Origin of the sequence: Caulobacter sp. CCNWLW153 (assembly GCF_036889365.1) — a bacterium.
Taxonomy (GTDB): Bacteria; Pseudomonadota; Alphaproteobacteria; order Caulobacterales; family Caulobacteraceae; genus Caulobacter; species Caulobacter radicis.
Genome location: NZ_JBAKFV010000006.1, coordinates 278,092 through 320,658, shown reverse-complemented (window position 1 = coordinate 320,658; position 42,567 = coordinate 278,092). Strand labels below are relative to the sequence as shown.

The window sequence follows — 42,567 nt, the reverse complement described above, 5'->3', positions numbered from 1 at the left end:
TCGGGAATGATCTTGGTCGGATCGAGCACGTCATAGGGCAGGGCGTCGGCGAAGGCTTGATCGAAGGCCTGCACGCCCAGCTCCCACTCGGGGAAGTCGCCGCGATCGATGGCTTCGAAGAGGTCGCGACGCTGAAAGTCGGGATCAGCGCCCGCCAGCTTCACCGCCTCGTCCCACAGGGTCGAGGCCACGCCCTGCTTGGGCTTCCAGTGGAACTTGACGAAGGTCGCCTTGCCCTTGGCGTCGACCAGCCGGAAGGTGTGGATGCCGAACCCATCCATGGTGCGCAGGCTCCGCGGGATCGTCCGGTCGCTCATCGCCCACATGATCATGTGGGTGGCCTCGGGCATCAGGCTGATGAAGTCCCAGAAGGTGTCGTGGGCGCTGGCCGATTGCGGATAGCCGCGATCGGCCTCCATCTTCACCGAGTGGATCAGGTCGGGGAACTTGATGGCGTCCTGGATGAAGAACACCGGGATGTTGTTGCCCACGAGGTCCCAGTTGCCTTCCTGGGTGTAGAATTTCACCGCAAAGCCCCGCACGTCGCGCGGGGTGTCGACGCTGCCGGCGCCGCCGGCGACCGTCGAGAACCGCACGAACACCGGCGTCTTCTCGCCAGGGCGCTGGAAGAGGTCGGCCTTGCTAAGCTTGGCGGCGGCCGCATAGGGCTCGAAATAGCCGTGGGCCGCCGAGCCGCGGGCATGGACGATGCGCTCGGGGATGCGCTCGTGATCGAAGTGGAAGATCTTCTCGCGCAGCACGAAGTCTTCCAGCAGCACCGGACCACGCGGGCCCGCCTTCAGCTGGTTCTGGTTGTCGGAAATCCGCACGCCCTGGTTGGTGGTCAGGTGGCCGTCCGGTGTGTGCGGGCCGCCCTCCGGAACGCGCTGGTGGGTCTCGTCGCCGACGCCGCGTTCGGTGGTCATGCCCTTGGCCATGTCAGTCTCCTGGGATGGGATCGTGGGGCAATCCAAAAGCCCCGAAGCCGGTTCCGAGCTTGGCCGGACCCGTCTGATGATCGTGTCGCTGATGAAGCTGCGCAGACCGGACGGGCGTTGAGGGCAAGCCATCCCAGAGGAGATCGCCGATGCCCGCCAAGTCCGCCGCCCAGCAAAAAGCCGCCGGAGCCGCCCTGTCCGCCAAGCGTGGCGACACGCCCAAGAGCAAGCTCAAGGGCGCGTCGAAATCGATGCTGTCGATGAGCGAGAAGCAGCTGGAGGAGTTCGCGCACACCAAGAGCAAGGCCATGCCCGAGCACAAGCATTGACCCCTTCGATGCGCCGGTCCGACCGAGCGACGACCTGCTCCTGAGGGGAACGATCGCCGCCCGGTCGATCCTACTGGATGTTAGTGGGAGGGCTGCTTGGAGAACTCCGCCATCAGCTCTTCCTTGCGCGCGGCCATGCGTTCGCCCATGGCTTCGAGGTCCTCGTCGCCCTTCTTGGCCTGCGCGAAGAAGCCGCCGGGTTGTTCCTCTTCCTTGACGTGGTGCTTGATGTACTCGCCCAGCACCTTGACCTTGGCGTCGTAGAACTCTTCGCCGGGCTTCATCGCCTCGATCTCGGCGATAAGCTTCTTGGCGCCGTGGTGCTCGACATAGGCCTCGTCGATCAGGTCGTCCTCCACCTCGCCGCGGCTTTCGGGATAGAGGATCTCCTCCTCGATCTGGGTGTGGACCTTCAGGGCCAGCGCGATCTTGTCGAACAGGGCCTGCTTGTCGCGGTCGCTCTCTAGCTGTTCGTACTCGTCGAACATGGCCTCCACCTCTCGGTGGTCGGCCTTGAGCAGGCGGATCGCCAGGGGATCGCGCCGACCCGTACGGCGGGTGCGGCGGGCCTTGGCGGTTTTCGCGGCGGATTTCGAGGCGGCTTTGGCGGTGGGCATGTCGGCGCTCCGGTTGCGATTGTGCGCCGTTTCAAGCCGGAGCGTCGGCCGCCGGTTCCCATGGCCGTGCTAGTTGAGAGACGATTTCACCGGTGACCTTCGCGCGGCGTTATTTAAGTCGAATCAGCGACTTATGAGGTGCTCTTCGTCGGGTTCTCGACGGAGGAACGCTCGTTGCTTCCACCGCATTGGGGATGGGCCGGAGCATCCGGCGATCAACCCATCAGGGAGACGGCCATGAGCGAGAACGCCAACAACGATCGCATGCAGCAGCAGTCCAACGACGCTCAGCGCCAGCAAGTCGGCCAGCAGAACCAGCAAGGCGACACCCGCCAGCCGCAGCAACAGCAGACCAGCCCCCAGCAGGCCCAGCCGGATCAGCAGAACCAGCAGGGCGAGCGTCGTCCGGGCGAGCTCCAGGAAGGGCGCGACATCGAGGGCGAGGGCGAGGGCCTCGCGGGCGGCGTCGACACCGGCGCCATCCAGCCGGGCCGCACCGGTCAAGGCGACGTGGAACGCTAGACGTGGAACGCTAAACGTTCGTCGAGGCCGGCCTTCGGGTCGGCCTTTCTTCCTGCGACGCCCGATCGATGCGTCTGGAGATCAGCTTTGAGTAGTGTGCTGGAGATTTCCCGCTTTGAAAGCGGATGGGCGGTGAAGCTTCTAACCCGACCTTGCGACAGCGAGATCCACTAGCCTCCGTAGTCATTAAGAGGCCCGTCTTTCGCCGACAAATCTCATTGAGAGATTTCAGCGGCCATACTGGATTGCCGCTGCTTGGCATTGAACAGCTTCTAGCAAACGGCTTCCCAACGCTACTCGGCGATGCTCTTCGCCGGCGGCCATGGCGCGATGTGGGATTTCCGGGCAACACCGCGGTTCAACGGGTGGCGAGCGCCATCTACGAGCAGGGCGGGGTGGTATCGGCCGTCTGCCACGGGCCTGCGGCGCTGGTGGACGTTAAGCTGAGCAACGGCGACTATCTCGTGGCTGGCAAGCGCCTCGCTGCGTTCACCAACAGCGAGGAAAGGGCGGTCGGCCTCCACACGACCGTGCCCTTCCTTCTGGCGGACAAGCTTTCGTCTCGTGGCGCTCACCATCAGGCGGCGCCCGACTGGACCGCCAAGGTCGTCGTCGACGGCAGACTGGTGACCGGCCAGAACCCGCAGTCGGCCGCCGGCGTGGGTGAGGCAGTTCGTGACCTAATGCTCAGCCCGAGATAGAGGCCAGGCGAGTGGCTGGCGCCTTCCGGATAATAGGTGAGCGGGAGGCGCCCGTCAGCGCTCGTGCCTTACTGCGGCTCAGCGCTGGAAGTCCAGTTTCCGGAAGTGCGCTAAGGCCGTTATTGGCGCGGCGCGGGCCAAGACGTCATCGGACTCGAAACACTAGCCACTGGGTCTGCTGGTTGGCCGCGAAGTTGTCGTCCGACGCCTAGGCCAGAAGCAAGCGCTGGCCTCCCGTCGCCGGCGGAGCCTCGAGATTGGAGACAGTGACGCCCAGCAGCCGGACGCCGGCGCGCAACGGAAAGGCCGATCGAACGAGGTCCAGGGAGAGGCGCTGCAGCAGGGCCGGGTCGTCGATCGCGCTGGCCGCCGAACGGGCTCGGGTAGCCTGCTGGAAATCAGCATACTTGATCTTCACCGTGACCGTGCGGCCGAACGCCTGGGCCTTTAGGCACCAGGAAAAGACCTTGTCGGCGAGCGCCGCCACCTCAGCCTCGATACGGAGCGGATCGACAAGGTCGGCCTCGAAGGTCGTCTCCGATCCCGAGGATTTACGCTCCCGGCTGGGATTGACCGCGCGCGCATCAACGCCCCGTGCGATGCCGTAAAACCAGGGACCCGACTTGCCAAAGTGCTGCTGCAGAAAGGCCAGGGACTGGCGCGCTAGATCCTCGCCGGTATGGACCCCCAGCCGCTTCATCTTGGCCTCGGTCACCGCGCCGACGCCATAGAAGCGTCCGATCGGCAGGCTCGCCACAAAGGCCTGTCCCTGACCCGGCGAAACGAGGAACTGACCATCGGGCTTGTTCTGGTCGCTCGCCATCTTGGCCAGGAATTTATTGTAGGAAATGCCGGCCGAGGCTGTCAGGCCCGTCTCCTGTCGGATACGGGCCCGGATGGTCCTGGCAGTCTCCGTGGCGCTGCCTACGCCGGCCTTGTCGCCGCTGACGTCGAGATAGGCTTCGTCCAGCGACAGCGGCTCAACGGCGTCGGCGTAGTCGGCGAAGATCTCGTGGATCTGGTGAGAGACGGCCCGGTAGACGTCCATGCGGTGGGGGACGAAGACGAGCTGGGGGCATTTGCGCAAGGCCGTGCTGGAGGGCATGGCAGAGCGCACGCCGAATTTGCGGGCCTCGTAGCTGGCCGCGGCGATCACCCCGCGCGGGGCTGGCGAGCCGACCACGACCGGCTTTCCGCGCAGGCCAGGATCATCGCGCTGTTCGACTGACGCATAGAAGGCGTCCATGTCGATGTGGATGATCTTTCGCGCCGGCGACTCCATACGCCAGCTCTACCATCATGTGAACGTAACGGGAACTTTCAGCCGCGTTTGGTCGATGCGCTGAGAAACGCCCGTACGCATGGCGCCATCTTGCTTTTGCAGGCCATCGTAGCTGGAAAGCGCGCCCGAGGGCGCGCCATGGGTCGCGCAGCCCGTCACGCTCACCGCTGCCAGAAGTGCCGCAACCTGTTTCATCAGCTGTCCCTCGGGATCAGCAAACGTGGTTCTCTAGGGCCTGTTCCGTTTAGCGTCGGAGGACGGAGCCTCAGTATTGTCCGGACGCTTGGAGGAGGCGCTCCTCGATCCAGCGCCTCTCAACGGAGAACGATATTCGCAATTTTGACCTTATGTGACAGATTTTCACGGACAGTGATCGGTTTTCACGGCTCGACCTTGGTCCAGTGAACGAGCTTCGCGGCGCGCCCGATGGGTGAATGGCCTACGCAGTTGGTGAACGACTTTCACGGCCCCCAGAGCGTCGCCCGGCTTCGCCGCTGAAGGCCAAATCCTTGAGGAGGCGAGGACCCGTGGCAGACCGACGCCTTCGGGCAAGTCAATGCCTGGCCCAAGGGCCTCGGCTTGGCGTGAGCCGGGTGACAGGCTTCAGGCGCTCTCGGAACACGGCGCGGCGGCCAGGCGCAGTTCGCGTCGTGCGCCCACGCTGCAGGGCCGCAGATTCCTAGGTTGTTAGAAACCGCACCCAAGGCCCAATTTCCGATAAGATTTGTTAGGCGCGCTAGGTATGTAGCGACCGGATGAGAATGTCACCCCCGTGCCAGTTAGGCATGTCACCCTTCCAGCGTGTTTTCTGGAGGGCCTGGGATGGCGGTTCGGAGCATGAGCGACAAAGAACTGGCGCGGCTGGAGGTGCTGCGCGATCTCGATAGTCAGAGACTGACAGCGGCGGCCGCCGCCAGCTCCTGGGCGTCAGTCGACGACAGACGCTCCCACTCCCCTGCCTTCAGACGAATTGGGCGACTTCGGCGAATCCAAATTCAAGTCCCTCTGCGCCAGGGCCCAGTTGGTCGCCAAGGCCGATCGCGATCGGTTCGGGTGGGACTTCGTCGTTCAAGAGCCCCTTGAGCACGACGAATGCGAGAGCGCCTCCCATATGACGAGCTTTGTCCAAGTCAAGTCGACCTGGCGCGGCCCCAGGGCAAGGTTTGCGAGGCCGCGCCGATAGGATTAAATCCTACTCGGAAATCGGAGCATAGCCATGCGTTCCACCCAGCAATTCAGCGTCACGCTGCCCACGAGATGGCCGCCCAAGTGCGGGCAAAGGTCGCGTCTGGCGACTACGCCAGCGAAAGCGAAGTGATCCGCGAAGGTCTTCGCGCGCTGCAGGCCCGCGACCGCGCGTTCGACACCTGGCTTAGCGGTGAAGCCGCCAAGGCCTATGATGCCATTCAGGTCGACCCGTCGCGCGGACGGTCGAGCCAGGATGTTCGCGCGACCTTATCCGCCGAGCACGAGCGCGCGACCAAGGCCTGATGCCAGTAGGCCCGGATGTAGAACCGGCGGCTATGTGCAAGCGCTGCGACGTGGCAGCCGTGACGCCGTGCTCCTGAAGCACATTGTCGCCCTCTGCTGTGACCTGGGCATGACGACGATCGCCGAGATGGTAGAAACTCGCGACGCCGCCAATTTGCTCCGCGACCTGGGTGTCGAGCTAGGCCAAGGGTGGCACTTCGCTAAGCCTCTTCCCAAACCCCAGTGGCGCGCCGCAGCGCCGCCGCTGACCAAGCGAATGGGGACGGTGGATGAGTGGAGATAGCTTTGGCCAGAAAGAGCAGGTCGAGAACCCTTTCCGATGATCACCAAAGGGGTGTGTCGGTTTAGGAGCCCGCCGCGTTCCGTCGAACCCCGATGGATAGGCGAACGCCGCTCGTCGCAGCTTCGAGAGAAGCGCGATGGTCGAGGGATCGTGATATCCGACGAACTTCGCGGTGCACGACAGGCTCCGGCAGGCCGGTAGAGCCGCGTCCGGCTGCAACTGAGAATGATCCAGCGCCCGCCTCCCGCCGTATAGAGCGTGACAGAGGAGGCGACATGTCCGACAAGGTCATCCGTGCGGCCGCGATAGCAGGTTTGGTCGCGACGTGCGCGGCGTGCGCCAGCGGCGGCGCCTCGTATTCCGGCTTTCTAAGCAGCTACGATGGCCTGGCCAAACGGCCTGGCAGTGTTCGAGCCACGGTGTACGAGCGCCGCGACGAGGCGATGGCCGCGCCAATCGAACAGCTCTGGATCACGCCCGCCGCGAGCCATTCGAGCGAGGCCCTGTCGGTCGAGGACGAGCACCGCCAGGCGGTGCTGACTGAGGTCGACCGGCAGGTCTGCTACGAGCTGAGCAAGCGCTTCACCCTGATCGACGCCCCCTCCCCCGACGCGGGGACCGTCAAGGTCGGCGTGACCCGCATCGAACTCACCAACCAGGCCGGGGCGGCCGCCTCGGCGGTGGCCAATTTCTTCATCCCGGGTCCGGTCTCGCTGCGGGCGCCGGGCGGGGTGGGCGGGCTGTGGGCCGAGGCCGAGCTCCTGGCGCCGGACGGCGCCCAGGCGGCCGCCCTGGTCTGGAGCCGGCAGGCCATGGTCGTGGGCGCCGACAAGCCGTCGCTGTCGCCAGTCGGGGACGCCCACCAACTGGCCGAACCATTCGGGGACGCAGTGGCGGCAGCCCTGACGCCGCGCGACCGCAAGCCGCGTCCCGTGGCGACGCCCGACCCTTGCGAGCGCTTCGGACCGCGCCTGCGCCCCGAGGGGCTGCTCCTGCGCATGACCACCGGCCTCTATCAACCGGAGCTGAGCGGCGCCAAGCCGCCGCCTCGCGACGAGACGTCCGGCGACCCCAGCCAGCGCCCCTAGAGGCGCACGAAGGGCGCAAGCAGCTTGCCCAGCCTGCCGGGCAGCATGATCTGGCCGTCCAGCGCGGCGACGCAGAGGCAGGGCTCCTTGGAGACGACCTTGGGCTGGTGCGTCACGCTCGGGTCGGCCTCCTCGAAGTCGCCGCGCGAAAAGACGCCGTCCTCGGTGGCGTAGGCGCCGTCGATCACGCAGGTCAGTTCAACACCCCCGTGGGTGTGGCGCGGCGCCGACTGCCCCGAGGCGATCTTCAGCAGGATGACCCGGCAGTCGCCCTCCCGGGTTCCGAGCACGTCGCGAACATGCACGCCGGGCCCCAGCCAGCGCCAGGGCCCGAGCGCGAACTGGTCGAGCGGCGCGGGCAGGACAGGATCGGCCGAGGCCGGCCTCGGCTCGGCCCCGAATTCTTCGGCGTCCAGGCGCGCCATGACGTTCCGCCGGGCGTCCAGGCTGATCGCCTCGGGCGCCTGGTCGTCGAGCAGCACCCCGCCCACGGCCACGCCGAGCTCGGCCCACGGGCGCGTGGCTGGCCGCAGGCTGAGGTGAGCGGCCACGACGACGGCTTCGGGGAAGCTCAAGGTTCCCGCGGCGAAGGCCAGCAGCCTTTCCTCGCTGGGCTGACGGCGAAGGCTCATTGCGCGTCTCCCCTGTCCCTTTCGATGCAGGCCCGCAGCTTCATCATGCCGAACCGGATGCGCGCCTTGACCGTCCCGAGCGGAACGCCGAGCGTCCTGGATATCTCCGTATGGGTCTGCTCCTGGAAGAAGGCCATTTCGATGGCGGCCGCCTGGTCGGCGTTGAGGCTGAGCATCGCCGCCCTCACCCGCTGTGCGTCCTGCGCGCCGCTGAGGATGGCGTCGGGCTGGGCCGGCTCCTCCGCCTCCAGGTGAAAATCGAGCTCATGAAGGGTGACCGAGCCGCGCCTGAAATGGTCGATGCGCAGGTTTCGGGCGATGGTGAAAATCCAGGCCGCCGCCGAGGCGCGCGCGGGATCGAAGAGGTGCGCCTTGCGCCAGACGACCAGCAGGGTTTCCTGGGCCAGTTCCTCGGCCGCCGAGGCGCTGGCGCCGCCGCGCATCAGCAGCGCCTTGATCCTGGGTGCATAGTGGTCGAACAGCCCCGCGAAGGCGTCGCGGTCGCGGCTCGCGCCGACACGCACGACGAGGTCGTCCAGCGCGCGCGAGGAACTCACGGCGTGACGGCCTGCAGGGTGTGCGGATAGGGCCCGAGTCGCATGCATGCCGATGATACGGCACGGCTGCGCTACCGGATCACCGGAAACGAAAAATAGCGCGCGCCGCCATCCGATCGGCGACCTCGGCCGTAGGACCTCCGGACATGTCCAGCCTCGCCCCGCGGCGCGGCGGACGCCACCCTGACGAGGGCCGCCTCAGATGAGCGACACATCCCTGGACCTGCGCATCGCCGGCGCATCGCGCGGCTCGCCCCTGTTCGACCTGGTCATGCGGCTGCTCTCGGCGCGCTGGACCTGGGGAGAACTGACGATCGTCACGCCCAGCGGCGAGCGCCGTCACCTGGCGGGCGTCGCCCCGGGCCTTGCCGCCACCATCGTCGTGCGCGACTTCCGCTTCGCCGCGCGGGTGCTGGCCAACGGCGACATCGGCTTTGCCGAAGGGTTCATGGCGGGGGAATGGGACAGCCCCGACCTGGCGGCGCTGCTGACGACCTTGGCCAACAACTACGACCACATCCGGCGCCTGTTCGACGGCGGCCTGCCGATGAAGCTCGCCAACTGGGCGTTCCATCGCCTGCGCGCCAACAGCAAGGCCGGGTCGCGGCGCAACATCCACGCCCATTACGACCTGGGCAACGCCTTCTACGGGGCCTGGCTGGACGAGACCATGACCTATTCCGCGGCCCGGTTCGAGCATCCGGGCCAGTCGCTGGAAGCCGCCCAGACGGCCAAGTACGAGAGTCTGGCCGCCCTGATTGACCTAAGGCCCGGCCACAGCGTCGTCGAGATCGGCTGCGGCTGGGGCGGGTTCGCCCAGTTCGCTGCGGCCAGGATCGGCGCCCGGGTCACCGCCGTGACCATCTCGCAGGAACAGCACGACTTCGCGCGCCGCCGGATCTTCGAGGCCGGCCTGGCCGAGCGGGTCGACATCCGCCTGCTCGACTATCGCGACCTGACGGGCCAGTTCGACCGCGTGGCGTCCATCGAGATGCTCGAAGCGGTGGGGCGCGACTACTGGGGCGTCTATTTCGACAAGCTGGGCTCGGTGCTGAAGCCCGGCGGCCGCGCCGGCCTGCAGGTGATCACCATCCAGGATGCGCTGTTCGAAGAATACGACGCCCGCACCGACTTCATCCAGCGCTACGTGTTCCCGGGCGGGTCGCTGCCCTCCGAGAACCGCCTGGCCCCGCTGATCGCCGCCCGGGGCCTGCGCTGGCGCAGGACCGAGCGGTTCGGCCAGGACTACGCCAAGACCCTGGCGCTGTGGGCCCAGCGGTTCGAACGCGCCTACCCCTTCATAGCCGAGAGCTCAAAGAGCTTCGACGCGCGCTTCCGCAGGCTTTGGCTCTTCTATCTCGCCTATTGCGAGGCGGGGTTCCGAACAGGCCGCACCGACGTCATCCAGATGGCGATCGACAAGCACGGCTGAACGCCCTGCGACCGCGAGGCGGTTGGGCGCGCATTGAGCCAAATTGCAGGTCGGTTGTTGACGATAAAGCCCGCTGAGCGGTGTTCGTCCCAGGCGAAGATGTCGCGCCATCAGCTGCGCCTGGGCTTTGCCCTGACGCGAATTTCACGCGTTCTGAGGCTGCAGTTGCGGCTGGTGGACAATGGCGACGCGGGCACCCGGTCCGGAACCATCCACGACGACCTCGGCCCTCAACTGCTTGGCCAGGGCCTGGATGATGCTCGAGCCGAGGCCAACCCTGACGGATCCGCTTGCGGGCGGCATGCCCACGCCATCGTCGGCGACCGACAGCGTCCAGCCGCCTTCCGAGGCGCTGTACTCCATCCAGATATGCCCGCCTTCGCGACCTGGAAACGCGTGCTTGAGGGCGTTGATGACCAGCTCGGTGACGATCAGTCCCATGCTTACCGAAACCTCCGCGGCCACCCAGTGCTCGTCGCTGACGACGGAGAGCGTGAGCTTCTCAGGATTGGAGACCATCGAGGCGGCGATGCCGTCGCACAGCGCCCTGAAATAGGCCTTCAGTTCCACCTCACCCGCGCCCGACTCCACCAGTTGGCGCTGGAGAGCGGCGACCGACATCACGCGGCTGTGGGCGTCGGCGACATGGGCGCGGATCTCGGCGGACGGCGCCTTGCGGGCCGACTGCATCAGGATGCTGGCGATGATCTGCAGGCTGTTGGCGATTCTGTGCTGCAGTTCGTCGAACAGCACGGCCTTCTCGCGCACTAGGTCGTCCTTGACGCGATCGGCGAGGCGCGCGTCCGTCACGTCGAAGATGGTCAGAAGCAGAAGCGGGTTGGCAGGGTCGCCGTAGTCGAGCCGTCGCGCCCTGATCACCAGCCGCCTGGCGTCCTCGCCAGCTCGGACCAGATCCATCTCACCGGCCTCGACAGCGCCGCCCCCCTCCAGCGCGATGGCGAGCAAGTCTCGCAACGACGGCGCGCTCCATTCGCCTTCGCCAAGAACGAACGCCGACAGGCCGACCGCCTTCTCCACGTCGATGCGAAAGGCTTCGGCGAAGGACTCGCTCGCCGCGACGATCCTGAAGTCGCCATTGAGCAGAAGTATGGGCGCATCCGATGAGGACACCAGGGCCTGGGCCAGGGCGTCGATGGGCGACGGAACGGGGCGAGCCTCATCGAGCATAGGGGGATCCACGACCCGAAGGCTCTCGAAACGACAGCCGTTCCCGGGCGAGAGATCGGCGCTTGCGCCGGACTCTCAACGCCGCGCCGAAGCTTTAGTTCTAGCACAAATCGGGATCGGCTCCGACGACCAGACCGGGCGACGAAACGGCGCAGCCGGGATCCCGAACCATAGCGTCGCTTGAACGTTTTTATTGGAGCGGCTTTCGCTGGGGCCTTCCCCGGCTCGGGGTTTCGAAAGGGCCCGCCATGTCACCGACCTTCGAAGACGCGCTGGAAGTGGTCCTCAGCCACCTCGACAATCCACCGGCCGAGGGAACGCCGGAGGACGAAGCCTTTCTGGCCGCCCTCGGCGAGGTTCTCGTCGCCTCCCAAGGCGGTCTGGACAACGATGACGGCGCCAGGCAGGCTATCGTCATCGATGATGATCTGCGAACCCGGCTCGAGGCCATCGCCCATCGCCGTCGTCTCAACCCGTTCGGCGAACACCCCGACGGCATTGGCCCGACGCTCGGCATGGATCTACGGGTGAAACCGCCCGGTTGACGCGTTCGGCGCACTTTTCTTCCAGTGACCTGACGGGGAAAGCGGAGGAACGCGACGCGATCTCGCCAAGCTTTGCTTAGGCAGAAGCCGAAAGACAACGGGAAGCGCTAGCGCCAGCATGACACATACGGCGGCAGCGACGAAGAGATAGGGCATGTTTCGTATCCGAAGGGGCTAGCCAAGCGCGCCGCCGCTAGGGGCCGGCGCACGATGCGATTCCGGGCGACCTTCCAAGGAACGTCGCCCGGCGCTGTATTGCGGATGTCAGCGATCGTCGCGGAAATCGCCGCTGATGCTGTCGCTCAACCGATCGAGCCGAGCGGTGATGATCGCCCGCCCTCTGGGACCAAGATCGCCTTGACGGTTGCGCAAGGACCGCTCCTGGCGCTCGATCGCGGCCAGGGTTCGTGTCGCCTGGCCCGCCTCGGCCCGGCTCAGGCGACCGCTATAGGCGCCGCGATTGATGCGCTCGGCCAGTTGCGCCTGACGATCGTCGATGCTGAGCCTGCCGCGGCCGTCGGGATATTGACCGGCGGGATAGTCGGCGCGCGGGCGGCGAGCATCCGTCGAGACCCAGCCGCCACGGGCGTCGTAGTAACCGACCGTCTCGCCACGCACCCAGCGCCCGTTGGCGTAATAGCCCGGCTGCGGATCAGCGATCCAGGCTCCGTTGGCGGCGCGCCGTCCGCTCGGCTGGCCCGGCATCCAGCGTCCGTTGGCGTCGTAGCGACCGCTGGCTGCGCCCGCGATCCAGCGACCGGACCTGTCATAGTAACCGGAAGCGGCCGAGACCCAGCGACCGTCCTGGGCGTAGTAGCCGGTGGCCGAGGCTGGAACCCACAGACCGCTGGCATAGTAGCCGGACGCCTCGACGTCGGCGCTCGCCTGCATCCAGCGCCCGTCGGACGCGTAGTAGCCGCGTGGAGCCCCGTCGACCCAGTCGCCGTTGCGATCGAAATAGCCGGAAGCCTCGCTTCGCGAGACGGCGTTGGCGTGCCAGGCGCCCTGATTATCGTAGAAGCCATAGGCGCGGGCGCAGTCGGGACGCCCCTTGGCGACCTGATTACCGATCAGGGCGCCAGCGATGCCGCCGATAACGGCCCCTTCGCCACGATCGCCGCGGCCCGCCACGGCGCTGCCTGCCGCCGCCCCGACACCAGCGCCGAGGAGGGTTCCGGCCACACGATTGCTCTGCCGCTGCTCGCAGGTCTGTTGCGCGAGCGCGGCGGCGGGGATGAGGGCCGCGGCGCAGACGCCGGCGACCAGGAGTTGGATACGCATTTTGTGGGATTCCTTGGGATGAGACATACTCCTCCCGACCCACATCAAATGGCGATTTTATTAACAATATTCAAGAGCAAAGCAAAATATAAATCACGACAAGGCACTAATTCAATTCGATAATTACGGAACAAAATCGCCTTTGTCAGCAGAAATTATATTGTCATAATTCAAAATCACTACCCACCACCCCCTCGCAAAGTGTAAACGCGGAGCCTGTCCAGCCACAGCTGGTTACTTCAGGAGACCGGCCGCACGCAGCGCCTTGGCGATTACGTCCTGGACGCCTGCGGGCACGTGGCTGACAGCTTTCATGACCCCCTCTCCCAGACCGCCGATCTCGGGACGCTCCGGCTGGGCTGCAGGCTGCGTCGGCGCGATCGTTTCCAGCGCCCGCTCAGCCCCTCCATCGCCGCTCCGCTCGCCGCGCCCTTCGTCGATCTTCCAGAACCTGACGATCTCCAGGGACGAAGAAATCCCCGCCTCGAGCAAGAAGGGCCCCGCCTTGCCGACATCGCCGGCGCGCTTCATGGAAAGCGGGGCGCCATGGCCAAGGCCGCGAACGATGTTCAACTCGACGAGCGGCTCGCCCCCGGCGGACCGCCAGGTCGAGCGGGTTCCATGCGCCAGCGGCTCCACCCGATGCGGCGCGATGGGCAGCCCTTGCAGGGCGACCCACTGCTGGGCCAGGTCATGAGCGTTCTGGACATGCACGGTGCGGTCGGCGTCGCCGTGCCAGATCGACAGCCGGGGCCGGGAGCCGCCCTGGAAGGCGGGAACCAGAGCGGCGAAATCCGCGCCTGAACGAGCAGCGGGCCGGTTCATGACCTGCATCGCGCTCTGGACGTTGCGGGCCACGCCATAAGGCAGGCCCGCAATCACGGCGCCGCCCGCCAAGAGGTCGGGATAGACAGCCAGCATCACCCCCGCCATCGCCCCGCCCGCCGACAATCCCGTAACGAAGACCCGCTGCGGATCAAGATCATGAGCGTCGAGCAGATGACCGACCATCGCCGCGATGGAAGCGCCCTCTCCCTTGCCTCGCCGGATGTCGCCCGCCAGGAACCAGTTGAAGCAGCGATTGGGATTGTTGCTCTGAGCCTGCTGCGGCGCGAGGATCATGAAGCCCATGCGGTCGGCTAGGTCTAGCCAGCCGGCGCCTTCGGCGTAGGCCGCAGCAGTCTGGGTGCAGCCGTGCAGGACGACCACGAGCGGCGATCCGGACGCCAAGCCTTCGGGCCGATAGCTCAGCATCGTCAGGTGACCAGGATTGACGCCGAAATCGTCCGTGCGCTCCAGGCGCCCGATCGCGTCTGGAGCGGAAAACGAGGCGCGACGCAGGCGCGCCAGCATAGCGGTGGTGTCGCCGAGGCTCGGCATGGTGATGTCCTGAAAACAGCGAGGCGGAAAAGCCGCCGCCCAGTTCAAATGCTGCAACGCAGCAAAGGCGCCATCACGCTCGATCACGTCTTTCGGCGAAAACGGAAAAGGCGCCCCGACCACCGGGCATGCCGAGGTCGGGGCGATAGCTTCTAATACTCGCGACGGACCGGATCGGCGACGCCGCGATCCTCGGGTCGGACCACCTCGTCATCGATCAGCAGGTCGTCGCCCCGGCGCGTCGCGAACGAGCGATCCTCGCCGTAAAGGGCGCGCTCGCGACCGATCTGCTCGGCGCTATAGGGAGCCGCCAAGGGATCAAAGCCCGTCCAGCCGTCCTGGCGATAGGCCTCGCCGCGACGCGCGGCGTCCACGCCTCGCCCTTCGTCGAGAATCCGCTCGACAGCTTCAATCTCGCCGTCCTGCGCCCTGACGCTGACCAGGGCGCCGCCGCGCCGCACGCCCTCGGAATAGACGTTGGCCTCGTCATCGCTGTGACCGGCCTCCTTCAGAGCGCCGAGCAGGCCGCCCGTGGCGCCGCCGGCCGCCGCGCCGACGGCCGCTCCGACCGCCGTGGCCGCGAGCCAGCCGGCCGCGACGACGGGTCCCAGGCCGGGAATGGCCAGCATGCCGAGGCCGGCCAGCAGGCCCGCGCCGCCGCCGACCAGTCCGCCCGCGGCCGCCCCCTTGCCGGCGCCGTCGGCGACGTCGTTGTCACCGTCGCCATCGTGATCTCCCAGCGGACCGCCGGCCCTGCGCCCGTCGTCATGCCAGTTGTCGGTGTTGTCGGAGACCAGACTGATACGGTCTTCGGCGACGCCGTAGTCCTTGAGGTCCGCAATCGCGGCGAGCGCGTCGGTGTGGCTGTCGAACAGCCGGGTGATGGTCTTGCTCATGTGGTTCTTCCCAGAAAGATTGTGATTTGAGGCGAGCAAGGGCGGCCGAGCCTAGAGCTCGGTGATCGCGCCCTTGTAGTCGATGGAGACATTGACCTTGCGGCCGTCCTTGGTGGCTTTCCCCTGCCAAAGACCGTTGGCGTTCTGATTCAGAGGACCCAACTCGCTGTAGCCGGCCTTCTCAATGGCGGCCCGCGCCTGGTCGGCGGTGTAGGAACTGGCGCCCGGCGTCGGACCGGTCTCGCCGGTCGTCGGCGCGGTGTCGACCGCGGCATTGCCCGGAGCAGCCGGCGCGGAAACGGCCGGCCCCTCGACCTTCTCATGGTCGGCGCTCTTCTGGCCGCAAGCAGCCAGCAGCATCGCGGCGAGCGCGACGCCAATCGTGGTTTTCAGCATGTTCATGGATCTCCGAGAGGTCAGGGGATAAGCCTTCCCGACCAAACACGGTTGCATCACGATTATAAATTCATACCGAAGCTAGATAATTAGCTATGCCGAAAACCAAAAGAGATCGAAATAAAATTGACACGCCAATTTTGACACTAAGATATATTTAGTTCTTTCTGGAGCTCGGCAATATTGCCTTCAGACGCTGATCATCCAGGGCGGCCAGCCTCGCCGCCTCGGCGAGGGCCGACTGGAGCCTGGTCTTGAAGCCGGCGACCACATCGCCCTCGCCCTTCTGCATGGCCCGATATCCCGCCAGGGCCACGTGCGCCGGATCGGTCCTGCCGGAATGTCGTCGCCGCGCGGCGTCCAGAGGGTCGGCGTCGGCGAAGACGCCTGCATCCGTCGGGCCTGGCATCAGGCAACTCACCGTGACGCTGGTGTCCTTTAGTTCGTTGCGCAATGACCAGGCGAAACTGTCGAGGAAAGCCTTGCTGCCATTATAGACGGCCTGGAACGAGCCCGGCATGAAGGCGGCGATGGACCCCGTGATCAGAATCCTGCCTCGGTCGCGCTCGCGCATGTCCCTGGCCAGATGCTGGATCAGATAGACGGCGCCGATAACGTTGGCGTCGATCACCAGTCGCGCCTCGCTCCAGTCCTGATCCAGAAAGCCGTAGCCCAGACCACGGTCAGCATTGATCATCAGAGCGTCGACAGGACGATCGGCGACCAGCTCGACGAGTTCATCCACGCCCTGAATCGTCGAAAGGTCGACCTGCAGCGCATAGACCCGTCCTCCGTACTGGTCGAGCCCAGCCTTGGCTTCGACGATCGAGGACAGGTCCGCGACGATGACGAGGTCATAGCCGTCCTCGGCAGCCAGACGGGCCAGTTCATATCCCACGCCCGAAGCAGCGCCGGTGACGACGGCCAGCGGCCTGAGGTCATCGATCATCTGGCGACCATTCGCGGAGGAGGCTTGCGAGCAGGCGCGGGCGACGCGCCGCCCTTCAGCCAGCAAGCGACGGTTTCGTTTTTCATGAGATATCTCCCGCTCAGATAACCACCCTGTCCTCCTGGCGTTCCCCCTTTCAAACCAAACACTTGCTATGTCGGGCAATCGACATTCCACCGGAAACGCAAGGTTAGCTTCCCTCCCGGATCAACAGTCGCCACGGCGCGTTGGATGCTCGGACCATTAAGGGACGCATCATGAACGACCAGGCCGCCGACAAGCCCTTCCTCAGCGACGTGCAGACCTTGCGCGCCAGGGCGCGGGAACACCTCGAGGACGGCGCTCTGACGCCCGCCTATGGCGGCGACGTCAACAAGACCATCGAGATCCTGCAGACCGTGCTGGCCACCGAACTGGTGTGCGTGTTGCGCTACACCCTGCACTCGATCATCGCCTCGGGCATCTCAAGCCAGGGCCCCAAGGCCGAATTCGCCGAGCACGCCAAGGAAGAGCACGCGCACGCCCTGGCCGTCGCCGAGCGCATCACCCAGTTGGGCGGCACGCCGAACTTCAGTCCGGAAGGCCTGGCCACCCGTTCGGCCTCGCAATATGTCGAGGGCGAGAACCTGATCGACATGATCAAGGAGAACCTGATCGCCGAACGGATCGCCGTGGAGCACTATCGCGAGCTGATCCGCTATTTCGGCGACGACGATCCGACCACGCGGGTGATGCTGGAGGGCATCCTCGCCGTCGAGGAAGAGCATGCCGACGACATGCACGACCTCTTGGTCGCGCATGAAGGCACGCCGATGCTCGAGGATGCCTGACTTGTCCGCACAGGTCGCGCTCGCGACGTCATCGCCCCCGCTGTCGGCCGCAAAGGTGCTGGCCGCCCTTCGCAAGGCCGTTCCCGTCATTCGGTCCCGCGCCGCCGACCTGGACGCCCGTAGCGCCTTCCCCGCCGAGGACGTCGATTTCCTGGCCCAGATCGGCGCCCTTGAGGTGATGGCCGGCGACACGCCCTCCCCCCGCGAGTTGATGGAGGCGCTGCGCCTTGTCGGCCGGGCCAACCTCAGCCTGGGCCGGATCTTCGAGGGCCACGTCAACGGCGCCCGCCTGATCGCCTGGCACGGCTCGGCCGAACAGAGACGGACCCTGGACGCAGACCTGGCCGCGGGAAAGGTCCTGGGCGTCTGGAACACCGAGCCTGCGCCTGGCGTGACGATCGCCCAAGGCGGACTTCGAGGCGCCAAGTCCTACGCCACAGGCGCGGGTCACATAGACATCGCCGTGGTGACCGCCGCCACGTCGGAGGGCAAGCAGATGGTTCTGGCGCACGCCTCAGATCCGGCCCGCGCCGATCCATCGGCCTGGCGGGTGCGGGGCATGAGGGCGACGGTCAGCGGGACTTACGACCTCACCGGCCTGCCCGTGAATGCGGCGACGCGACTGGGCGCGCCAGGCGATTACGAATGCGAGCCGCGCTTCTCGGCCGGCGCATGGCGCTTTACGGCGGTGCAGCTTGGCGGGGTGGAACACGTGCTGACCCTGCTGCGCGATCACCTGGCGGCCTCGCCTGCCGGCCAGGACCCTATTCACCGCGCCCGCTTCGGCAAGGCCCTGGCGGCCGCCCGATCGGCCTATCTGTGGGTGCGCGAGGCGGCCGATCGGGCCGAGGCCCCGAACGCGGGACCCGAAACGATCAGCTTCGTCCTGATGACCCGAGGCGTCGTCGAGGAGGCCGGCCTTGCCGTTATGGAAGCGGCTGCGCGCAGCGTCGGAACGCGAGCCTTCTTCGTTGACAACCCCCTGGACCAGGCCTGCCGCGATCTGGCGCTCTATCTGCGCCAACCGGTTCCGGACCAGGCGCTGGACCGCGCGGCGGCGGCTTTCCTGGCGCAGGACGCATGGGCGGACGATCCCCTGTGGTGACGGCGCTTGGCGAACCGGCCTGGGCCGCCCTGGTCAACCAGGCCTTCAATCTTGAGGCCAAGGTGCTGGACGGCCTGTCGCCGTTCCTGATCCTGGCGCCGCATCCCGACGACGAGACGCTTGGCTGCGGCGGCCTGATCGCCCGTGCGAGCAAGCTGGGCCTGAAACCTCGCGTGGTCTACCTCACCGACGGCGAGGGGTCGCATAAGGGCTCGGCCACCTGGCCGCCGAGGCGGCTGGTTCGCGCCCGGCGGCAAGAAGCCCTGGCGGCCCTCGACATTCTTGGCGTTCCGCCCGACGACGTTCACTTCGTGGGCTGGCCGGACGGTGCGCCCCTCCCCCGCGATCAGGCCGCCTATGCCGACACGCTGCGCGACCTGCGCGAATGGTCCGACCGCTTCAAGCCGTGGAGCGTCTGGGCGCCGTGGCGTCATGAACAGCATTGCGACCATGTCGCAGCCAATCTTCTGGCTTCCGACTACATCGCCTCGATCGACACCCGCGAGCCGGTGAAGATGGAGTACCTGGTCTGGGGTTGGGCCGATCCGGACCTGGCTCACCGCCACGGGGCCAAAGGCGTCTGGGGCCTGATGTGCGGCGACGAGATCGCTCGGCGTCGACGGGCCCTGGCCTGCCACGAAACCCAGATGACGCCGCTGATCCAGGACGCCGCCGAGAGTTTCAGGGTGTCGCCCCAACTGGCGGCCCTGACCGATCGGCCGGTCGAGATCTTTCTGGAGTGCCGCCGTTGAGGAAGACCCGCTCGCTCGAGCCCGGCTATTTCGAGGGCCTCTACGCGGCCAATCCCGACCCATGGGGTTTCGAAACCAGCGATTACGAGCGCGAGAAGTATGAAGCCACCCTCGCCGCCCTTGGCGGCGAGCAAGCCACGCGGGGCCTGGAGGTCGGCTGCTCGATCGGCGTCCTGACCCGGCGGCTGGCCGCGCGCTGCGACCACCTGCTGGCGCTCGACGTCTCGGCGACTGCGCTCGAACAAGCCCGTCGGCGCTGCACGGACCTGGCCAATGTGCAGTTCGCCCAGCTTCAGATTCCCCAAGATGACGTCGCCGGCGCCTTCGACCTGATCGTGTTGTCGGAGGTCGCCTATTATTGGGACGACACCGATCTGGCCCTGGCGGCCAAGGCCTTTGGCGCGGCGCGCATTCCGCGCGGCCGCATCCTGCTGGTCCACTGGCTGGGCGAGACCGACTATCCCAAGACCGCCGATGAGGCCGTCGAGACCCTCCGAGCCCACCTGGGCGAGGCCATCAGCGTCGAGACGGCGCAACGCAACGCCGCCTATCGCCTTGACCTGTGGCGCTGGATCTAGCCGGCCTTCGACAGCATCAGCCGCTCGCGCCCGATCCGCACGAGGGCGCGCGCCCTGTCGACCTCGGCCGGAAGATCCGCGAAGGTCAGGGCCGGTCCGCATGTCGCCAGGCCGAGCGCGACATTGAGCGGCGGCGCCTCGTGAATGGGTTCGTCGATGGCCTGGCGTCCCCACAAGTCCAGCGTATCGGAAGTTCCTCCAACGGCGCGACCGGCCAGGCGACAGGAGGTAAAGACCTTGACGTCGATCGGATGGCGAACCCTCCCGCCGGCGGCCCGCACGGCTTCGAACAGCGCCTTGTCCTCCCCGACCGGCGGGGCGGGCGCGCCGCCGATCCGGGCGTACACGCCCAGGGTCAGGGCCATGCTGGCGCCCCCTTCATAGGAATGGTGCGGCCAAGCCTCGCCGCTCCGCCCCGCTCGCAAGGCGTCGAGGGCGGCATAGTAGCGGCGAAGCAGGGCCAGGCGCGCGCGATGCTCGCGATCCAGCCCGCGAAGCTCTGTCCCCTTCAGCCGCGCCAGCCCCGCCACCGCGTCGTAGCCGGCGTCGACATGGTCCAGCGTCCGTAACAGCCAGTCGCCGGCGACCTGGGTGTCGGCGTCGGTGGTCGCCAGCAGGTCTTCGGGCGATCTGAGAAAGGCCGAGGCGGCCTCAAGCGCCGCTCGCCTGGCGCCGCCGGCATGCGCCTGGTCCGAAGCCAACCGCATCTCGACGACCTCGACGTCTGCGCCCATCCGTCGGGCAAGCGCGGCGGTTTCGTCCGAGCAGTTGTTGGCCAGCACCACAATGCGGAGCGAGGCGATCCGTTCGTCGCGCTCCATCGCCAGCAAACGTCCAAGGCAGACCTCTATCCAGGCCGCCTCGTTCTGCGCAGGCACGGCCACCGCCACGTGTCGCCTCACGACCAGATCCATGCGCATCGCGTTCCGCTCCTTCACGTCCGGCGAAAGCGCGCGGCGGGTTGCAAACTCTTCGAAGCCAAGAAGGTTCGAACCGGGGCGTCAACGAAATAAATAAATATTTCAATCTCTTATGTCGGATTGGCGACAGCAACTTCGATGAGGCCGAGACGTTGAAGCAGCCAACTGCTCACAACCGAAAGACGTCCCATGGCCACCCCGGCTAAGACCAAGGCCAAGACGGCCGGCGCGCATTCCACGCCCCCGACCAACGCCCCGCCCCCGCGTCCGGCGGGGCCCTCGACCGAAGGCGAGACCCTGATCCTTCCCGGCGGCGAGACCCATCAGCAGGCCGACGCCCCGGCCACGCAGCTGACCACCAACCAGGGCGTACCGATCGCCGACAACCAGAACTCGCTCAAGGCCGGCGCGCGCGGTCCGGTGCTGCTGCAGGACTTCATCCTGCGCGAGAAGATCATGCACTTTGATCACGAGCGCATTCCCGAGCGCGTGGTCCACGCCCGCGGCTCGGCCGCGCATGGCTTCTTCGAATGCCTGGAGTCTTGCGCCGACGTCACCATCGCCGACTTCCTGCAGCGACCCGGCGAGCGCATCCCGGTGTTCACGCGCTTCTCGACCGTGGCCGGCAATAAGGGCTCGGCCGACCTGCCGCGCGACGTACGCGGCTTTGCGGTGAAGTTCTATACGCAGGCAGGCAACTTCGACCTCGTCGGCAACAACATGCCGGTGTTCTTCATCCAGGACGCCATCAAGTTCCCCGACCTGATCCACGCGGCCAAGCAGGACCCTGACCGCGAGTTCCCGCAGGCGGCCACAGCGCACGACACGTTCTGGGACTTCATCTCGCTGACGCCCGAGAGCATGCACATGATCATGTGGGCGATGAGCGACCGGGCCATCCCGCGCTCCTTGCGCATGATGGAGGGCTTTGGCGTCCACACCTTCCGCCTGATCAACGCCGCTGGCCAGAGCACCTTCGTCAAGTTCCACTGGCGGCCCAAGCTCGGCTCTCAATCGGTGGTCTGGGACGAGGCGCTGAAGATCAACGGCGCCGATCCCGACTTCCATCGGCGCGACCTGTGGGAGGCCATCGAGGGCGGAGACTTCCCAGAGTGGGAGTTTTGCCTGCAGACCTTCACCCAGGAACAGGCCGACGGTTTCGACTTCGACGTGCTGGACGCCACCAAGCTGATCCCCGAGGAAGATGCGCCCCTGCGCGTCGTCGGGCGCATGGTGCTGGACCGCAACCCCGACAACTTCTTCGCCGAGACCGAACAAGTGGCCTACTGCGCCGCGCACGTGGTTCCGGGCATCGACTTCACCAATGACCCCCTGCTGCAGGGGCGCCTCTTTTCCTACCAGGACACCCAGCTCAAGCGCCTGGGCGGCCCCAACTTCCACCAGATCCCGATCAACCAGCCCAAGTGCCCGTTCCACAATCTGCAGCGCGACGGCCACATGCAGATGGGCGCGCCCAAGGGCCAGGTGAACTACGAGCCCTCGACCCTGGGGCCGGACGTGGCGCGCGAGTCCCAGGAGCGCGGCTTTACGACCTTCCCCAATCCCGAGGCCGGCGAGCAGCTGCGGGTGCGGCCCGAGAGCTTTGCCGACCACTACACCCAGGCCCGATTGTTCTTCGCCAGCCAGACCAAGCCCGAGCAGGATCACATCATCGCGGCCCTGGTCTTCGAGCTCAGCAAGTGCGTCACGCCAAGGGTGCGCGAGGCGGTGCTGTCGCGCCTGATCCACATCGACGAATTCCTGGCCCAGTCGGTGGCCGAGGGCCTGGGCTTCACGGGAAAGATCGTTCCGGCCGCCGCGCCGATCCTGGCCAAGGACATGACCCCCTCGCCCATGCTCAGCCTGCTGGCCAAGGCGCAGCCCACGCTGGAAGGCCGCAAGGTCGGCGCCCTGGTCAGCGACGGGGCTGACGACAAGCTGCTGGCCAAGCTAAAGACGGCCGTCGAGGCGGCCGGCGCGCGGCTGCAGATCATCGCCCCGACCATCTATGGCGTCACGACGGCCGGTGGAGACCTACTGCCTGCCGACCACAGGATCGACGGCGGCCCTTCGGTGCTGTTCGACGCGGTGGCGATCCTGCCGTCAGACGAGGGCGGCGCGCAGCTGGCCCTGGAAGCGGCGGCCGTCAACTTCCTGCGCGACGCCTACGGCCACCTCAAGGTCATAGCCTACCTGCCCTCGGCCGGTCCCCTGTTCGCCAAGGGCGGGATCACCGAGGTGGGACCGGACGACGACGAAGGCCTGATCGATCTCGAAGCCTCCAGCGTCGACGACTTCGTCGCCACGGCTTCCACGGGCCGGGTCTGGGCCCGCGAGCCTCTCGTGCGTCCGCCTCCCAAGCCGCTGGTCGCCGATCCCGCATGAGCGATCGGCGCACATGAGCGACGAGAGGATTGACTGCCTGATCGTCGGCGGCGGGCCTGCGGGCCTGACCGCCGCGATCTATCTGGCGCGCTTCCGGCTCTCGGTGGTGGTCGTCGACGCCGGCCACAGCCGCGCCGCCCTGATCGCGCTGACCCGCAACCATGCGGGCTTTCCCGAAGGCATATCGGGCAAGGCCCTGCTGGCGCGTATGCGTCGGCAGGCTGAGCTCCATGGCGCACGGATCATCCTGGGCCGGGTCGAAGAACTCGACGTCGCGCCCGAGGGCTTCGTCGTCCGCAGCTCGACCAGCGAGCTTCGGGCTGGCGCCGTATTGCTCGCGACCGGGGTGACCAATCTTCGCCCCCCGATGGACGAGACGCTTCACATGCGGGCGCTGGAGCAAGGCCGCCTGCGCTACTGCCCGGTCTGCGACGGATACGAAGTGACGGACCAACGGGTGGCGGTGATCGGCGTTGGCGCCCGCGCGGCGGGCGAGGCCGAATTCCTGCGCGCCTATACGGCGAGCGTCACGCTTATCGCTCTGGAGGCCGATGACGGCCTCGACGACAGTCAGCGCCGGCGTCTCGATGAGATCGGGGTCAGGCGCATCGCCGGCCCGGCCGGAGACTTCGCGCTGGAGGACGACAGCATCAGCCTGGCCTGCTCCAAGGGACGCCTGCGCTTCGATGCGATCTATCCTGCGCTCGGATCGGAGGTTCACTCCGACCTGGCGCACGGCCTGGGCGCGGCGGTGACGCAAGACGGCTGCATCAGGGTGGACGCCCATCAACGGACGAGCATCGACGGCCTGTACGCCGCCGGCGACGTCGTGCTGGGCCTGGACCAGATCAGCCACGCCATGGGCGAGGCCGGCGTCGCCGCCACGTCCCTGCGCAACGATCTGGCCAAGCAGGCGCCGTTCCTGCGCTGACCAGGGGAGGCTGCGGGAAACGCCCCGAAGCCCCCCCTGGCCGACAGGCCTAGCGCGGATCGCGCAAATAGACGGTCCTGCTGCGGCCGCGCAGAAGCAGTCCCAATACGATGCCGACGGCCGCCGCGATGGCCACGGCCGGAAGCGGCTTGTCCTTCACATAGGTCTCGACGGTGTCGAGGCGTTCGCGCATCCCGCCGCGCACCGTATCCAGCGCGCCCTCGAGCCGGTCGCGCACATCGTCGGTGAGCTTGCCGTAAGCGCGCTGGGCGCCGCCGGCGGCTTGGTTGAGCTTGCCCTTGATCTGGGTGGCGCTGTCGCCGGTCAATCCGCCGACGGCGTCCTGGACCCGGCCGACGCCCTGGCGGGCGACGCCTGTGACTTGATCGTCCATCGGTCTGTCCTTTGCTTGCCGCCGAACGCGGCGACAGACCAATCCGCCAACCCGCATGGGTGTTCCGGGGAATGTTCGCCGGCGTTCGACTGGCGTTCTATCTCTGCTCCCGATCGATCAGCCGGCGCTCCGCCCGGCGCGCCCGACGGTTCCTGCGCGCCAGACGCAGATATCCGCCGCAGACGAGAACGAAACCGCCCGCGACAAGGATCAGCGCCAGTCCGATGTGATCTCGCACAGGCCAGCCATAGAAGCGCGCCGCGACGATGAAGCCCAATAGAGCGAGCGCGGCGCCGCAGACACCGGCCATAAAGGCTCCGCCAACGGGCTTTGGCGCATACGCCTCGGCCCGATCCTCAGCCAGCATCTCGCGTTCGGTCTCGTTCATTTCGTAGTCTAACATGGTCACGACGCTAGGCCCCGCGATCATCGCCTCCGCGCGAACGGAGCAGTTCCAGAATTCCCGAAAGCGACACCCGCTACGACAAGTTGGCAGCAACCATCCCTCCAGCGTGCTCATCGCCGCCCTCTGCGCATAAAGGCTCAATTGAATCCGGACGCGAACGATTTAGCGCCGGAGCTATCCTGCGCCGACCTTGAACATTGCCGAGGTCGGCGCGCCGGTTTTTAGGAAATTCCGGATTCGGTCTGGCGCGGCGTCGGTCGGCGAATGCGTTCGCCCCGCTTGCAAGGCGCCTAGCGGCAAAGCGCGCCGCCAGCCAATTCATGCTGGCGCCCGCTCCATGCCGCCCGCACAGCCGGATCAACCAGGATGTCGGCGATGTCCTGAACGTCGCGGACCTCGTGGGGTCCCTTGCGCACTTCCAGCAGCGGATTGTACCGCGCCGAGCGCGGATCCGTCGGATTGAACAGCAGGCAGTGGGAGAACTTCGACCGCCAGCCGGCCGTCAGCATCCAGTTCTCGCCCTTGCTGTCGTGGACCACGCAGCTGCCGGTCCACGACAGCAGGGTGGGCACGACCAGGCCCACGCCCTTGCCCGAGCGGGTCGGGGCGAAGGCCATGACGTGCTCGGGCCCGTCGTGGCGCAGGTAGCGGCCGTCGAGCTTGCCCAGGAAGACGCCCGAGGAACCCAGCAAGCCAGCCCGGGCGGCCTCGCGCCGGCTGGTCCAGCGCGAGGAGCCGAAGGTGGTGACGCGGCCGCCTTGCCGAGCCCGCCAGAGCGAGCCGGCGATGGCGCCGGCTCAGCCCAGGAAGCCGCTGGCTCCCGCCAGCGGGCCGGCGCGGTCGAAGACCTCCGGCGCATAGGCCTCGTAGTGGAACCACCAGCCTGATCACGCGTGGTCTCCAGGTTCCCGACCAAGCCTTCGCGGCCGCTGAGATCGAGCGCGTCGGCTATGAACGACTGCGCATCTACTTTCGAAGTCGACGCGATCACACCCAGCCGGGCAAGCCTTTCAGGGCCAACACCTCCTACCGGGACATCCTGCGGATCTACGAGTGCGACCAGCGGCTCCGGGCCCTGGTGTTCGAAGCCTGCGGCACGTTCGAGCTGACCTTCCGCAACGCCATCGGCGAGGTGCTGAGCCAGAACCACGGCAGCCACCCGCACCGTGACCTCGCCGCCTTCGCCGACGCCGTCAGCCGGCGCGACGCCATGGAGCTGCTGGCCGGCGAGCTTAACCGCGCACCGCAAGGACCTCGTCGAGCGCCGACAGCAGGCGGGCCGCTTCAATCGGCTTGCCAAGGTGGCGATCGGCGCCCGCCTCGAAGCTGGCCCGCAGATGCTCTGGCAGGACATTGGCGGTGAGCATGATGATCGGGCAGGGGCGCTGTCCCAGGCGACGCTGCCGGGCGCGGATCTCGCGGGTGGCGCTCAACCCGTCCATGACCGGCATCTGCATGTCCATCAAGACCAGATCGAAATCGCCCGCCCCGAAGGCCTCCACCGCCTGACGGCCGTCACACACCGAGGTCAGCTCCGCCCCGACCTCGCCCAGGATCAGCTCGATGACCTTTCGGTTCACGGGGTGATCCTCGGCCAGCAGCACGCGCACGGCGCGCTCTCGGCAGACCTGGGGCGCGGGCGCCTCAAGCACCGGCGGGGCGTCGGGCAGGGTGAGAGCGAAGGCGAACGACGACCCCGCGCCCGGCGCGGAAACCGCCGATAGCGCCCCGCCCATGGCCCGGACGAGATCGGCGCTGATCGCCAACCCCAGTCCCGATCCGCCATAGCTACGGGTGATGGAGTCGTCGGCCTGGGCGAAACGGTCGAAGATTCGGGACTTGGCGGCCGCGTCGAAGCCGATGCCTGTATCGCACACCAGGAACCGCCATCCCTCCTCGACGGCGGCGACCTGCAGGTTCACCAAGCCCTCATGAGTGAACTTCACAGCGTTGCTCAGCAGGTTGCCCAGCACCTGGCGGAGGCGAACGGCGTCTCCGACCACCCAGCGCCCGCCCGGGGGAGCCTGGACTGTATAGGTCAGGCCCTTGGCCTCGGCCGTCGGCCGATGCAACTCGCCGACCTCGCGCGCCAGCCCCAGCAGGTCGAACGGCTCCTGAGCGATGCGCAGCGCCCCCTCCTCCGAACGCGCCAGGTCCAGGACGTCGCTGAGCAGGACCTCAAGGGTGCGCGCCGCGCCGGTCATGGCGCGCAGCAACTCGGCTTGTTCCGGGGCCAGGGCCGTGCGCGAGAGAACATCGCCCAGACCGAGGATCCCGTTCAGGGGCGTGCGTATCTCATGGCTCATATTGGCCAGGAACCGGGTCTTGGCCTCACTGGCGACGCGAGCCTGGTGCAGGGCCTCGCGATCGGAAATGTCGCGAACGATCGCGCCAACCATGGTGCGTTCATTGTCTCGCCACATCGACAGCGACAGGCTGGCGGGAAACTCCGAACCGTCGCGGCGCAGGGCTGGCACCTCGACCGCGCCGGCCAGGGTCGGCCGGCCGCCGTTGCAAAGCCGGGCAAAGCCGCGATCATGGCCAGCGCGCAGGCGTGGCGGAATGATCATCCGCAGAGCCCGGCCCAAGGCCTCGCGCGCCGGATAGCCAAAGAGCGCCTCGGCGGCGGCGTTCCAGTGCATGATGATCTGCCGCTCATCCACGATCAGCACCGCGTCGGAGGTGCCGTCGAACAGCTGCGACAGGAAGAGCTTTTCCCGCCGCGTCTCCAGGCGCTCGCCGACGATGCGCGCCAGGAGGTCGAGCTGGTGCAGTTGGCTCGCCGTGAAGAGACGAGGCGCCAGACTCGTGGCGCAGACCGTACCGACGACGTGATCCTGAACGAGGACGGGTGCGCCTGCATAGGCGCCGACATAGTCGATGTGGGAAAATTCCGGGTCGCGCCCGACATCCTCAAGGACGACGCGCGCCTTGGTCTTCACCACCCGGTCGCAGAAGGCCTGGGACCTTGGGAGGCTCTTGGCGGCGACGCCGGAGGCGGCCTTGAACCAGACCTCATCGGCGCCGACGAAAGTCACGAAGCCGCAGTCCGAAAGGACCGCCGCCCGCGCGCTTTCGGCGATCAGGTCGAGCGCGCGCTCACGCTCGTAGTCCAGTAATCCCAGGGACTGCAGGATGGCTAGTCTCTGATCGCTGTCTTTGGCTTGACCCGTATCCAAGACGCTCCCCCTCCGCGAGCCGCCACAGTCGACCCGGAAGGTTTGCCTGGCCATTGATCCGGGCTGAGGTTGATTGTCGCAGCCTGACGCGGGCCAGGCGCGCGCCTTGGGTTCAAATCATGGAACCCAAGCCTGACCTTGGCGATTGTCCGCAGCGGTGCAGCGGCTGGCGAAGGGCGACCGATGTGACTCTCCACGATCTGGCGTTTCTTGGGACCGGCAGCGCCTTGGGCCTGCTGATGGCCGAGCGCGACTGGTCCGACAGCCCTCTGGGACCGCCCGCCGGCTGGTCGCCCAGCCTGAAGACCACGGTCGGGCTGATGTTGCCGGCCAGCGCCCAGATCGTCCTCTTCTGGGGCGAGAAGTACTGCGCCCTCTATAATGACGCCTACGCGCCGACGATCGGCGACAAGCACCCGCGCGCCCTTGGACGACCGGCCAGCGAGGGCTGGGCCGAGCTCTGGGACGATCTTGGCCCGCTGCTGGACAGCGTGCGCGAGACGCGCGCCACCTTCGAGGCCCGGGACCGTCAGTTCTACATCGAGCGGCATGGATACCCTGAGGACGTGTGGTTCGACGTTTCCTACTCGGCCGTGCTGGACGCGGACGGGTCGGTCGGCGGCGTGCTCTGCATCGTCAACGAGACGACCCAGCGGGTGCTGGCCGAGCGGCGGCACAAGACGCTCCTTGCCCTGGCTGACCGGCTCGCCCAGACCGCCGATGCGCAAGCGGCCAAGCGCGCGGCCGTCGCCTTGCTGGGCGAGACCCTGGGCGCAGCGCGGGTCGGCTATGCAGAGGTCTCGACCGACGACCAGAATCTCGCCGTCGCCTCCGACTGGACCACGCCAGGCATGTCGAGCCTTGGCGGCGAAAGCCGCCCCCTGGAGAGCTTCGGTCCGAAGATCATCGCCGCGCTGCGCGCCGGCGAAACCCTCAGACTGGACAGCCTGGCCGACGACATGCGCGCCGCGCCCCATGCCGATGGCTACGCCTCGATCGGCGTGCGGGCGATGATCGGCGTTCCCCTGGTGCGGGCCGGCCGCCTGACCGCCCTGCTCTATATCCACGAGGCCCAACCGCGGCGCTGGACCGAACACGACATCGCCTTGGCGCAGGCCGTGGCGGCCCGGACGTGGGATGCTGTGGAGCGAGCGCGGGCCGAACAGGCCCTGCATGCACTGAACGCCACGCTGGAAGCGCGCGTGGCCGAGCGTACAGCAGCGCTCGAGGAGGCGCAGGAGGCCCTTCGGCAATCGCAGAAACTGGAGGCCATGGGGCAGTTGACCGGCGGCGTGGCCCACGACTTCAACAATCTCCTGACGCCGATCTTCGCCAGCCTGGATCGACTCAAGCGCCAAGGTCTGGGCGGCGAGCGCGAGCAGCGGCTGATCGACGGCGCCCTGGCTTCGGCCGAACGCGCGCGCGACCTGCTGCAACGGCTCCTGGCCTTCGCCCGCCGTCAGCCGCTGCAGCCGAGCGCCGTGGATCTTGCCAGCCTGATCGCCAACATGGGCGCCCTGCTCGAAAGCGTCACCGGACCACAGATCCGGATCGTCACCGATGTGGAAGAGAATCTCGCGTGCGCCCATGGGGACCGCAACCAGCTGGAGATGGCGCTGCTGAACTTGGCGGTGAACGCCCGCGACGCGATGCCGGATGGCGGGACACTGCGACTTTCGGCCCGTTCGGCGAGCCAGGACCAGCCACAACCTGCAGGTCTCCCTGCCAACGCCTATGTCCGCGTGTCGGTCTCCGACACCGGCCATGGCATGGACGAGGCCACGCGGGCGCGGGCGATCGAGCCGTTTTTCTCGACCAAGGGGATCGGCAAGGGCACTGGGCTGGGTCTTTCAATGGTCCATGGCCTGGCCGCGCAACTGGGCGGCGTCCTGACCATCGCCAGCGCGCCGGGCGCGGGCTCCACCTTCGAGCTATGGCTCCCGGTGAGCCGTCAAGCGCTCGCCCTTACTCACGCGCCATCGGTCAAGCCGGCCAAACACGCCGGGGTGGCCCTCTTGGTCGACGACGAACCTCTGGTCCGGGCCTCAAGCGCCGACCAGCTCACCGAGCTTGGCTATATGGTCATCGAGGCCGGTGAGGCCGAAGCGGCCCTGGCCCTGCTCGACGACGGGCTCTGCCCCGACGTCATCGTCACCGACCACCTGATGCCCGGCATGTCCGGCGCGGAGTTCTGTCGCCGGGTTCGCGCCCGTTGGCCGGGCCGGGCGGTGCTGATCACCTCGGGCTATGCGGATGTCGAGGACCTGGCGCCGGACCTGCCGCGCTTGGTCAAGCCCTTCCGTCACGAGGACCTGGCCTCGGCTGTCGCCGCCGTGCGGCGGCTGGAAGCGATGTCCTAGGCTCGCCGCTCCGGCAGAGAACATGAAAACTCCCCGGGCCACGGCCCGGGGACTCCATGCAGGCCGCGCGTCCCTAGAGAGCGCGTCGTCCAGCGATCATGTGGTAGATCAACAGGACCACGACAGCGCCGATCGTCGCCACCAGAAGGCTGTAGAGGTTGAAGCCGGTGACGCCGGCGCTGCCGAACTGGTTGAACAGGAAGCCGCCGACGACCGCGCCGACGATGCCAAGAACCAGGTCGAGAACCAAGCCGCCGCCACTGCGGCTGACCAGCATGCTGGCGATGAAGCCGGCGATCAGGCCCAGAACGATCCAGGCGAGAATGGACATGAGATCCTCCAGGATTGAGAGCCGCTAACGGGCCGATGCCTTAATAGCCCTCGCCGCCACGCATCGTTCCCCACGCCCCTCCTCAAAGTCGCACGACGCCTTCTTCCTGCAGGGCTCGGCATGGGAGCGTCAGGACCACCTTCGCGCCGGGCGAGGCCCCGGCGGCGGAGCATCCCGCCCAGCTGCTGACCAGCGCTCCAACAACGATGCGCGCACCGCCGCCGGCCTTGCGGCCGGTTGGCCGCCGCCCCCCATCGTCGCGGCCCCTGAACACCAGGCTGTCCTGGTCGGCCAAGAAGCTCACCGGATGTCGCCGACACGATCTTCCGGGAAGGCGTGATAGCCGACATTAGACAGCTGCCGAACTTGCGACCTTGGACACACGCGCTCAAAACACTGCTTGGTGGTCTGTCCGCCAAAGGCCTCGGGCGCGACCACGCTGCTCGATGGGGCCCACGGCCGCCGAGCGTCGGCTTGGCGAGATCCAAGCCGGCCGATCGCTTGCGAAAAGCCGTTGCCTGTCACGCCATCAGCTGGGCGGCGCTGAGCCAAGCCGACTGCTGGTCGTCAGGCCCGCAGCAGCGCGTTTACGATGCGCCCCCCCTGCGAGGAAGCGCGCCCAGAGCGATCTCTTTCGACGCCGCGGACATGAGGCATCCTGGACAAGACTGAGATCTGCGACAGCCTGGCCGTCACGAAGCTACCGGCGCGACCGCTCCGGCCGGGGCGACGATCCCGCCCCTCCGTCGGGTCTCCCCCGATTGGTCAGCGGAAAGGCGTGAGCATCACGATTGCCCGCCCGTGAGCGGATTGGGCGCCCAGCCTCCATGGCGACCGCTCAGGCGCTCCAGTTCCTGCTGCATGCGCAGGACCTGACCGCCAAGGCTGGTGACGTCGTTCTGCAATTGGGCGTTCCGTTGCTTAAGATAGGCGTTCTCGCGACGCATCGCCTGGGCGTCTTCGTCGGTCATGAACGTGGTCCTTCTGGAACAGATAGCGGTTTCATGCGGATGGTCGCGTGCAGCAAGTCGACACGCTCGGGATAAAGACCGGGCGCCAGGAGCTCCTTTTGCGCGCCCTCGCGGACTTCACCCGTGTGACGATCGCCGAGGAAGCAGGCCCCGGCCCGAACCAACGCAACGAGATCCGGCGAACCCGACGATCGCCAAGCAGGCGCTCCACCGCGTCGTTGAACGGCTTCACACGAGCGTGCGGATTGGATTTGTGGGGCGGACATGACGTCCTTTCGGGGCCGATGAGCCCGCGTGGCGCCTAGCACGGGCATGATAGCGCGATCCGGAAGGAATGGCTCCACAATTGGCGCAATCATTTCGCCAGGCAGGATTGAAACCAGCCGTGCTGGAGCCCCTCAAACGAGGCGCAATCATTTCCCTGGGAAACCGGCGTTCATGCTAATGTCGTCTCGAGGCGCGCAGTCACGCCATCGGGTCGGTTCGCCAGACCTCGAAACGCCAAGGTCTCGACGCGCCGGCTACCATCACCATCGCAATCGTCGCCACGGAGCTTTTTGCTCCGCCGGCTCGTCTCGCCCTCATCTTCACCGAAAGGAACGTCTCTTGTCCAAAGGCAACCGAGAAGTCCGCAAACCCAAGGCGATCAAGCCCAAGCTGACCGCCGCCGCGCCCGCCGCCCCTTCGCCGGTCAGCGCGCCCCGAAAGAAATGACCCTCCGCCGTGAAGGCGGCGCGCCAAGAAAGGCGACAAGATGAAAACCTATCCCGGAACGCGCCCGTCCCCGCCAAAGGGCTTAAACGATCCGCGCTCGACCGCGAGCCAAAGCGCCAGACCGCGGCCGATTAATCCCGACGCCCTGCGCGGCGCCAAGCCCTGATCGCCCTGACGTCTCATCGGGGTCGGAGCGGCTGCAACCGGATCATGCACGCATGAGCCGCTACTTCTGCTACATCCACACGCAAGCGTCGATGGCGCCGCAACTACATGTCCTGGTCAGCGAGCCTGGCGAGCAGCTCGCCGCCGCGGTGAGGGAAGAAATCCGCAGTTGGCCCGCCTACACCGCGGTTGAGATCTACGACGAGAACGATCGGGCGATCCTCAGATTCACGAGGACCGCGATGCTCGTCCCTAGCTAGGCAAGCATGGATTGCAGCTTGGACGGGGCGGCCCTGCCTTCCCCTCTTGGCCAATCGCCAAATCCGCATCGTGGGCGCTAAACACCTGGGACGGGACGTGGCTCACACCCGGGAGCCGACCATCACCGCTTAAGTCCGCGGGGCCCGATTGCGCCATTTGAGTTCGCGGGCAGCAGCGAAATTTCCTGAGTGTCAGACCATGGGTCGAGGGACAGACCCAAGGTGGTGCGGCGGCAGGCTAACCCGCGCTCGTCCCTCCTGCTTCACGCCAGCCGCCGCCCAAGGCTCGAAACGAACGAACCGAGGCGCGGGCCGCTTCCGCCCGGGCCTGGATCCTGGCGTCGCGAATGGAAAGCAGCCGCGCATCGGCGTCAAGAACTTCGGTCAGACTGACGACGCCGGCGTCGTAGGCTGCCGCGGAAGCGTCCCTGGCCTGGATCAACGACACCTCGCCCTCCGCCAGGATCCGCTCTTGGTCCTCGCGCTTGACCAGGCTGGAAAACGCGTTCTCCACGTCCTCGGTCGCGCGCAGCACGGATTGCCGGTAGGTCGCGAGCGCCTCGGCCTTGCGGCCACGCGCGGCGCTGACCTCGGCCTGGACTCGGCCAAAGTCGAAAAGCCGCCAGCGAAGACCCAAAACGCCCTGTGCCTGGGAGGCGGGGCGCTCGAGGATGGTGCTGCTGCTGGTGGTGGCCGTGCCGACCAGACCGCTCAGGGAAAACTTCGGAAAATATTGTGACAGGGCCGATCCGACCTGCGCATTGCTCGCCCGAAGTCGCTGCTCGGCCACGACAAGGTCGGGACGCCGTCGTAGCAGTTCGGCCGGACCGCCGGCCTCGGCCAGGCCCGGAGCGGCCGGGATCGGGGCCGCCACGGCCAGCTCGGCGCGATAGGTCCCAGGCTGCGCGCCCAGCAGCACGTCCATGGCGTTGAGCGCCGCGTCGAGGCCTTCCTCCAGGACGGGGATATTGGCCTTGGTCTGTTGCAGGGCGCCGAGCGCCTGCTGGAGCTGGAGTTCGGCCGCGACACCCTGGGCGCGCTGCAGACGGACCGTCTCGACCAACCGGCCTTGCGTCTCTACCTGTTGGCGGGCGACGACCAACCTGGCCTGCAGGCCGCGGACCAGCATGTAGGTGTCGGCGGCCTGGGCGGCGACCGCCAGGCGCGCGGCGGCGACGCCGGCCCGCGCGCCCTCATATTGAGCGCGGGCCGCCTCCTGATCACGACGCGAGCCGCCGAAGACGTCCAGCTCCCAGCCCGCGACGACATTGGCTTCGTACAGCGCGCCGTTGCGATCGAAGTTGGGCGTGGCGGCCAGCAAGCGCCCGGTCGGGGTCTGGGTCGAAGCGTGGGCCTGGGCGGCGCTGGCCTCGACCGAGGCCGACGGCAGCAAGGCGGCGGTCGCCGCCCCCAGCCCCGCCCTCACCTGGGTCACGCGGGCCGCGGCCTGGGCCAGGTCGAGATTTTGGGTCAGGGCGCGATCGACCATCTTGTCGAGGACTGGATCCTTGAAGCCGCGCCACCAGCTGTCGACTGGCGCGGGCGCCGCCTGGCGGGCGGCAACCGCGGCCTCGCCCATGAAGGCCCGCGGGGCGGCGATCGTCGGCGCGACATAACTGGGCCCCACTGCGCAACCGCCAAGAGCGGCGACGCCGGCGACCGCTGGAAGGGACTGAAGAAAGACGGAGCGCATGGCAAACTTTCTGGACGTGGCGAACCAAATGTGACCAAAGTCCAATACGGTCACTCGTTTGTCAACCTCGATGACCGATGATAGCTTGCCAGCCATGAGCATCCTCGATCCTTCTTCTTCCGCAGACGGCCAGCGTGGTCCCGTCGAGCACGGCATCCGAGACCAGATCGTCGACGCGGCCGAGGCGCATTTCAGCCGCTACGGCTATGGCAAGACCACGGTTGCGGACCTGGCCAAGGCGATCGGCTTCTCCAAGGCCTACATCTACAAGTTCTTTGATTCCAAGCAGGCGATCGGCCAGGCGATCTGCGTTCAATGCCTGGACAAGGTGCTTGCAGCGGGCGAGACCGGCGTGGCCGAAGGCAAGACCGCTTCCGATAAATTGCGCCGCTTTTTCAATGGCATAACAAGCAAGAGCGCCGAGCTGTTTTTCCAGGACAAGCTGCTCTACGACATCGCCGCCCATTCGGCCGAAGAACGCTGGCCCTCGGTGATCGCCTATCTGGCGCGGGCCGAAGCCATCCTTCGCGGCATCATCCTGCTGGGCCGCGAGACCGGCGAGTTCGAACGCAAGACGCCGATCGACGAGATCTGCGAAGCGATCTTGCTGGTCATGCAGAGCTTCATGAACCCGCTGATGCTCAAGCACAATCTGGACGACTTGCCAGAAGCGCCGACCAAGGCCGTCAATCTGGTGCTTCGCAGTCTCGCGCCTTGAGCAGAAAAGTGACTAGTTGACAATTTGGTCACTCGCCGCCAGCTTGGGAGCCTTCCGTCAAGGCAGGATCCTTAAGCCATGTCGTCTCGCCCCCTCGCCGCCGTCCTGCTCCTGGGCGGTCTAGCGCCCCTGGCCGCCTGTGGCGGCAAGGCCGACGCCAACGATCCGCGCACCCAGGCTCCGATCGTCCGCGCAGCCGTCGCGGGGACGGCCGCTACTGGAGAGCGCCGGTTCAGCGGCGTCGTCTCGGCCCGCGTCCAGAGCGACCTGGGCTTTCGGGTCGCCGGCAAGGTGGTCGCCCGCCTAGTCGACGCCGGCCAAACGGTGCGCCTGGGCCAACCGCTGATGCGCATCGACGCGGCCGACTACGCTCTGGCCGTCACGGCCCAGCACGAACTAGTGGAGGCCGCCCGCGTCCGCGCCGAGCAGGCCGCGTCTGAGGAGCGACGCTATCGCGGTCTTGTTGCGGCCGGCGCGGTTTCCACCCTCGTCTACGACCAGGCCAAAGCCGCCGCCGACGCGGCCCAAGCGCAGTTGGCGGCGACCCAGGCCCAGGCCCGCGTCTCGCGCAACACCGCCGGCTACGCGGTCCTGACCGCCGACGCAGACGGCGTGGTAATGGAAACCCTTGCCGAGCCCGGACAGGTGGTGGCGGCCGGCCAGCCCGTCGTGCGCCTAGCCCATGCCGGCCCGCGCGAGGCCGCCATCGCCCTGCCCGAGACCGTTCGCCCCGCGCTCGGCTCGACGGCGGACGCCTACGCCTTCACCGGCGCCAAGGCCGGCCAGGCGCGGCTTCGCCAGCTTTCCGATGCGGCCGACCCCCACACCCGCACTTATGAGGCCAGGTATGTGCTGAGCGGCCCGGCCGCCCGGGCCCCGCTGGGCTCAACCATGGTCGTGGTCCTGCCGGGCCAGGCCGGCGGCGAAGCGGCCCGCGGCGTCGAAGCGCCGATCGGCGCCCTCCATGACGCCGGCAAGGGTCCGGGCGTGTGGGTCATCGACCCGCGCACCTCAACCGTCCACTGGCGCGCCGTGCAGGTTGCGTCGCTGGGGAGCGAGACGGTGACGATCTCCGGCGGTCTTTCTGGCGGCGACCGGTTCGTGGCCTTGGGCGCGCACATGCTCCACCAGGGCCAGCGCGTGCGCGTCCAGACCGGAGCGGCGCAATGACCCTCAATCTCTCCGCCCTGGCGGTGCGCGAGCGATCGATCACCCTCTTCCTGATCATCGCCATGACCTTCGCCGGCGCCTTCGCCTTCCTGAAGCTGGGACGCGCCGAGGACCCGAGCTTCTCGATCAAGGTCATGACCATCGTCAGCGCCTGGCCTGGCGCCACGGCCCAGGAGATGCAGGACCAGGTGGCCGAGCCGCTGGAAAAGCGGATGCAGGAGCTGAAGTGGTACGACCGGTCGGAGACCTTCACGCGGCCCGGCCTGGCCTTCACCACCCTGACCCTGAAGGATCAGATCCCGGCCAAGGAGGTCCCAGAGCAGTTCTACCAGACCCGCAAGAAGATGGCCGACGAGGCCGCCAACCTGCCGCGCGGCGTGCTGGGTCCGTTCGTCAACGACGAGTACGGCGACGTGACCTTCGCGCTCTATGCGCTCAAGGCCAGGGGCGAGCCCCAGCGCCTGCTGGCGCGCCAGGCCGAGATCCTGCGCCAGCGCCTGTTGCACGTGCCTGGCGTCAAGAAGGTCCAGATCATCGGCGAGCAGCCGCAGAAGATCTTCGTGGAGTTCAGCCAGGCGCGCATTGCGACGCTGGGCGTCAGCCCGCGCGACCTTTTCGCCGCGCTGAATGATCGCAACCTGGTCACCCCCGCCGGGGCGATCGAGACCCAAGGTCCCCAGGTGCAGATCCGCCTCGACGGCGCGATCGACAGCCTGGAGACGATCAAGGAGACGCCGATCGTGGTCGGCGGCCGCACGCTCAAGCTTGGCGACATCGCCGAGGTCAAGCGCGGCTACGAAGACCCCGCCACCTTCATGATCCGCAGCAGCGGTGAGCCGGCTATCGTGCTGGGCGTGGTGATGAAGGACCGCTTCAACGGACTGGAGCTGGGCAAGAACCTCGACAGGGAAGCCAAGGCCATCTCGGCCGAGATGCCGCTGGGCATGAACTTCGACAAGATCACCGACCAGTCGGTGAACATCGTCGAGGCCTATGACGAGTTCATGCTGAAGTTTTTCGTGGCCCTGGCCGTGGTCATCGTCGTCAGCCTGATCAGCCTGGGCTTCAGGGTCGGGGTGGTGGTGGCCATGGCCGTGCCGCTGACCCTGGCAGGCGTCTTCGTGATCATGCTGGTCACCGGCCGCGATTTCGACCGCATCACCCTGGGCGCGCTGATCCTGTCGCTGGGTCTGCTGGTCGATGACGCCATCATCATCATCGAGACGATCGTGGTGAAGATGGAGGAGGGCAAGGACCGGATCTCGGCGGCGACCTATGCCTGGGGTCATACGGCCGCCCCGATGCTGGCCGGCACCCTGGTGACGATCATCGGCCTGATGCCTGTGGGCTTCGCCAAGTCCACGGCCGGCGAATACGCCGGCAACATCTTCTGGGTGGTGGCCTTCGCCCTGATCACCTCCTGGTTCGTGGCGGTGATCTTCACGCCCTATCTGGGCGTCTTGATGATCCCCAAGATCAAGCCGATCGAGGGCGGGCACGCGGCGATCTACGACACGCCGCGGTATCGCAAGCTGCGCAAGATGGTCACCTGGACGGTGGATAACCGCTTCAAGGTTGCGGCCGGCGTCGGCGTGGCCATGGTGGCCGCCGTCCTGATGATGGGCGGGATCAAGCAGCAGTTCTTCCCGATTTCCGACCGGCCGGAAGTGCTGATCGAGGTGCAGATGCCCGAGGGGCAGAGCATCGGTTCGACCAGCCAGGCCGTGGCGAAGGTCGAGGCGTGGCTGGCCAAACAGCCCGAGGCCAAGATCGTCACCAGCTATATCGGCCAGGGCGCGCCGCGCTTCTTCCTGGCCATCTCGCCCGAGCTGCCCGATCCGTCTTTCGCCAAGATCGTGGTGCTGACGCCCGATGAAAAGGCGCGCGACGCCCTCAAGAAGCGCGTGCGCCAGTTCGCGGCCGCCGGCTCGGTTCCGGGCGCCAGGATTCGCGCCACCCAGATCGTGTTCGGCCCGCCCTCGCCTTTCCCGGTGGCCTTCAGGGTCATGGGTCCCGACGCCGATCGCGTTCGCGACATCGCCGAGGAGGTCAAGGGCGTGATGCTGCGCAACGCAGGCATGCGCCAGGTCAACACCGACTGGGGCGAGCGCGCGCCGACCGTGCATTTCGTGCTCGACCAGGATCGGCTGCGCGCCTTTGGCCTCAGCTCCGCCGACGCCTCCCAGCAGCTGCAGTTCCTGCTGACGGGGGTACCGGTCACCCAGGTTCGCCAGGACATCCGCTCGGTCGAAGTGGTCGCGCGCACCACCGGCCAGGAGCGGCTCGATCCGGCCAAGCTCGGCGCCTTCACCCTGGTGGGCGCGGCGGGCGAGCGCATCCCGCTCGACCAGATCGGCAAGGCCGAGATCCGCATGGAGGACCCCATCCTGCGCCGTCGCGATCGCCTGACGACGATCACCGTTCGCGGCGACATCGACGAGACCTTGCAGCCGCCGGACGTCTCGACCCAGGTTCAAAAGTCGCTGCAGCCGATCATCAAGGCGCTGCCGGCCGGCTACCGGATCGAGATGGGCGGTTCGATCGAGGAGGCGGGCAAGGCCAATGTCGCCCTGGCCGCGGTCTTCCCGCTGATGTTCATCCTGATGATGGTGGTGATCATCTTCCAGGTTCGCTCGCTGTCGGCGATGTGGATGGTGCTGCTGACCGCGCCGCTGGCCCTGGTGGGGGTGGCGCCCACCCTGCTGATCTTCAACCAGCCGTTCGGCTTCAACGCGATCCTGGGCCTGATCGCCCTGGCCGGCATCATCATGCGCAACAGCCTGATCCTGATCGGCCAGATCCAGATAAACCAGGAAGAGGGTCTGGATCCTTTCCACGCTGTCGTTGAGGCCACCGTCCAGCGCGCAAGGCCGGTCATCCTGACCGCGCTTGCGGCGGTGTTCGCCTTCATCCCGCTGACCCTGTCGGTGTTCTGGTCGTCGATGGCCTACACCCTGATCGGGGGCACCATCGGCGGCACCATCCTGACGCTCGTCTTTCTGCCGCCGCTCTACGCCATGTGGTTTCGGATCAAGGCCCCCCGCAGCGACGCGGCTTCCACCAACGCCCCCGAGCCGCTGGCGACATGACAATCAAGGTTCGCCAGCGCCCCCGCCCTAAGCCGCATCGATCTGGAGAAAAACCATGAGCGCCCCCGAACCCAAACTGGCCGACCAGATCGCTCCTGGGGCGTCGGGCCTGGAGCAACTCCAGGCGATGATCGCCGCCGGTGGACGAGCGCCCATCGGCGAGACCCTGGAATTTTCGCTCACCGAGGCCGGCGACGGCTGGGCGGCGTTCGAGGGCTTGCCAGGGCGCCACGCCTACAATCCGATCGGCACGGTCCACGGCGGCTATGCGGCGACCTTGCTGGACTCCGCCTGCGGCTGCGCCGTGCACTCCAAGCTCAGCGCCAAGCAGGCCTACACGACCCTGGACCTGAAGGTGTCCTATCACCGGCCCCTCACGGACAAGACGGGCCTGGTGCGCGCCGAGGGCCGTGTGGTGACCTTCGGCCGCCGCGCCGCCTTCGCCGAAGCCACGATCAAGGACGTCAGGGGACGGATCTACGCCACGGCGACCTCGAGCCTGCTGGTGTTCGAGCGGTGAGAAGAGCCCGTTCAATTATCGGACCCCCCTCGCCCTCACCTCACCTGTGTCTCCAGGTCCGGCCCCGAGGGGCCGGCTGTTGATCAAGGAAAATGCGGGGCCAGCTTTGGCGCGCGCCCTGGGCGGCGGCCTCGATCACGCCGGCCACGGCCTTGGGCTGCGAGGCGAAAACGACGTTGCTGCCCTTGACCTCGGTCGCATTGGCGCCAATGCGCCGGGCGATCTTGCGCAGCAGCTCGGAGGCGATCGCCCCGTCCCTCCGTGGCGCCCACCGCCCAGCTGGGCTTGGTCTTCCAGGCCGCGACCGTCAGCTTGGCCTTGAGCGCCGCCAGCGCGACGGGGTCCTGTGAAGCCTGCAGGAACGCCGCGTCCAGCCCTCGCCAGCGCTCGACCACAGCAGGTCAGCTGAAGGCTTGGCCGCGCCAAGTGCGGACGTCTGCCGCCGCTAGAAAGGCGACGTATGCCCACTTCGGGATCGCGTCATCGCCACGTTGCCGCCACTTGTTGCACATGCGTGGGAACTATTTCCACGATATTGCCCCCGGTCGTACGCCACGGCGCAAGGGCAAGAAGCGCCCTAAGCCAAAAGGCTGAACGAGCCATAGCGCCCAGCTGAAGTGGCGTCTGGGTCGCTCCAAAGGTTCTGAGAGCTTGTGCGCGCAGTTGGCGGCTTTCGGGATGCGCTTTTGTTCGTCCGGCTACACGTCGGGGCTCTCTCGCGGCAGCGTCGTGACAATGCGCAATCCGGGTGGACCCAGGCGTTCAATGCGGCCCCCCAGTTGCTGGACAAGTGAGCCGACGATGCGAGTCCCGCCGCCAGTCTTGGTCGCGGTTGGGTCGAAGCCCACGCCGTTGTCCTCAACCGAGAGCACAAGGTCTTCGTCGACGGCGGTGAAGCTGACGTAGATGTCGCCAGCCCTTTCTTCCGGAAAACCGTGCTTAAGGGCGTTCTCAACGAGTTCGTTTATCACCAGGCCGATCGGCACTGCCTGCATGGAGCTGAGCGCAACGTCATCGACCTGGACACGCAGAGCAATGGGGCGAACGCCCAACACGCTCTGCCGGAGGCCTTCGCAAAGCGACTGGATGAAATCGCGAGAGGCGACCACCGTAGCCCGCTCGCCAAGATGAAGCCTAGCATAGACCTCGCCCAAGACATTGATGCGGCCAACTGCGTTGTCGAGCACGCGCAAAGCCCGCGGGTCATCCAGCTCACGGGCGGAAAGCCGCAACAGCCCGCTGATCGAGGCCAAGTGGTTCTTGACCCGGTGATTGACGTCCAGAAGCAGCAGACGGTTGATCTCGCTGCTGCGCTCGAGCTTTTCAGCGGTGTGAACTAAGCGTTCCGCCGTCGACCGCAGAGCCTCCACCACCATCGCGACGAACAGCGCCACGATCACATAGAGCAGCAGGGGAATGGCGCCCTGTACACTCGGCAGGGCGAAGGAACGCAGCGGAGGCACGAAAAAGTACCAGGCCAGCAAAGCGCTCAAAATGACCGAGAAAATCCCGGTGCCGCGATCAATCAGCATCGAGGTAAGGATGATGGCTGGGAAGAACAGCAAAAATGGATAGCCGCCAAGAAGCGGACTGAACGCCGAGCGCAAGGCGAAAAACGCCAGGACCACAGCAGTAGCCAGGATGTAACGGACCCACAACGGGGCTTTGCGGAGTGGGTCGGACCAGGCGAAAACTTTCTCGAGGCGCATCGCCGCAATTGAGCACGCCGCAGACCCAGGTCCAAGCATGGCCGTTCGCGCGCCGCTTCCGTTTGGTCGCAGAAAGCTTCAGCGCGGCTTGGCCTCCTGGCGTCGGATCGTCCCCGCGTATCCAGAGGCCCCTAGGTTGTATCAAGACTTGGCGCCCATCCGCGACGGTGCTCTCCTGTGGCATGCACGGGAGCCTCAAGCTCGCATCCATGGAGTAGCCTGTTGCAACTGCCGGACGGAGGTCCTGTTCAAGGCTTGGACCAGCAGAAGATGCTGCTTGAAGCCCATGCCGTCGACGATACCGGGGGTGGCCACCCGGCCATGGTGTTCCTTCACGGTTTTGGCACGGACCAGACAATCTGGCGGGCGCTAGCCTCGCGCCTGCCGACGGGTAGCAGGCGGGTTTTCTACGATCACATGGGTAGCGGCGCCTCAAACCTCGCCCAGTACGACCCCGATCGATACAGCAACTTGGAAGGCTATGCCGGCGATCTGGTCGACATCCTGGAAGCCCTGGACCTGAGGGACGCCACGATCGTCGCCCATTCGGTTTCGGGGATGATCTCATTATTGGCGAGCCTGCGCACCGAAAGGGTCGGTCGCATCATCATGATCGGCGCCTCGCCACGTTACCTGAACGACGAAGGCTATGAGGGCGGCTTCGAGCGCGGCGACGTCGAAGATCTGCTGGATCTGATGGCGCTGGATTTCCAGGGTTGGGCGCGAACACTGGCGCCGCGGGTGATGGACCAGCCCGAGAACTCCGCGCTGACCCAGGATCTGGTCTTTAGCTTCAGCCGCGCCAATCCCGACGTGACGCGACGATTCGCCCAGGCCACCTTCCTGTCCGATCACCGGCGGGAACTCGGCGAGTGTCGTG

Annotated in this window: 43 protein-coding genes and 2 pseudogenes (1 of these 45 only partly in view); 23 read left to right on the top strand and 22 right to left on the bottom strand. The window is 66.8% G+C overall.

Features of this window, described 5'->3' with window-relative positions:
- Nucleotides 1-938 (bottom strand): catalase (locus V6S85_RS12425; protein ID WP_334349050.1); only part of this gene is annotated, 938 nt, incomplete at its 3' end.
- Nucleotides 939-1,087: 149 nt separating this feature from the next.
- Between V6S85_RS12425 and V6S85_RS12420 the strand changes: the two genes are divergently transcribed.
- Nucleotides 1,088-1,267: a DUF3008 family protein gene (locus V6S85_RS12420; protein WP_334349049.1), complete on the top strand. Its 180-nt coding sequence runs from the start codon at nucleotides 1,088-1,090 to the stop codon at nucleotides 1,265-1,267.
- 80 nt (nucleotides 1,268-1,347) lie between these two features.
- On the opposite strand, the gene V6S85_RS12415 is transcribed toward V6S85_RS12420, so the two are convergent.
- Nucleotides 1,348-1,884 (bottom strand): hemerythrin domain-containing protein, encoded by a 537-nt coding sequence (locus tag V6S85_RS12415; RefSeq protein ID WP_334349048.1) that lies wholly within the window; start codon nucleotides 1,882-1,884, stop codon nucleotides 1,348-1,350.
- A gap of 237 nt (nucleotides 1,885-2,121) precedes the next feature.
- Between V6S85_RS12415 and V6S85_RS12410 the strand changes: the two genes are divergently transcribed.
- Nucleotides 2,122-2,406 carry a hypothetical protein gene (locus tag V6S85_RS12410; RefSeq protein ID WP_116490072.1) on the top strand — a complete coding sequence of 95 codons (285 nt, stop codon included), beginning with the start codon at nucleotides 2,122-2,124 and terminating at the stop codon, nucleotides 2,404-2,406.
- 245 nt (nucleotides 2,407-2,651) lie between these two features.
- Entirely contained in the window at nucleotides 2,652-3,107 is a 456-nt protein-coding gene (locus V6S85_RS12405) for a type 1 glutamine amidotransferase domain-containing protein (RefSeq protein WP_207780723.1), read from the top strand.
- 208 nt (nucleotides 3,108-3,315) lie between these two features.
- On the opposite strand, the gene dinB is transcribed toward V6S85_RS12405, so the two are convergent.
- Both dinB and V6S85_RS12395 read right to left on the bottom strand, forming a co-directional pair.
- Complete coding sequence (gene dinB / locus V6S85_RS12400) at nucleotides 3,316-4,353, bottom strand: DNA polymerase IV (protein ID WP_334349047.1); 1,038 nt, start codon at nucleotides 4,351-4,353, stop codon at nucleotides 3,316-3,318.
- A gap of 51 nt (nucleotides 4,354-4,404) precedes the next feature.
- A complete protein-coding gene (locus tag V6S85_RS12395) occupies nucleotides 4,405-4,584 on the bottom strand; it encodes a hypothetical protein (protein ID WP_133244743.1) in 180 nt (59 codons plus the stop codon).
- A 1,062-nt stretch (nucleotides 4,585-5,646) separates the two neighbouring features.
- On the opposite strand from V6S85_RS12395, the gene V6S85_RS12390 reads away from it, so the two are divergent.
- The 3 genes from V6S85_RS12390 (at nucleotide 5,647) to V6S85_RS12385 (ending at nucleotide 7,251) form a co-directional block, all read left to right on the top strand.
- Complete coding sequence (locus V6S85_RS12390) at nucleotides 5,647-5,880, top strand: ribbon-helix-helix domain-containing protein (protein ID WP_116490069.1); 234 nt, start codon at nucleotides 5,647-5,649, stop codon at nucleotides 5,878-5,880.
- Nucleotides 5,786-6,163, top strand: coding sequence for an EAL domain-containing protein (locus tag V6S85_RS26600; protein ID WP_116490068.1), 378 nt, complete (start codon nucleotides 5,786-5,788; stop codon nucleotides 6,161-6,163). Before V6S85_RS12390 ends, V6S85_RS26600 begins: the two co-directional genes overlap by 95 nt.
- 275 nt (nucleotides 6,164-6,438) lie before the next feature.
- Nucleotides 6,439-7,251 carry a DUF3313 family protein gene (locus V6S85_RS12385; protein WP_165828774.1) on the top strand — a complete coding sequence of 271 codons (813 nt, stop codon included), beginning with the start codon at nucleotides 6,439-6,441 and terminating at the stop codon, nucleotides 7,249-7,251.
- Here V6S85_RS12385 and chrR read toward each other — a convergent pair.
- Together chrR and V6S85_RS12375 are read right to left on the bottom strand one after the other, a co-directional pair.
- Nucleotides 7,248-7,883, bottom strand: a complete 636-nt coding sequence (gene chrR / locus V6S85_RS12380; protein ID WP_116566306.1) for a cadmium/peroxide/UV radiation responsive anti-sigma factor ChrR — start codon at nucleotides 7,881-7,883, stop codon at nucleotides 7,248-7,250. The two genes, V6S85_RS12385 and chrR, sit on opposite strands and share 4 nt — an antisense overlap.
- On the bottom strand, nucleotides 7,880-8,440 hold the full coding sequence (locus V6S85_RS12375; RefSeq protein ID WP_240621427.1) for a sigma-70 family RNA polymerase sigma factor: 561 nt from the start codon (nucleotides 8,438-8,440) through the stop codon (nucleotides 7,880-7,882). The genes chrR and V6S85_RS12375 overlap by 4 nt, the downstream gene beginning before the upstream one ends.
- A gap of 202 nt (nucleotides 8,441-8,642) precedes the next feature.
- Between V6S85_RS12375 and V6S85_RS12370 the strand changes: the two genes are divergently transcribed.
- Nucleotides 8,643-9,872: a cyclopropane-fatty-acyl-phospholipid synthase family protein gene (locus tag V6S85_RS12370; protein ID WP_334349046.1), complete on the top strand. Its 1,230-nt coding sequence runs from the start codon at nucleotides 8,643-8,645 to the stop codon at nucleotides 9,870-9,872.
- A 144-nt stretch (nucleotides 9,873-10,016) separates the two neighbouring features.
- On the opposite strand, the gene V6S85_RS12365 is transcribed toward V6S85_RS12370, so the two are convergent.
- Nucleotides 10,017-11,060, bottom strand: coding sequence for a sensor histidine kinase (locus tag V6S85_RS12365; RefSeq protein ID WP_116490063.1), 1,044 nt, complete (start codon nucleotides 11,058-11,060; stop codon nucleotides 10,017-10,019).
- A gap of 248 nt (nucleotides 11,061-11,308) precedes the next feature.
- Here V6S85_RS12365 and V6S85_RS12360 point away from each other — a divergent pair, with 248 nt between their 5' ends.
- The gene (locus tag V6S85_RS12360; RefSeq protein ID WP_116490062.1) at nucleotides 11,309-11,605 is read left to right on the top strand and encodes a hypothetical protein; all 297 of its coding nucleotides are present in this window, start codon (nucleotides 11,309-11,311) and stop codon (nucleotides 11,603-11,605) included.
- A 264-nt stretch (nucleotides 11,606-11,869) separates the two neighbouring features.
- On the opposite strand, the gene V6S85_RS12355 is transcribed toward V6S85_RS12360, so the two are convergent.
- The 5 genes from V6S85_RS12355 to V6S85_RS12335 form a co-directional block, all read right to left on the bottom strand.
- Complete coding sequence (locus V6S85_RS12355; RefSeq protein WP_334349045.1) at nucleotides 11,870-12,886, bottom strand: glycine zipper 2TM domain-containing protein; 1,017 nt, start codon at nucleotides 12,884-12,886, stop codon at nucleotides 11,870-11,872.
- Nucleotides 12,887-13,120: 234 nt separating this feature from the next.
- Nucleotides 13,121-14,389: an extracellular catalytic domain type 1 short-chain-length polyhydroxyalkanoate depolymerase gene (locus tag V6S85_RS12350; protein ID WP_133244939.1), complete on the bottom strand. Its 1,269-nt coding sequence runs from the start codon at nucleotides 14,387-14,389 to the stop codon at nucleotides 13,121-13,123.
- A gap of 29 nt (nucleotides 14,390-14,418) precedes the next feature.
- Nucleotides 14,419-15,162 carry a hypothetical protein gene (locus V6S85_RS12345; RefSeq protein WP_116490059.1) on the bottom strand — a complete coding sequence of 248 codons (744 nt, stop codon included), beginning with the start codon at nucleotides 15,160-15,162 and terminating at the stop codon, nucleotides 14,419-14,421.
- Nucleotides 15,163-15,213: 51 nt separating this feature from the next.
- Nucleotides 15,214-15,564, bottom strand: coding sequence for a hypothetical protein (locus V6S85_RS12340; RefSeq protein WP_244286843.1), 351 nt, complete (start codon nucleotides 15,562-15,564; stop codon nucleotides 15,214-15,216).
- A 151-nt stretch (nucleotides 15,565-15,715) separates the two neighbouring features.
- Nucleotides 15,716-16,507, bottom strand: coding sequence for an SDR family NAD(P)-dependent oxidoreductase (locus V6S85_RS12335; RefSeq protein ID WP_116490058.1), 792 nt, complete (start codon nucleotides 16,505-16,507; stop codon nucleotides 15,716-15,718).
- A gap of 257 nt (nucleotides 16,508-16,764) precedes the next feature.
- On the opposite strand from V6S85_RS12335, the gene V6S85_RS12330 reads away from it, so the two are divergent.
- Genes V6S85_RS12330 through V6S85_RS12315 form a run of 4 tightly spaced genes read left to right on the top strand, consistent with a single transcriptional unit; the run spans nucleotide 16,765 to nucleotide 19,772 of the window.
- Complete coding sequence (locus tag V6S85_RS12330) at nucleotides 16,765-17,337, top strand: ferritin-like domain-containing protein (RefSeq protein ID WP_101717139.1); 573 nt, start codon at nucleotides 16,765-16,767, stop codon at nucleotides 17,335-17,337.
- A gap of 1 nt (nucleotide 17,338) precedes the next feature.
- Entirely contained in the window at nucleotides 17,339-18,442 is a 1,104-nt protein-coding gene (locus V6S85_RS12325; protein WP_208866885.1) for an acyl-CoA/acyl-ACP dehydrogenase, read from the top strand.
- The gene (locus tag V6S85_RS12320) at nucleotides 18,418-19,194 is read left to right on the top strand and encodes a PIG-L deacetylase family protein (RefSeq protein WP_334349043.1); all 777 of its coding nucleotides are present in this window, start codon (nucleotides 18,418-18,420) and stop codon (nucleotides 19,192-19,194) included. The genes V6S85_RS12325 and V6S85_RS12320 overlap by 25 nt, the downstream gene beginning before the upstream one ends.
- Nucleotides 19,191-19,772 (top strand): SAM-dependent methyltransferase, encoded by a 582-nt coding sequence (locus tag V6S85_RS12315; RefSeq protein WP_334349042.1) that lies wholly within the window; start codon nucleotides 19,191-19,193, stop codon nucleotides 19,770-19,772. The genes V6S85_RS12320 and V6S85_RS12315 overlap by 4 nt, the downstream gene beginning before the upstream one ends.
- On the opposite strand, the gene V6S85_RS12310 is transcribed toward V6S85_RS12315, so the two are convergent.
- Nucleotides 19,769-20,692, bottom strand: coding sequence for a glycosyltransferase (locus V6S85_RS12310; RefSeq protein ID WP_116566298.1), 924 nt, complete (start codon nucleotides 20,690-20,692; stop codon nucleotides 19,769-19,771). The two genes, V6S85_RS12315 and V6S85_RS12310, sit on opposite strands and share 4 nt — an antisense overlap.
- 189 nt (nucleotides 20,693-20,881) lie before the next feature.
- On the opposite strand from V6S85_RS12310, the gene V6S85_RS12305 reads away from it, so the two are divergent.
- The gene (locus tag V6S85_RS12305; protein WP_334349041.1) at nucleotides 20,882-23,077 is read left to right on the top strand and encodes a catalase; all 2,196 of its coding nucleotides are present in this window, start codon (nucleotides 20,882-20,884) and stop codon (nucleotides 23,075-23,077) included.
- 13 nt (nucleotides 23,078-23,090) lie between these two features.
- Entirely contained in the window at nucleotides 23,091-24,008 is a 918-nt protein-coding gene (locus V6S85_RS12300) for an NAD(P)/FAD-dependent oxidoreductase (RefSeq protein ID WP_334349040.1), read from the top strand.
- A gap of 49 nt (nucleotides 24,009-24,057) precedes the next feature.
- Here the strand turns inward: V6S85_RS12300 and V6S85_RS12295 are convergent, their stop codons facing one another.
- The 3 genes and pseudogenes from V6S85_RS12295 to V6S85_RS12285 form a co-directional block, all read right to left on the bottom strand.
- Nucleotides 24,058-24,402: a CsbD family protein gene (locus V6S85_RS12295; protein ID WP_116566293.1), complete on the bottom strand. Its 345-nt coding sequence runs from the start codon at nucleotides 24,400-24,402 to the stop codon at nucleotides 24,058-24,060.
- 97 nt (nucleotides 24,403-24,499) lie between these two features.
- Nucleotides 24,500-24,790: a hypothetical protein gene (locus tag V6S85_RS12290; protein ID WP_334349038.1), complete on the bottom strand. Its 291-nt coding sequence runs from the start codon at nucleotides 24,788-24,790 to the stop codon at nucleotides 24,500-24,502.
- A 317-nt stretch (nucleotides 24,791-25,107) separates the two neighbouring features.
- Nucleotides 25,108-25,689, bottom strand: a pseudogene (locus V6S85_RS12285) (type IV secretory system conjugative DNA transfer family protein); the annotation flags it as partial.
- A gap of 2 nt (nucleotides 25,690-25,691) precedes the next feature.
- Here V6S85_RS12285 and V6S85_RS12280 point away from each other — a divergent pair.
- A pseudogene (locus V6S85_RS12280) lies at nucleotides 25,692-26,000 on the top strand (Abi family protein); the annotation flags it as partial.
- Nucleotides 26,001-26,040: 40 nt separating this feature from the next.
- Here the strand turns inward: V6S85_RS12280 and V6S85_RS12275 are convergent.
- Nucleotides 26,041-27,987, bottom strand: coding sequence for a hybrid sensor histidine kinase/response regulator (locus tag V6S85_RS12275; protein ID WP_165828771.1), 1,947 nt, complete (start codon nucleotides 27,985-27,987; stop codon nucleotides 26,041-26,043).
- A gap of 185 nt (nucleotides 27,988-28,172) precedes the next feature.
- Here V6S85_RS12275 and V6S85_RS12270 point away from each other — a divergent pair, with 185 nt between their 5' ends.
- Nucleotides 28,173-30,347, top strand: coding sequence for a hybrid sensor histidine kinase/response regulator (locus tag V6S85_RS12270; RefSeq protein ID WP_334349037.1), 2,175 nt, complete (start codon nucleotides 28,173-28,175; stop codon nucleotides 30,345-30,347).
- A 73-nt stretch (nucleotides 30,348-30,420) separates the two neighbouring features.
- On the opposite strand, the gene V6S85_RS12265 is transcribed toward V6S85_RS12270, so the two are convergent.
- From V6S85_RS12265 to V6S85_RS12255, 3 genes are all read right to left on the bottom strand, one after another.
- The gene (locus V6S85_RS12265; protein WP_116490050.1) at nucleotides 30,421-30,678 is read right to left on the bottom strand and encodes a GlsB/YeaQ/YmgE family stress response membrane protein; all 258 of its coding nucleotides are present in this window, start codon (nucleotides 30,676-30,678) and stop codon (nucleotides 30,421-30,423) included.
- Nucleotides 30,679-30,760: 82 nt separating this feature from the next.
- Nucleotides 30,761-30,982 carry a hypothetical protein gene (locus tag V6S85_RS12260; RefSeq protein ID WP_334349036.1) on the bottom strand — a complete coding sequence of 74 codons (222 nt, stop codon included), beginning with the start codon at nucleotides 30,980-30,982 and terminating at the stop codon, nucleotides 30,761-30,763.
- A gap of 481 nt (nucleotides 30,983-31,463) precedes the next feature.
- On the bottom strand, nucleotides 31,464-31,649 hold the full coding sequence (locus tag V6S85_RS12255; RefSeq protein ID WP_116490048.1) for a hypothetical protein: 186 nt from the start codon (nucleotides 31,647-31,649) through the stop codon (nucleotides 31,464-31,466).
- A 754-nt stretch (nucleotides 31,650-32,403) separates the two neighbouring features.
- On the opposite strand from V6S85_RS12255, the gene V6S85_RS12250 reads away from it, so the two are divergent.
- Together V6S85_RS12250 and V6S85_RS12245 are read left to right on the top strand one after the other, a co-directional pair.
- Nucleotides 32,404-32,529, top strand: a complete 126-nt coding sequence (locus V6S85_RS12250; RefSeq protein WP_334349035.1) for a hypothetical protein — start codon at nucleotides 32,404-32,406, stop codon at nucleotides 32,527-32,529.
- Between the two features lie 52 nt (nucleotides 32,530-32,581).
- Nucleotides 32,582-32,788, top strand: coding sequence for a hypothetical protein (locus tag V6S85_RS12245; RefSeq protein WP_116490046.1), 207 nt, complete (start codon nucleotides 32,582-32,584; stop codon nucleotides 32,786-32,788).
- Between the two features lie 238 nt (nucleotides 32,789-33,026).
- On the opposite strand, the gene V6S85_RS12240 is transcribed toward V6S85_RS12245, so the two are convergent.
- Nucleotides 33,027-34,481, bottom strand: coding sequence for a TolC family protein (locus V6S85_RS12240; RefSeq protein ID WP_334349034.1), 1,455 nt, complete (start codon nucleotides 34,479-34,481; stop codon nucleotides 33,027-33,029).
- A gap of 94 nt (nucleotides 34,482-34,575) precedes the next feature.
- Here V6S85_RS12240 and V6S85_RS12235 point away from each other — a divergent pair, with 94 nt between their 5' ends.
- The 4 genes from V6S85_RS12235 (at nucleotide 34,576) to V6S85_RS12220 (ending at nucleotide 39,978) form a co-directional block, all read left to right on the top strand.
- Entirely contained in the window at nucleotides 34,576-35,199 is a 624-nt protein-coding gene (locus V6S85_RS12235; protein WP_116490044.1) for a TetR/AcrR family transcriptional regulator, read from the top strand.
- 78 nt (nucleotides 35,200-35,277) lie between these two features.
- Nucleotides 35,278-36,369, top strand: a complete 1,092-nt coding sequence (locus V6S85_RS12230; protein ID WP_116490043.1) for an efflux RND transporter periplasmic adaptor subunit — start codon at nucleotides 35,278-35,280, stop codon at nucleotides 36,367-36,369.
- Nucleotides 36,366-39,458 carry an efflux RND transporter permease subunit gene (locus V6S85_RS12225; protein WP_116566289.1) on the top strand — a complete coding sequence of 1,031 codons (3,093 nt, stop codon included), beginning with the start codon at nucleotides 36,366-36,368 and terminating at the stop codon, nucleotides 39,456-39,458. Before V6S85_RS12230 ends, V6S85_RS12225 begins: the two co-directional genes overlap by 4 nt.
- Before the next feature lie 55 nt (nucleotides 39,459-39,513).
- A complete protein-coding gene (locus V6S85_RS12220) occupies nucleotides 39,514-39,978 on the top strand; it encodes a PaaI family thioesterase (RefSeq protein ID WP_116566288.1) in 465 nt (154 codons plus the stop codon).
- A gap of 698 nt (nucleotides 39,979-40,676) precedes the next feature.
- Here the strand turns inward: V6S85_RS12220 and V6S85_RS12215 are convergent.
- Entirely contained in the window at nucleotides 40,677-41,687 is a 1,011-nt protein-coding gene (locus V6S85_RS12215; RefSeq protein ID WP_165828770.1) for a sensor histidine kinase, read from the bottom strand.
- A gap of 255 nt (nucleotides 41,688-41,942) precedes the next feature.
- Between V6S85_RS12215 and V6S85_RS12210 the strand changes: the two genes are divergently transcribed.
- A protein-coding gene (locus V6S85_RS12210; RefSeq protein WP_243410509.1) for an alpha/beta fold hydrolase crosses the window boundary here: on the top strand, nucleotides 41,943-42,567 show its 5' portion. Its footprint extends 188 nt past the window's final position; only the first 625 of its 813 coding nucleotides appear in the window; it begins with the start codon at nucleotides 41,943-41,945; its stop codon lies beyond the right edge, outside the window.

Excerpts from the sequence above, each read along its gene's own strand:
- V6S85_RS12420 (WP_334349049.1), top strand. The coding sequence starts at position 1,088 with ATGCCCGCCAAGTCCGCCGCCCAGCAAAAAGCCGCCGGAGCCGCCCTG.
- V6S85_RS12340 (WP_244286843.1), bottom strand. The coding sequence starts at position 15,564 with ATGAACATGCTGAAAACCACGATTGGCGTCGCGCTCGCCGCGATGCTG.
- V6S85_RS12220 (WP_116566288.1), top strand. The coding sequence starts at position 39,514 with ATGAGCGCCCCCGAACCCAAACTGGCCGACCAGATCGCTCCTGGGGCG.
- chrR (WP_116566306.1), bottom strand. The coding sequence starts at position 7,883 with ATGAGCCTTCGCCGTCAGCCCAGCGAGGAAAGGCTGCTGGCCTTCGCC.
- V6S85_RS12295 (WP_116566293.1), bottom strand. The coding sequence starts at position 24,402 with ATGGACGATCAAGTCACAGGCGTCGCCCGCCAGGGCGTCGGCCGGGTC.
- V6S85_RS12215 (WP_165828770.1), bottom strand. The coding sequence starts at position 41,687 with ATGCGCCTCGAGAAAGTTTTCGCCTGGTCCGACCCACTCCGCAAAGCC.
- V6S85_RS12385 (WP_165828774.1), top strand. The coding sequence starts at position 6,439 with ATGTCCGACAAGGTCATCCGTGCGGCCGCGATAGCAGGTTTGGTCGCG.
- V6S85_RS12265 (WP_116490050.1), bottom strand. The coding sequence starts at position 30,678 with ATGTCCATTCTCGCCTGGATCGTTCTGGGCCTGATCGCCGGCTTCATC.
- V6S85_RS12250 (WP_334349035.1), top strand. The coding sequence starts at position 32,404 with ATGAAAACCTATCCCGGAACGCGCCCGTCCCCGCCAAAGGGCTTAAAC.
- V6S85_RS12390 (WP_116490069.1), top strand. The coding sequence starts at position 5,647 with ATGGCCGCCCAAGTGCGGGCAAAGGTCGCGTCTGGCGACTACGCCAGC.
- V6S85_RS12360 (WP_116490062.1), top strand. The coding sequence starts at position 11,309 with ATGTCACCGACCTTCGAAGACGCGCTGGAAGTGGTCCTCAGCCACCTC.
- V6S85_RS12370 (WP_334349046.1), top strand. The coding sequence starts at position 8,643 with ATGAGCGACACATCCCTGGACCTGCGCATCGCCGGCGCATCGCGCGGC.
- V6S85_RS12365 (WP_116490063.1), bottom strand. The coding sequence starts at position 11,060 with ATGCTCGATGAGGCTCGCCCCGTTCCGTCGCCCATCGACGCCCTGGCC.
- V6S85_RS12310 (WP_116566298.1), bottom strand. The coding sequence starts at position 20,692 with ATGCGCATGGATCTGGTCGTGAGGCGACACGTGGCGGTGGCCGTGCCT.
- V6S85_RS12245 (WP_116490046.1), top strand. The coding sequence starts at position 32,582 with ATGAGCCGCTACTTCTGCTACATCCACACGCAAGCGTCGATGGCGCCG.
- V6S85_RS12355 (WP_334349045.1), bottom strand. The coding sequence starts at position 12,886 with ATGCGTATCCAACTCCTGGTCGCCGGCGTCTGCGCCGCGGCCCTCATC.
- V6S85_RS12410 (WP_116490072.1), top strand. The coding sequence starts at position 2,122 with ATGAGCGAGAACGCCAACAACGATCGCATGCAGCAGCAGTCCAACGAC.
- V6S85_RS12290 (WP_334349038.1), bottom strand. The coding sequence starts at position 24,790 with ATGAACGAGACCGAACGCGAGATGCTGGCTGAGGATCGGGCCGAGGCG.
- dinB (WP_334349047.1), bottom strand. The coding sequence starts at position 4,353 with ATGGACGCCTTCTATGCGTCAGTCGAACAGCGCGATGATCCTGGCCTG.
- V6S85_RS26600 (WP_116490068.1), top strand. The coding sequence starts at position 5,786 with ATGATGCCATTCAGGTCGACCCGTCGCGCGGACGGTCGAGCCAGGATG.
- V6S85_RS12305 (WP_334349041.1), top strand. The coding sequence starts at position 20,882 with ATGGCCACCCCGGCTAAGACCAAGGCCAAGACGGCCGGCGCGCATTCC.
- V6S85_RS12230 (WP_116490043.1), top strand. The coding sequence starts at position 35,278 with ATGTCGTCTCGCCCCCTCGCCGCCGTCCTGCTCCTGGGCGGTCTAGCG.
- V6S85_RS12415 (WP_334349048.1), bottom strand. The coding sequence starts at position 1,884 with ATGCCCACCGCCAAAGCCGCCTCGAAATCCGCCGCGAAAACCGCCAAG.
- V6S85_RS12240 (WP_334349034.1), bottom strand. The coding sequence starts at position 34,481 with ATGCGCTCCGTCTTTCTTCAGTCCCTTCCAGCGGTCGCCGGCGTCGCC.
- V6S85_RS12225 (WP_116566289.1), top strand. The coding sequence starts at position 36,366 with ATGACCCTCAATCTCTCCGCCCTGGCGGTGCGCGAGCGATCGATCACC.
- V6S85_RS12395 (WP_133244743.1), bottom strand. The coding sequence starts at position 4,584 with ATGAAACAGGTTGCGGCACTTCTGGCAGCGGTGAGCGTGACGGGCTGC.
- V6S85_RS12255 (WP_116490048.1), bottom strand. The coding sequence starts at position 31,649 with ATGACCGACGAAGACGCCCAGGCGATGCGTCGCGAGAACGCCTATCTT.
- V6S85_RS12330 (WP_101717139.1), top strand. The coding sequence starts at position 16,765 with ATGAACGACCAGGCCGCCGACAAGCCCTTCCTCAGCGACGTGCAGACC.
- V6S85_RS12335 (WP_116490058.1), bottom strand. The coding sequence starts at position 16,507 with ATGATCGATGACCTCAGGCCGCTGGCCGTCGTCACCGGCGCTGCTTCG.
- V6S85_RS12320 (WP_334349043.1), top strand. The coding sequence starts at position 18,418 with ATGGGCGGACGATCCCCTGTGGTGACGGCGCTTGGCGAACCGGCCTGG.
- V6S85_RS12235 (WP_116490044.1), top strand. The coding sequence starts at position 34,576 with ATGAGCATCCTCGATCCTTCTTCTTCCGCAGACGGCCAGCGTGGTCCC.
- V6S85_RS12300 (WP_334349040.1), top strand. The coding sequence starts at position 23,091 with ATGAGCGACGAGAGGATTGACTGCCTGATCGTCGGCGGCGGGCCTGCG.
- V6S85_RS12345 (WP_116490059.1), bottom strand. The coding sequence starts at position 15,162 with ATGAGCAAGACCATCACCCGGCTGTTCGACAGCCACACCGACGCGCTC.